We start from the raw sequence: 53,966 nt of genomic DNA on the forward strand, positions 1-53,966 counted from the left end.
AGTTCCCATCAGCCATCGCATCAAGAAATGCGCCTGGAACGACGACTATCTCATCAATGCCATCACTCATATGCGATAGCCCTGCCCCTCGAGGGGGGAGATCGCAGCTTCCGCGTTTTCCGTAACAACCGAGCGCAAATCGTGTTCCTTCCGCACGGTTGACATTCTTCCCTCAGCCGCCATGCTGCATTGCAACATGGCTATCGAGAAGTTCGGCATGACGGAAACATCGCGCATCGAGTGCCTGGACGGGCTTCGGGCGCTCGCCGCGATCTGGGTGCTTATCGGGCACTGCCTGCTGTTGACCGGCTGGCAGGTTCCTATCCTCGGCGAACCGGACCTCGGCGTCGATCTGTTCATCATGCTGTCCGGCTTCCTGATGGTGTTCCATTACCAGCTGCGCCAGGACAAGGAGCCCTGGCAAAGGCCGGAAACCTGGCTGAAATTCTGGACCCGCCGCTACTTCAGGATAGCGCCGCTGTTCTACATCATGCTGTTCGCTGCCCTGGCGCTTGGCCCCTATCTCTACCAGTCGAGGATGGTCATCGACGAGTTCCTGCTGAGGTCGCCGCAGGCGCCCGAGCGTTATCTCGACAGCGGCCTGAAGAATATTGGCGCCCATCTGCTGTTCCTGTTCGGCCTGGTGCCGAATTTCGCCTATCGCACGCCGCTGCCGGACTGGAGCCTCGGGCTGGAGATGCAGTTCTATGCGGTGTTTCCGGCGATCATGCTGCTGGTGCGCAGGCTTGACTGGGTATGGAGCGCCATTCTGGTCGCGGCCACCGGCAGCGCGATCGTGTTGTTGATGGGGCAATTGTCGGTGCATTTTCCGATGCCGTCGTTCCTGCCGCTGAAGATGCAGATTTTCCTGTGCGGGATGCTGCTGGCGGGCGTCGTCCATCAAAGGCAAAAGCGGCCCTTCGCATATCTGGCGTTGGCCATGGCTCTGGCCGCGCTGCCCTTCGGCGGCGGCTATGGGCTTGGCAAGCTTTTGATGCGGGAAGCGCTCGTATTGGGTTTCTTTGCCCTGGTTCTCTACCGGATGCTGCCGGGAATGATGGGCATCGTGGCCAGAAAGATCGCCATGACGCTCGCCAACAGGTTCTTTCATCTGATGGGTGAGCTTTCCTTCAGCATCTATTTGATCCATCTGCTGGTTCTCCAGCCGGTCGCGGCCCTGGTCATCACCCAGTTCGGCCACGAATTGTCGGCGCCGCTGCGCTTTGCGGTCGTCACTGTCGTCGTTCTGCCGGTGGTGTGCCTGCTGTCCTGGATCACCTACACGCTGATCGAAGTGCCCGGCCAGAAGATGGGACGTTTCGTGGTGCAGCGTTTTGGGCGGAGCCCGGCGCTCGAGGGCAGCGCATGATCAGCTGAAACTGCCGATCTCCCCCCTCGTGGGGGAGATGCCCGGCAGGGCAGAGGGGGGGCGCGAAGGATCGCCGCCCTTTGAGAATGCCTGGATGAGAATTACCTGCCGGCGGTAAGCCCGGACGCGCTGTTGCATTGAGAAGTCGGCGGGACAGCGCCCCCCTCTGTCCTGCCCTCTTTGCGACCACTTGGCATCTCCCCCACAAGGGGGGAGATCGGCAGCTTCGGCGTCCCGCCGCTTCTTTTCAATCAATTCCATCAAGCGAGGCTGACCATGAGCGATTCCCGTGCTCGCGATATTCTGTCGCGACAGGCAGAACTGGAGAGCGAACGCAGCCAGTACGAGCATGTCTGGGAGGCGGTGTCCGAATTCTGCGACCCCGATGCGCCCGATATGTGGAGCGGCCGCCGCCAGGCCGGCACGGATTCGCAGGCCGAACGGCAGGAGCGGCGCGGTGCGCGCGTCTACGCCAACACCATCAACTCGGCCGCCAACCGGCTGGCCGCCGGGCTGGAAAGCCTGATCATCCCGCAGTCAGAGAAATGGCATGGGCTGTCGACCGCGGCAATCAACGACGAGGAAACCGACGAGGAAAAGGAATGGGCGGAAGCGCTGCGCGATTTCCTGTTTTCGCTGCGCTACTCCGCCAATTCGAACTTCGTGCCGGCAACACAGGCATGCCTGCGCAATGTCGTGCGCTACGGCCCAGCCTATCTCTACGCCGAGGAGGGTTTTGGCGGCACGCTGATCCGCTATGCCTCGATCCCCGTGGTCGAGGGCTATCTCTCGCGCAACCGCTGGGGCCAGGTCGATATTTTCCACCGCCGCTACGAGCGCACGGCGCGGCAGGCGGCGCAACTGCTCGGCTATGAAAAGCTGCCGGTGCGGATCAAGGTTCTGGTCGACGACCCCTCGAAATGCGAGACGAAGATCTCGCTGATCCAGTGCATCCAGCCGCGCGACGAGCGCAAGATGTACAGTCTGAGCGGCACCTATCAGTATCTCGATACGGCGTTCGCTTCCTATCACGTCATCGAGGACGAGGAGGTGATCGTCAGGGAAAGCGGTTTTCGCTCGTTCCCGGTATCGTGCTGGCGCCGCTACGAGGGCGATCCCTACGGCATCTCGCCGACCATCGAGGCGCTGACGACGGTGCGCGAGGAGAACGCCGTGCGGCGCTCCGGCCTGCGCGCCCTGCAGCAGATCACCGATCCGGCGACCGCGTCCAAGGCGCGGCTCGACTATGTGCCGGTGCTCAATCCCGGCGAGAATTATCCGGGCCTGATCGACGATGCCGGCCGGCCGCTGATCGCGCCCATCGCCACCGGCCAGAACCCGACCTATGCGTTCAATTATGCCGACAGCCGGGCCGAGGAGATCCGCGACATGATGTTCGTCAACCTGTTCCAGACGCTGGTGCAGAACCCGCAGATGACGGCGACCGAGGCCTTGATCCGGCAGGAGGAGAAGGGCGCGCTGCTCGGGCCGAGCGGCTCGATCATCCAGGCCGGCTTTGCCAGCAATCTCGACCGCGAGCTGGGTATTCTGGAAGACAAGGGACTTTACGAGGAAGACAGCCGCTTCCTGCCGCCGGCGAGCCTCGCCGGCAAGGCGCTGCGGCCGACCTTCACCGGCCCGCTCGACGTGCTGCGCCGCTCGGCCGAAGCCCGCGACACCATCCAGGTGGTGACGACGGCCATGCAGATGGCGCAATTCGATCCCGGCATCATGGACAACATCGACGGCGATGAAGCACTGAAGATCGTGCAGGGCGCGGGCCGCAGCCCGCAGCGCATCTTTCGCCGCCAGGACGAGGTGGCCGGTATCCGCGATGCCAGAGCCAAAGCGCAGCAGGAACAGGCCGGCATGGCGGCGGTCGCCGCCGCCGGCAAGGTCGCCAGGGATGCGGTGCCGGCGGCCGTACAGGCGCGCGATAGCGGCCTGCTGGATGGACTCGGCGAGCTGATGCCGCAGGGTGTGCAAGATGCTTCGGGCGGGCAGGGCGTATGAGTGGCAAACGCTTCGCCCATTCCAGCCAGGCCGGCGGCCCGGCCAAGGCGCAAGATGCGCTGGCCAAGGCCTATCTCAGGGTGTTCTCAGGCCAGGACGGCGAGATGGTGCTGGCCGACCTCACGGCTGCGACCGGCTATTACCGCCGCCCGTCCTATGGCGAGTGGCTGGCCAAGACAAAAACGCCGAACGGCTTCGAGCTGCACAGTGCGCTGAGCAATGCGCGGGCCGAAGTGGTGCAGCACATTATGGGGTTTTTGACGCTGGACGAAGCGCAGCTGGCGGCGCTGGCAAAGGCGGCGAGGCTGGAGGGGAGGTAGGGTGGTGGAGGACCTGTGGCTAAGTCTTGCTCAAATCTACGGTGAGTCGCAACGGGCTGGTTTTGACGCCTGGCGGCCAACACCTCTGGACCGATTTCGAAAGTTGTCGGGCCGCTTCCGCCGCTGCTTCCGAATGAGGTTCGTAGGATACAACCGTAACCGACTTGATCTTGCCGGCCTTGTCCAGTGTCACCTCGAAAGTGGCTTTGACACGATTGTCGACAGCGGCCACCGGCAAGACCAGGCATTCGTCAATCCGCTCAACACTGACAGCCTGTCTGGCGTGTGCGGAAACCGAACAAACAGCCAGCAGTGAGGTCATCAAAATCGCATCGTCGCCCCCTTTGGATAGCAGACGATAGCGCCGACGTTTAATCAGCGGAAGGACCAAATCATCGGGGAAAAAGGATGCGCCGAGGCTGAAGCTGCGCCCATCTCCCCGTTCTACGGGGAGATGATGCCGGCAGGCAGGTGAGGGGCGGAGCCGGCATGTCAGAAGTTTGCGCTGCCCCTCATCCCCCTGCCGGGACCTTCTCCCCGCAGAACGGGGAGAAGGGGGCACGCTCAATAATCGCCGTTATAATAGCGGTCGTCACAGGGGGCGGTGTAGATGCGGCCGCTGTTGCGATCCTGATAACGGCAAAGCTGTTCGCCGCGCGGCTGCGGCGTGGTGGCGTTGCCGACGACGGCGCCCAGCAAGGCGCCGGCTCCGGCACCGATGACCGTGCTCTTGGTGTTGCCGCCGATCGCCTGGCCGGCAAGCGCACCGGCGCCGGCGCCGAGCAGCGCACCGGTGCTGGTTCTCTGCTGTGCTTCGGTCTGGGCGCAGCCTGCCAATGCGGCGGTTACGAGCATGGCGGCAATGGCTCTGGAAATGGTCATCGTCTGGTACTCCCTTGAAGTCTATGAACTAATACACGGGCCGATTTTGCCAAGTGCGGTGGCATTTGCGGCGGAACATAGGCACTGAGCCTCACGAAATAAGACATGGTTGTTTTAGTCTGACAGCTCGGTTTCGGAAAGAAATGTAACCGAACAAGACCACAGAGCTTCATCTCAAATCGACCTTCGAGGGGCTACGCTGCCTCGATCTGCATCACCTTTTTTGCCGCAGCGGTCAGAAATCCGGATCGGCTGTAGCCGTGGCGCTCTGCATATCGATCGATCTGATCGAGGATATCTTCCGGAATGGTGACATTGACGCGCACGACTTTCGCCGCTTCGGCTTTCAAGGGAACCAGGATGGCGACACCGCTCAGATTGTCCTTGTCCGACATCACTTCCTCCAGGGACGACGGCTCGGGAATTGCTTCGCCATCCTCGACCAGCCCCTCGACATGAAAGGCCAGTGCTTCCTCGGCCATGGCGCGGGCATCATCCAGATTGACGCCTGCTGTCACCAGGCCCGGAAAATCGGGGAAGGAGACGCCGAAGTCGCTGTCCGCTTGCTTGTGGATCAGTCCGATGTAGTTCCGCATTTCTCTACCTCAGCTTCAAGCCGGATTGTTTTTCAATGCTCTTCAGAGTGCCGATCGGGATGTCGCGCTTGGGATGCGGAACTGTCACGCGGCCCGGCTTGGCTTTGTGCTTGAACTGGGCGTGACTTCCTTTTCGAGCCACTTCGTACCAGCCATCCGCCAGCAGCCTATGAATGACATCGGCGCTCTTCATGTTGTGTATAGATACACACAGAAGGCCTAAATGTCCATGAGATTTGCGGCAGATTACGTGCCGCGGTCCAGTTGAACCTTCCTCAAATCCCCAAAAAATGGAGATACCAGATGACCCGAGGTCTTCCCCGGACGCTTTCGCGTGCCGCCGCCAGAGAAGCCGGCCTTGCCCCGCCCAAGGCGGGGCTTACCGCCAGGACGACCGGGCAGGGCGGCGCCTACCGCACCGTCTTCTCCTTCAATGCCATGCCGGTGCCGGTCACCGATGCACTGGCCTATGCCAGTCAGAAGCTGTTCGATTTCATCGATGGCAAGATCCGTATCAAGGGCGGCACGGCAAGATTGCAGTTCGCGGTGCTGACTACCCGCGCGTCGACCATCAACGACAATGCCGCGCTAACCTGGTCGCTCGGCTCGACGGCAGCATTGAGCGCTGTGCTTGCCGGCACCATGGTCAATGTGCTGGGCGCGACCGGCCGTACGCTGGATGGCGCGGGTGCCGCGCTGTCGAGCGCATCGATTGCCGATGTTGCCGCAGCCGCTACGCTCGACGGCACCGTGACGCCGGTCGACCTCTATCTCAACCTGGCGTTTGCCACCGGCACGGATATCGACGCTGACGGCACGGTTGCCGTCACCGGCACTATCACGCTGCTCTGGGAGAACTGGGGCGACAATATCTAGGTTCCCTCCAGATATGGGTGATTGGCGAAAGCGGAAGTGACGGCCAATCTCCCCCCGCGTGGGGGAGATGCCCGGCAGGGCAGAGGGGGGGCGCTGTCCCGCCGGCTTATCCAGCTGATTCGTGCTTGCAATCTTTCCCGGGGCGTTGGTGACGAAGTGCACCGGATCCTCGCGTTCCTTCGCGCCCCCCTCTGTCCTGCCGGACATCTCCCCCACGAGGGGGAGATTGGCAGCTTCGCCGCTGGCTCTCTCTAAACCTCAACATAAGGAATCTTTTCATGACAGATATGGCAGACGCCGGGTCCGTGGTGGCGGCGCCACCGGCGGGCAACCTTGCACGGCCACCGGCCAACGGGGACAACGGGTCCGCCCCGCCTGCGGCCAAAAGCTGGTTTGACGGTCTTTCCGAAGGCAACCGCAAGCTTGCTGAAACCAAGGGCTGGACCAAGCCTGAAAGCCTCGATCGGGTTTTCACCTCTTATGCGGAGCTGGAGCGGCAGCAGGGTGAGAGCCTGCGCGTTCCGGCAGCCGATGCAGCCGCGGAAGACTGGGACAGGTTCCATGCCCGACTGCCCGAGGCGATGCGTCCGCTGACCTCGCCGGACAAGGTCGAGTACAGGCGCCCCGACGGGCTCCCCGAAAACTTCGCCTATTCGGACGAGCTCGCCAATGCGTCCAAGGCCTGGGCAGTCGAGGCAGGTGCTACCCCGAAGGTCGCGCAGGCCTATCACGACCGCTTCGTCGGCTACATGGCCGAGCAGGCCAAGGCACAGCAAATGGCCGTTGCCCGCTCGGTCGAGACGACCCACGACGACCTTGTGCGGGATTGGGGACCGACCGGCAGCGATGGCTTTCGCCAGAAGCTCGAGGTCGCCAACAGGGCGATGAAGAAGCTCGGCCTGGTCAATGCCTATAAGGCGAAGGGCATCCTTCTGCCGGATGGCGCCTTGACCGACCCGCAGATCGCCAAGGCGTTCCACGCCATCGGCGAGGCGATGTTCCGCGAAGACACGATCGACGGCGGCGCGGCCTTGAGTGGAGGCAATCCCTTCAAGCGCAATGCTGCCGGCGAGCGCAACCTGACCGGCATCTCGGCGCTGGTCAAAAGCGACCCCGCCCGTGCCCGGCGGCTGGCACGCCAGGCCGGCGAAAACCCCGATCTATGGATGCCCAACAACCCTCTCTGAAATTGGACCATGATCTTTTCCGAAAACCGGTTTCCACTTTTCTGGATCATGGTCCGCCAATCCCCACAAACCTGAAGGAAGACAAAAATGGCAGACGCCTATACCCGCATCGCGGACGCGATCGTTCCGTCCGTCTATGCGCAATACTCGTTCGAGGAGCACGTCCAGTCGCTGGAGATCTACCAAGCCGGAATCCTGTTTTCCGACCCGGCCATCGCCTCGAAGCTCAGCCTGGGCGGGCGTTCCGTCGACATGCCCGGCTGGAAGGATCTCGGCAACGATCCCTCGGAGCCGGTCAATGACGACCCGGCCGACTCGATCGAGATGAAGAAGATCGGTGCGCGCCGCGAAGTCGCGGCCCGCAATGTGCGTGCGCAGGCCTGGGGCATCCCGGACCTGACTTCGATCCTTGCCGGCGACGATCCGCAGAAGCTCATCGTGCGTCGCCAGACCGACTACTGGCAGCGCGCCAACAAGCTGACGCTGCTCGGCATCCTGAAAGGCGTGCTGGCCGACAACATCGCCAATGACGGCAGCGATCTGGTGCGCGTTACCGGTGCTTCCATCGTCGACACCGACATCATCGAGGCAGCCTATCTGATGGGCGACCGCGCCGACAAGTTCAAGACGATCTGGATGCATTCGAAACAGATGAAGGCGCTGAAGCTCGCCGACCTCATCGACTATGTGCCGTCGTCCGAGCAGGGCGGGCCGCTGATCCCCTACTACATGGGGCTCAGGGCCGTCGTCGATGACGATATTCCGGTCGCCGGCGGCGTCTACACCGCCTTCATGTTCAAGGACAAGGCGATCCTGTGGAACGAGCTGCCGGTCAACACCGAAGGCGGCCCGCTCGAGTTCGACCGCAAGCCGCGGCAGGGCCATGGCGGCGGCGTCACCGAAATGGTCGGCCGCCGGCATTTCGTGCCGCATGTGCCGGGCACCCGCTTCCTCGACGCGTCCTCGGCCGGCGAATTCGCCACCGATGCCGAGCTGGCACTGGCGGCAAACTGGGACCGCACGGCGTCGAGCGTCAAGCACATGACGTTCATCGCGCTGAAGACGATGGAGGCCTGATCCGGCCGGAAGGGGCGGGCATCAGACGTCCCGCCCCTTCTGGACACCAGGTCGGCCGGTGTGGCGAATCCCAAGTTCACCCGCTGCGCCGCGCCGGAGTGATGCGAATTTTGCGGTTCGCCACAACGTTCATGTTGCTCGTTTGGCCAATCGACGGCACCAAACAGTTACAAGAAAGGGCGATGCTGCCTTGTCTGAGCAAGGGAGGTAACTATGAACGTGAAGTACAAAACAGTTCAGGAAGTGCTCCGAAAAGCGGGCATTGTCATGAGCAAGAAGGGGGAAGTTCATCGCATAAACTTCTTCAGCGGTCTGGAGGACACCGCCTACTACACACCAAGTCTTCAAGATGCCCTGGACAAGGGCTTGGCTATGGCGGGAGGTATCGGAAGGGTGAAAGCAAGCGTCTTTGCCAAGTCAGCCGAAACAGGGATCTCGACCAGCGCACGCATCGGCTGACTCAATCCAGGCAAGACATCGCCGCATTGTGCGGCGGTGTCGTGAAACCGCAATAACCGAAGCATTGCCGTCTTCCTTGCTCGAATGGAAAAAAGACGGATCACGCAGCACGTGCCACCCATTCCCTGACGGGCGGCTGGCATCGTGACGGCTCCCTGCACGAGACGTGCAACGTTCTGCCCAAGCCACAATCACAAGAAATCCCCAGCCGCCTTGAAGCGGCTTTTTGCCGTGGAGGCACCATGCCCCGTTTTCCCCGACCAACCACACAGACAGAGGCCTGAGCCATGGCCATCACCCCGCTCGACATCGCCAACATGGCGCTCGCCGTGCTCGACGAGGCGCCGATCGACAGCCTCGACCAGGACGCCAAGGCGGCGCGTCTGCTCAATCTGCACTTCGACCTGACCCGCGAGGCCGAATTGACCAAGCACGCCTATGTCTTCGCTATCCTGGCGGCCTCGGTCGCCGGCTTCGACACCGGCAGCGGCGCTGGCACGCTGAACTTTGCCTATGAACTTCCCGCCGACTGCCTGCGGCCCTTGCCGCTGACCCATAATGGCGAGCCGGACGGCGTGCCGCTCTCATGGCGGCAGGAGGCCGGGTTGGTCTATTCCGATCAGGCCGGGCCGCGCATCATCCGCTATATCGCCAACCTGACCGACCCCAACGACTGGGACGCGCTGTTCACCGAGGTGCTGATTGCGGCGCTCACCATCAAGATCGCGCATCCCTTGACCCACAAGTCCGGCATGATCGACGTCGCTCGCAGCGCCTATGACAGGGCGCTGGATGCCGCCTACTCGGCCAATGCCATCCAGCGCGGCGGCAGATTTTCCAATATGTCCTGGGCTTTCCAACGCGGCGACAACAGGTTCGCCGGCCGATGACCACGCTCTATCCGGTCCAGGACGCATTCATCCGCGGCGAGATTTCTCCCCGCTTGCACGCTCGCGCCTCGCTCGAGCTCTACCGGGCGGCGCTGTCCAAATGCACGAACTTCGTCACGCTGCCGCATGGCGGCATCAGAAAGCGCGGCGGCACGTATTTTTGCGGGGAGGTGAAGGACTCGTCAAAGGCGACACGGCTGATCCCGTTCATCTTCTCGGCCGATCAGGCCTATGCGCTCGAATTCGGCGATCTTTACATCCGCGTCTACGCCTATGGCGCCCGCGTCGGTACGGTCGAGGTGGCGGCCCCTTATCTCGAGGCCGATCTCTTCGACCTGCAATTCGTGCAGTCGGCAGACCAGATGTGGATCACCCACAAGGATTATCCGGTCAAGGTGCTGACGCGCACCGCGCACACGACTTGGACGCTCGCCGATTTCGTCTTCCTCGACGGCCCATACGACAAGATCAACACCACCGCCATGACGTTGACGCCGGCCGCAACCGGCAACGCCATGCCGGTCATGACCTCGAATACGCTGCCAAGCGGCACGGTCAGCAACAGCAACGGCTCATCCGACGTGTGGCAGGTGTTCGACGGCGACAAGCAGGAGGGGGTGGACATAGCGGGATTTCCGAGCGGGTATCTGCGCTACCAGTTCGGCGGCGGCGAGGCCAAGACAGTCGACGCCTACTGGATTACCGCGACGAATGATCACTCAGACACTGTCTCGCCGACCCAGTGGCAATTCCAGGCCTCGCACAACGGCACCGACTGGACGACGCTCGACAGCCGGGACGGAGAGACCGGCTGGTCCAAATCGGAAACCCGCTTCTTCGACGGCTTCAACAACACGGTTGCCTACGAATTTTATCAGCTGCTGTTTTCGGGCGGCGACAGCGACGGAACCGCTATCGCCGAACTGGCCCTGCACGAATACGCGCCGTCGCAAACGCCGTTTGATCTCTCGGCCTCCTCGGCCGTCGGTATCAATGACGGCACTGGTTTCCAGACGAGCGATGTCGGCCGCGCCATTCGTCTGCTTGGCGCGGATGGCTTCTGGCGCTGGGCCAAGGTCACTGCCCGCACCAGCATGACGGTGGTCACGGTCCAGTTGTATGGACATGCTCTGCCCGATCTCAGCCCGATCATCCGCTGGCGTCTCGGCACGTTCGTGCCCGGCAAGTACGTGCAGAGCGGTTCGCTTTACGAGGAGCGCCTGGCGTTCAGCCGAAAATTCTCGGTCTATGCCTCGCAAACCGGCGATTTCGACAACTTCGCCACCGGCGAGAAAGACACCGACGCGCTGGAATTCGTGCAGGCCGGCGGCGGTCAGGCCAATGACATCACGTGGGTGGCGGAATCGGACGGTGCGCTGATCATCGGAACGCTTGGCGGGGTGAGGGCGCTGTCCGGCTCTGGCATCGACGAGGCGCTGACACCGTCCTCGTTCAAGAACCGCCGGTCGCGGACCTTCGGCTGTGCCCCGATGCGTCCTGTCGATGCGGGGCAGTCGTTCCTCTATGTCACCCGCTCCCGCAAATCGATCGCCGAGCTGACACAAAACGCCACCGGCCGCTTCACCTCCGACGACGTCGGTCAAATATCGGAGCACATTCCGAAGAAAGGCGTCGTCGAACTCGCCTTTCAGACCGACCCCGACCCGCTGCTCTGGTTCCCGCTCGGGAATGGCGAACTCGGCGGCTACACGCACCAGCCGTCGCAAGACGTGCGCGGCATGCATATCCACCAGATCGCCGGAAGCTTCGCAGGATCCAACTGGGCCGTTGTCGAAAGCGCCGTGGTGACGCCCGGCCAGGACGGCAATGACGACCTGTGGCTGATCGTCAAGCGCACGATCGGCGGCGTGACCAGGCGCTATATCGAAATAAAGACCGTGCCGTTCGAATATGCGGCAATCGAGGACGCTTTCGAGGTCGACTGCGGGCTGACCTATTCGGGTGCTGCCGTCAATGTCGTCTCCGGCCTCGATCATCTCGAAGGCCAGGCGGTCGACGTGCTGGCCGGCGGCAAGGTCTACAAAGGGCTCACGGTCGCTTCCGGCCAGGTGATGCTGCCCGGCGGCGCCACCGCCGCCAAATGGCAGGTCGGGCTCGGCTACCAGTCCGAGGCCAACACGCTGGAGCTGGACGTCGGCGGCCGCGACGGCTCGATCGTCGGCCGGCGCAAGAAGGTCGCCAAGCTCATTCTTTCGCTGCTGGAAACCGACATCGCCGGGCTTCAGGTCCAGTCGTTTATCCGCGGCCGATGGGAGCAGGTTCGCATCCCGTCCGTGGTTGCTCCGGGTGCCATGGCGAAATTGTTCACCGGCAATGTCGAGGTGCCGATCGACGACAGCTGGGAAGGGCAGGGGCGGGTGAAGATCCGCCACGTCAATCCGACGCCCTGCACGATCAGGGCGATGACACCGGTGTTCGACGCCGAGCCTTAGACGCATTGCAGGTTGGCGAAACTCTTGACGACGGCCGATCTCCCCCCTCGTGGGGGAGATGTCCGGCAGGACAGAGAGGGGCGCTGTCCCGCCGACCAATCGTAATTACGTCCTTATCCATTCTGGCCTGACCGCAGTTAGCTAAAGCCGCCGCGATCCTTCGCGCCCCCCTCTGCCCTGCCGCGCATCTCCCCCACAAGGGGGGAGATTGGCAGCTGCGATGTCCTCCCTCAAGAAGGAACCACCCGTGACCCAACTCCCCCATGCCGAAGACCTCGGCAGGGCGCGGACGGCTGCCGATTTTGCCGCCGTCATCGCCTTGCTCGACACCGACCTCAACAATGCGATCGCCCGCAAGGGCGAGCTGGAAACGGAAAAGTTTCACGCGATCTTCGGCGCCGGCAATTTGACGGCGGCGCGTGCCGCATTGGACGACTGCACCGCTGAAATTGCGCTGATCGAGAAAACTATCGAGGACGCGGACGAGCGCCGCGTTGGCGCCCCCCTGGACGAACCCCCCGCCGAACCCTGCGCTGACACGCCGCCGCACGGCGACGAGGTCAGGACAAACGCCGAGGCGCTCGGCGAGCGCTGGCGCACGGTCCACTGGCTGATCGAGCAACTGCGCCAGGAGCTGTTCGCGGCCGATGCCTTGAGCCGCGCCGTCACCGCCGCCAACGGCGTGTCCGACGGCGCCGCCGGGGTCAAAGTCAACCTGACCACCATCCGGCGCACAGCCATGGCCGGCCCGCGGGCCACAGCACCCACGCGGCTCAGCCGCCCGGCGATCCAGGCCGACCGGCTGCTTTTGTCCTTCCTCAGTCCCGGCGGCGTGCTCGACCGGCGCCCTTCGATCGGCGCGCCCGTCGACGGCATCAAAAGCAAATTCATTCCCGCCGGCGAACGAGGCTGACCATGTGCACACTAGCTCTTATCGGCACGGCGCTTTCGGTCGGCGGCGCGCTGGCGGAAGGCCAGCAGTCCAGGCAGATGGCCGACTACCAGGCCAAAGCCTATGAACAGCAGGCGCGGGCCGACGCTCAAAGCTCGGCCTTCGAGCAGGGCCAGGAGCGCCATAAGCAGGACCTGCTGCAGGCGCAGGCGCGTGCCCAGGCCGGCGCTTCGGGCGTCGCCATGGCGGGATCGCCGACCGAGGTGCTGGCCGCCAATGCCAGGCAGGGCCAGCTCGACCTCAAGGCGATCCAGTACGGCTCGCAGCTGCGCCAGAACGGTCTCGGCACGCAGGCGGCGATCGCGCGCTTTTCCGGCAGGCAGGCGGTGGGCGCCTCGATCTTCAAGGCAGGCGGCAACCTCGTATCGGGCATTGCCGGCCTCTACGACCCGGCCAAGGCGGTGACGTTCGGCAGAAGCGCCTTCCCGCCGGCGCCGGGCGGAGGCCTCTACTGATGGCCACCATCCCGCTCCAGCTTGCCCAGCGCCGGCTCGATACTGACACTGTGGCCTCCTATCCCAACGGCTCGCCGGTGGGCGCCGCCATGCAAGGCTTTGGCGACGAGCTCTCGGCGGTGGCCGAACGCTTCCGGCAGCAGAAGCAGCAGCAGGATGCGTTCGACGCCGACATTATCGGCCGCGAGCTGAACGCACGCATCGCGCACGCCGAGGCCGTGGCGGTGCAGCCCGCGCCGGCCGACGGCGGCGGCCTGCACGACTTCATGTATGGCCAGCTCGATCCGCGCAGCGACGGCGTCGTCAAGCCCGGCCTGTTCGACCAGATCTTCGACGACACGGCGGCGAAAGTGCCGGAGGGCGAACGCGCCAATTTCCTCGCGCAAAAGCAGGCGTTGCGGCTGGCCGGCTCGGCGCGCATGGCCGCGCAGCAGCACGCGCGCCGCCAGAACTACGAGCAGGCCGAGTGGACCAAGGTCGAGCACGGCTACACAAGCGCCATCGCGCAGGGCGACCCGGACGACAGCGACACATTCGAGGCGATCAGGCGGAGCGGGCTCGAACTGATCGGCAAGATGGGCAGCCCGGTGGCCCGGCAAGCGGCCGAGGCCGCCTGGCGCAGCAACGCGGCAAAGGCGCTCGTCCAGGCGATGATCGCCCAGGATCCGAAGCGCGCTGCCGAGATGCTGGGGGCGGTGTTGGCCGCAACGGACGGCAAGACCAAGGACGATACCGTCGAGGCTGTGAGTGGGCCTCCGGCGGATGGAACTGCCGCACCGGCTTCGCTCCGTGACCGGGTAGGCAAGCTTACGCCGGACGAAAGGTCGGCGCAGGCCTTTGGGGACGACATTGCCCCCGAAGAGCGGCCAGGGTTGGTCCAGCAGGCCCGAGCCGCCGACGCGATGCGGCAAGTCGAAAAACGCACAAACATTATCCTGGCCGAGCAGAATGCGCCGGCCGACATCAGGGACAGTGGAACCTATTCCGGCCCGATCCCAACGCCGGAACAATTCGTCGCTCTCTATGGCGCTACCGAAGGCGCCGGGCGCTTCGAGGCGTTCAACAGGACCGTTGAGGTTAATCGCCAATTCCACGGCATGCGCGACCTGTCGAATAACGCCGTGCGGGCCATGGTCAAGGACGCCGACCCCACCGCAGATAGTTCAACGCCGGAAGTGGACAAGGCACGCCATGACGCTATCGCCGCCGCCGCGGACCTGACGTTCAAGGCCAGGCAGGCCGATCCGGGCGGCTATGTCCGCGAGGCATTCGCGAACCTTGATGCGGCCTGGAGCAACCTGTCGAAGCCGGGAGACTATCGGGCGGCGATCATTGGCTCCATCGCCGCCCAGCAACAGTTGGGTTTTGAGACCGCCCAGCCGCTACCCAACTCTGTCGCTGAGGACATTGTCGGCAGACTCAAGGCCCAGCCGCAACACCAGACCGCAGAGCTGCGCAATGTGTTCGCCGCGCTACCGAATCAAGCCGCGCGCGAAGCGGTGCTGAGCCACCTGTTTCAGACCAGCGCGTCCCAAACGGACAACAGCATCGCGGACAGGTCGGTCCGGGCAGCTGTAGTCGACCCGATGATGCTGCTCGATTTAGCCAACACTGTCGAGCCAGGACGATCGGTATCAAACGCGGAACTCACCAACTACTTACCGACGAATCAAGAGTGGCTCGGGAGATTGATAGCCGGCGACAGTGAGCGGGGGAGCCTATGGCGTCTTCTCGCGCAAAAACTCGTGGGCTCCGATGGGCTTGGCGAAGACAGCATCTCGGTGGCCGACTTCACGCCGTTGGGGACGTCATTTGCACTGGAGAAGGCTGGAAATGCAGCGCTGGAAGGCAACTACGACCAAACACTGCTCAATGCCGCGGGCGCAATTCCTGGCGATAGGTTGGCGGTGGTGGCCCTGGAACGCGCCGCGGCGAAGATTGCCAAGCCCTGGGTAGAGAAACTCTCAATATTTTCGAGGCGGCCGACTGACCTAGTCGAAGGCGGCGAGGCACTTGTTCGTGGGGTCGATGCCGAAACCCTTAGGCACCAGCAAGCGCTTGCGCGCTCGGTCTCGCCACCAATCCCACGCCGGAAGACGCGAGCCGGTGAAATGTCCGATAGTGCCTTTGATACCGCGTTACTAGGTGCGATGCTTGCTAGGGATACGTCCAAAGTTAAACATGCCGGGGCGAAGGTTGGGTGGGCTCCATCCAAGGACTATCGAAAAACCTTTTTCGACGCGAATCCTAGTCTCAACAAAAGCGACTATATAGGGCTTTTTGCAGAGCAAGAGCTGCATTCAATCGAGAATCTTCGTGGAATCCGGAACGAGTTCGACATAAATTTGCACCAGAAGGTCATTCGGAACGAGTGGGAATATTTCTATAAGAAAAACCCTCATGCTACTCGCCAGAAGGTCCTTGACTATGTTACTGAAATCGACAAGAAGTATGGACATTTGTTCTATCTACCAATAGGTGACTGATGAGATACTTTGACATTCTGCCCGATGTGGCCGGCGGATTGGGCGACGGCACTGTCATGGATACCAGTGTCCACCCTCCTATCGTGAGCAAGCTTGTGTACCAGATGGAGGGATGGATCGGTGATGTTCTTATAACAAGCTTTCCATGTTTCCTCGTGACGGAAGAGGCCGCGCACGCATTGTCAGAAATCGGCTTCACCGGAGCGGCATTCGCCCCTGTTGAAGTCATAACGTCCGAAGATTTTCGCGAACAGCAGCCCGAGGTAGAGCTTCCATCTTTCGTGTGGCTGAAGGTGAGCGGGAAGGCGGGTCACGATGACTTCGGCATCGCCAAGAACCTTGACCTCGTCTTATCAGAGCGAGTCTTCGATGTGTTTGATGAACGAGGTCTCCCTTCAGCTACCATCAAGCCGTTCGACATTTGGCATGAGCAGCGTTGAGCTTTGCGAGCCCATTCCGGTAGAGCCGTGCAGCGCACTCGCGACAAGCCTGTGCAGCGCTGAATATGGATGTGTCTCACGAGAAAGCGCTGGCCGACCGAGGGCACGCATCGTGCGAGAGCAGATCATATTAAACACCATAGCGATGCAGGAGACTATGCTCGCTGGGCAAGAAGAAGATGGCTCAAGCAAGAAATGAAAGGGAACACAAGTGGTCGAGCGAAATTATAGCGACGTCAAACCCGACTTGACTAGCGTCACCCGCTTGCCGTCGGCTGACAAAAGCACAGGCGATGAAGAGCTTGATGCTGCACGTCTGGAAGCCCGAAAATATCTTGAGTTTTATGACTGGTTTCAGACATCAAGGGAGAATATCTTGGGTATGGGCCGACGGCATAATATATATTTTCCTTTTCGAGATTGTACCTGGCAGGCCGGAAGTGGATCCGTGGGTATGGGTGATCGTAGGCGATGTGCCTCCGACATACCTGACTTGTGAGGACGCCAAGACTCCATACGAGGCGCTGGATGGATATATCGGCGCCATGGAAGAGTGGGTCGAAGCTGCGCGACGGGGGGACCCGGTGGCGGATCTAATCCCGGTCGATGTGCCGGCTAGCCCAGCCAACGCCGAAATGTGGGTAGCCGTCTCAAGTTCCTTGATGAGAATGTGCTTCCGTTACGACTCTTTTGCGACCATGGCAAGGATCGCTTTTCTGCTTACCTTGGCCGCTGTCCTCCTGCTCGCGCTTTCGCCGGTGCGGTTCCTGCAGGAGCTGGACATGGGCTTCACCTTCCACCATGACAAGCTCAACCACGCCGCGGCGTTCGCTGCGCTGGCGGCGCTCGGAAGCCTCGGCTAGCCGGAACACAAGACGAGGCTGGTCGTGCTCCTCGCCATTACCGGCGCGGCGATCGAGCTGCTTCAGGGCGCGCAGCTGATCGCGCGCGACATGGATATCCTCGACTGGGTCGCCGACTGCGCCGGCATGGCCTGCGGGCTGGCGGCGATCGGCGGCACAAGAAGGCTCATTGGCGGATCGCTATAGCCCTGGACCGCGTTGCTCGCTGTCCGCAAAATTGTCCGTGAATACACCGGCCGCGCCGGATAACGCGGTGTCCGGCCGCGCAGCTTAGATTTCCCACCGCCAGCACCGAACCCCCTTCCAGCCTCGCTCATGCGGGGCTTTTTTTATGGAGCAAGCCCTCATGTCCCGACCTGCAACTGCCGCCGTTCGTCTCCTGACCGGCGAACGCGAGCCCGTGCGCCTCGCAACCACGGCCGACATCCTCCTGCATGGCCTGCAGGCCATCGACGGCGTGCCGGCCGAAATCGGCGACCGCGTGCTGGTCAAGGACCAGGCCGACCCGACGCAGAACGGCATCTACACGGCGAGCGCAGGCGAATGGTTCCGTGCCGCCGACGCCCGCACGACGCGCACCCTGCAGAAGGGCACGACCGTTCACACCCAGATCGGGTCGGTCAATGCCGACCGCGTGTTCGAATTCACGGCCGACGAGCCGGCCGTCGGCGCCGATGCCATCACCATCGCCGCATCCGTTCCGCCCGACATCGCCGACGTGGTCGAAGAGGTCGAAGCGCTGCGCGATGAAACCCAGGCCCTGAAGGATGCTGCCGCAGCCAGCGCCGGCCAGGCATCCGCCAGTGCCGCCGCTTCCGCCGCGAATGCCGGCCAAACCACAGCCGACCGGGCTGCCACCAATTCCGATGCCGTCGCCGCCGCGGCGGCCGTCGTCAGCGCCCAGGCCGCACGCGACGCTTCGCTCTACGGCAAAGGCATTTTCCCGACGACTGCGGCGGCAATCGGCTTCGGCGTCGCCGGCAACGGTGCGATCACGGCAGGCTCGGGCGGCGCCAATGGCACGTTCGACCTGGCGTTTGCCGGCGGCACCGGTTCGGGCGCGGCCGGCCGCTTCGTGGTGGCGGGCGGGGCGCTGACGCAGATACTGATCACGGCGCCGGGCTCCTACACGGTGGCGCCGACGTTCAGCTTCGGGGCGTCGGCGGGGCTGGCCGGCGCCGCGGCGGTGGCGGTAATGGGCAGGAATGTCGATGTCGGCGAGTATTTCTGGACGGAGGTCAGCGCCGGCTTGCTTGGCCTATTCCGAGTCGACGCCGGGCCGGTTGCAACCGACATAGGAGTTCGTTCATCGACGGCCAGCATTGTGACGAACGTCGATGCGCTGTCGCGCATAGAAGGGCTTGCGGTCACTACGATCAAGCTGACCGAGGGCACTGGTTCCGTCGCGCCGACCTGTTTCCGAACCTATACATTCTCGACTGGCGTCGTAGTCGAGCATGTCGTGACCGCCAGGGCATCCGAGCGCCGGCTGCTGCAGCTGCTTTCCAACGGGCCAGCTGTCTATACCGCCAATTTCGATCTGTCGGACGGTACCTGCACCGGTACCGGCCCGGCACTCACCAGCTTCTCTATGATCGCGCTGGGCGGTGGCGAGTACGAATGCAGAGCGGTAGTCACGCCGACTGCGAACGGCGCTGCCAACGTCCAGACGCGGTTTTCGCCGGCCGGCGTGTTCCCCTTCACCGGCGATGGCGCCTCCGGCGTTTACGTGCGGAACATCGTCCTGCGGCTTCCGTCAACGACCACCAATCTGTTTCCGAGCAGCGACCCGACGAACGCCGTCTTCACCAAGACCAACTGCACAGCCGCAGCCGCGACCGTCCCGGAAGTCAGGGTGGTGCCGCAGTTGCAGGCGCTGGTCGACGTCATCGATGTGCTGGTCAATGGCCGGCTAACGGCCGACAAGATCATCGAGCAATCCGGTTCGGGCAGCCCGTCTGTATATCAGGCCATCGCATGGGTGATCGGTCAGACCTTCGTTTGGGATGTGTATGCCCAAAAGGCCGAGAGGACACGCCTTAACCTGTTTTCCAACGGGGCCTGCGCCTTCGACTGCACCTTCGATCTTGCAGGTGGCACCGCTTCCGGCAGCGGCGCGGCATTCGGCACCGTTTCGACGCAGGCGATCGGCGCCAACTGGTATCGTTGCCGGGTGACCGGCACTGCGAACGGCACCGGCATCGCCAATGTCCAGCATCGCGTGTTCCCGGCCGCCGGTGGCCATCCTTACGTCGGCGACGGCGTGTCGGGCCTCGGTCTCCAAAGCTCTAGCCTGAGCATCAACGGGGGCGCGAACATCCTCAATTCGCCGCGCGATTTTTCGTCCGCAGCCTGGATCAAGGCTGCTGGAATGCCGCCGGTTGCCGCCAACACCATCCGCTATGTCGGCGCGCTCGATCCGAGCGCGATTGACGCGGATGCCGACGACGGTCGGGCAGCGCTTGTCGGCAAGAAATGGACGCTGCTCGGTTCGAGCATCACAGCCCAGGCGTTCTATAGGGGACCGCTGGCCGTGAAGACCGGCATGGTTCCGACAAATCTTGCCTATAGCGGTGGGTCCCTGGGAATTGCCACCAATGGGCACTATGGGTCGCAAAAGATCTACGACCAGATTGCCCTTATTCCGGTAGATGCCGAGATCATCACTTTAGAGCCGGGTCCGAATAATTTCGGAGCGGCCGACGTAGTTCTAGGCGACCTGGGGGATCAAACCCTTGCTTCCGGCTTCACCGGGGCCATGGTTGATGCCTTCAAGGCCATGCGCCTCCGAGCCCCTATTGCCAAGATCATATGCCTCGGTACTTACAGCGGTGGTCCTGGCCACGCTACTCATAGGCTTTTCAGGACAAACAGTCAGGGGAACACTCTCGACCAGTTCATGCGGAGGGAACGCGAGGTCTGTGAAATGATGGGGATGGGCTTCATCGACGTCGGCGGCGGCAGTGGTATCGGGTACCTGACCTCGACACTCTACATGTCGGACGAATTGCACCTCAACAGCGTCGGCGGGGAGAGATACGCCAGCTTCGTTGCCGATAAGCTGCGCGCGCTATCGCGGGTTGGATTCTTTGGCACTTGATCTAGTTGGAAATTTCGCTCGCTTGTGGCAGATACCGGTGGATGCGTATCTTCTCGACCGTCCTCGCTTTTCGCCGTCTCTTCTGGTCATGGATCGCCACCGGCGCTGCCAGGGAGAATGCGATCCTCGGACCCCGGACGCGGTTCGGTGCAGGGGCGGAAATCTTCAACATCCACGGCGACCGAGCGAGGGTTTCGATCGGTGCCGACAGCCATTTGGATGGACATTTGCAAATCTTCGCCCATGCAGGCCGCATCGAGATCGGCGATTGGTTCTACCTTGGACCCGGCTCAACGGTTTGGTCGTCTGATCCGGTGGGGATCAAGATCGGCAAGCGGGTGCACGTTTCATGGGGGGTCGCGATCCACGATACCAACTCGCATCCCATGGACCCTCGGAAGCGGTTTGCGCAAATGCAGGCCATCTTCAAGGAAGGTCACCCGCGCGTCGACCCCGGCATCCGATCGTCGCCAATTGTGATTGGAGATGACGTCTGGATCGGCAATAGCGCCATGATCATGAAGGGTGTCACCATCGGCGATCGGGCTATTATCTCGGCCGGGTCAATTGTTCGATACGACGTTCCGGCCGATGCATTGGTGCGGCCAGCAGACCTAGTGAAGTGATGCCTGTCGCTGCCGCTCATCAACGAGGGTCGTGCCGTCGTATCGCACTGCATGTCGAGCCGGTCGTCCAGTCTACATTTCTCGTCTCGATCTCAGGGCGCTTCGATAAAAGGCATATGCTTGATGCGCTCCCATTGGTCTTTAGCCGTAGTTCTAGACCAGCGGTTACGCAGGACGTTCTCTCGATAGGCCTGGGCAGGCTCTAATTCCGGTATGTCCGAAGCGTCAGGTAAGAAGAACGCGTTCGCGCCGGCGGCCGAGACGGCAACGAGCTTGTAGTCGTGCGTCTTGCATAGCTTGGTCAGGGCGGTGATCGATGCACCGTGATACCAGCCGCTGTCATGCTTGGCCGTGCGGTCGAACGCGAGATCATAGGGCACGGTGATTGGGTTGAGACCGAAACTGGCATTGTACTCCGCGACAATGACAGCCGGACGCACTGGCAGCAGGGCTTGCAGAAACCAGTAGTCGTTGCCGTCGACGTCGACGGAAAGCACTCCAAGCTGTGGAAAATGCGTGGCGAGGTTTTTGATGTTGTCAAGATCGATGAAGCTCTGGCGCACTTCGATCCGCTTTGGAAGCAGCGAGCGGGCCAACCGCACGGTCGTTGCGTCGCCGTCGACGAGCAGACCCCTGAAGTCGCTAAGCCCAATGCAGTTGTATTCCGTGGGATGAAAACCAAACTCCAAGAATGTTTTCGGGCTTTGACCAACGATCCGCGACAGGATCACGCTCTCGTCGGATTGTGGAGACCCACCAAGGTGAGCTTTTGCGAGGTGAAAACAATAGCGGAGCGGGGTTGCGCGAAGAAAGGCATGCACGCGCGACTGGACATTCATCGCTAGATGACTCCTCGATCGCCCGCCCGCAGCAAATTATTTGCAACAAACAGCGACGGTTTGCAACCTTGCGCAACGACCGCGACCGCCTGCCAGACGCTTCGTTCGAACCGCCGAAAAGAAGAACTGCGCTCGAGAGCGGCGCGAGTCGCATCTGCAAAGGCATTTGACCGGAAAAGGCGCTCCGGCTGAGGTTGATGGCCGAGGCGCCGAGACTACCAGAGCGTTTCACTAACCTGCAAAGCTGTCGGCTCAGGAACGCCTTGCGATCGGAACATTGGCGCTAAATTGGGTGAGCTGCTGTCGTGCAATGCCTTGTCAGCAGTTGCGCTTGTTGAGGGTGGGATTCTGCGGTTTGTCGCTTCAAGCCGGTTCCACCTATAAAGCTTTCGCGACGCAACCATAGTCCTACGGCGACCCTTGCTCAGTTCCTCTGGCGAACCTGTTGGGATAAAGGTCGGTCCTTGGCCTTCTGATGGCAGCAAGGGCGCCTGTGGTTCCGCATCTGAGATGGGCGCTTTTACGATATCTGGCGCAGCGCGGCGCGCTTTGCTGCCATAGTCGATCTTCTTCGACTGCTTCTTGGCCCACTGTTCGACAAAATACCAGAGCAACAAAGCCGCGCCGAAACACGCGGCAAGCGCAATAGCCGATGCCAGCCATGGGGAGCCGGGGAACACCCGCTCGGATAGTTTTACGAACCTCATGCCGATAGGGACGTGCACGAGGTAAAGCGAATACGAGATCATCCCGACCCTGCTGAACAGGGACGACGCCGGCACCCAAGAGATTGCAATCGCAGTCGAGGCTAGAAGACAGGTGATTGCCCGCTCCGGTCCAAGCGTCCACCATACCACGGCGCAAAGGGCAGCGATCCCGACGCAGAACGTGTTGAGGTCAACCCGCTTCGTCTAGAACATGAAGGTCAGAATGCCGGTGCCGAACACGCTCAAATGGGGCGGCAGGAATTCGACATATCCGGTGCTCACGATAGAGAGCGCGGCAAACCCGCCAAGCATTGCCAAGCCTGCAGTCCTGCTGCTGACCAGGATCGGAAAGAGCAGTCCTATCACCACGTAATATTGAAACTCGATAGCCAGCGTCCAGAACGGTCCGCTAAGCCAAGGCTGACCCACGAAGGCGTTCACATAGCCGATATGCAAAAGCACGTTGGTGACGGTGTAGGGAGGATGCGAGGTGTTGAGTTGCGGGATGTGAGCCAGCGCCACGCCGCTGATCAGGATGAAGGCGATCGTCACGAAGTAGGGCGGTTCGAGGCGGACCACGCGCCGGGCAATGAAGCGGAAATAGCCGCTGATCTTGTGCCCAGCGAGGTCCATCGACAGCGGAACGATAAAGCCTGAAATCACGAAGGACAGCGGCACGCCCATGCGGCCATAGCTCCACACGTCATCGACGCCGTTTCCAATCCCGGCAGTACCGACGACATGGAAGACACACCATGAGAGCCGTGATGCCTCGAAGGGCATCTAGTGTCTGGTTGCGCATTCTTCCCCGCTGTGAGTTCGTCGCTAAGCCGCAAGGTGTGCCATCCGGCAACTGAATGCGCAACGTCAATTGCTATTCTGGCGCGGCTTCGCAGGGAGAAACGCCCTAATCTGTTCCGCCCATAAAGTATATGCGGCTCCCGTAATATGCGTGCCATCGACTGAATATTTCGGCAGCAAGACGCCATTCGGCGCAAGGGTCGCATTGAGGTCCAGATAGTCGCAGACCGAGCCGGAACATAGGGCTTGCAGCTTGCGGTTCAGCTCAGCGGTGGCTTCATTTATTTTGGGATATCGGTCGCTTCGGAACAGTGTAGATTGAACCACTACCGCTTTGGAGCCAGCGCTTTGATGATCCTGTTGTAGCGCCCGAAGGTCCCATTCGCGTCTAGCCTGATCGTGAAGTCATTCGTGCCGATCATCACGAAGGCAATATCGGCATCGACGCGGGAAAGTTCATCGGTTCGAGCCAGAAGGCCGGCCGTGTTGTCGCTGTAGACGCCGCGGTTGATGATCCGGTAATCAGGAAAGATCGCGTCCCAATCGCCCATTTCCGTGATCGAGTCGCCGATCATCACAGCGTCACCAGAACTCCGGCGGGCCGCAAAGATGCTGTTGCGGGCCGCCTGATACGTGGTTGCCGGAACGCTTACCGCTTCAGGCCAGATGGAAGCCTTTAGCGGCATGTAGCCCAATGACCGAACGCCGAGCCGGCGAGGAACCCGGCAACAAGGATGGAAGTCTTTCGCATCCTTAGCCCCTACGTGAAATCCCGAAACATCAGGGTGGCTCAAGCAGGCCCCCTACCGGCTAGAGCCCTAACTGCTCGGGCCGACCAGTCCTTGAGCCCTCTGGAACCTCTCATGATCGCCGAAAGCTTTAGATGCCCAAGGGCAGTAATTCAATATAGCCTTCCACAACATTGGAGGGTGACCACGGGCACTGCGTCCCAGGAGGACCTGCGAAGCGCGCATCACCGATCGCATATCCCGCGCGTCGGGGCATTGATCGGCATCGGCGACGACGAAATTCGTGCCGAATCAAAAGGCCATCCGAGTAGCCAATCCCTGTGAAAATAGGAACCTAACAACCTACCCGCGAGGGCGGAGCTGACTGGAGCGCTCTGCTCGTCGCAGTAGCATTTAATCTCGCGGGAGGATCGGGTCCCTCGCTAGCCAAACAATCTGCCTAGACATTTAGAGTCACGACAGCAGAAAAAAGCCGAGCAAAACCGCGAACACTGCGTCCGCCGCCGCCAGCGGCTACCGCCTGCTGTCCTGCGGCTTCTCGTGAGGCTCCTGGCCTTTCGACCACCAGACAAAATACAGCGAGCCCATCTTCATCACGGGAACGCGGCGGTCGCGTTCCCGGGCTCGCAACTCACGATAGGTCTTCATCTTCAGAGTGCCGCCCGGCAGCCTGATACGCACTGCCATCGGTCCAACTCCCGTTGTGCAACGCAGCAATTGTGTGCAATGCGGTAAGTAGAGACCTTCCGTTACGGAAGAGTCAACAGCAGCATCATCAACTTATTTTGCGAGCTGGCCGGCGCAGGCTTCGCGGTGCCGGGCGGGCAGGCGCATGCCCGGACGAAAGGAGCTTCATCCTGGCGACTGATCGTCAATCAGGCGCTGGCGGTTCGACCACCAGGTGAAATAGACCCGGCCGAGCCTGACGACGGGTACGCGGCGGGCGCGTTCGCGATCGCGCAATTCGCGATACACCTTCACCTTCAGCGTGCCGCCAGGCATCCTGATACGCACCGCCATCGATTCCGCCACCCCATTGTGCAACGCAGCACAAGAGACCTTCCGTCGCGGAAGAGTCAACGCCTGCCCGCTGACTATTTTTGGGATCTGGCGAGCGGTCTTCGGAGGTTTCGGCGCGCAGGGCGGTTCCTGATCCCGCACGGAGGCACCAGTGCCCGGTCGGGATCGTCGGGTGCGCGGGCTATTTCCTGGGCGGGGGTTTTTTGGGCGAGGATGGACGATCGGACATGCCGCTCGGCCACCAGATGACGAAGTAATTGCCGACCTGCCAAACCGGCACCTCGCGATTCTGCTCGCGGCGCCGCAGCTCGTCGCTTTTCTTGATCTTCAAAGTCCCGCCTGGGAGTCTGATTCTTATCGTCACGTGTCCTCCCGCACCCGCTACAGGTACGAACGATATACGCGAACAGTTTCATCCCGGCTAAGCAATTTCATCCAGGCCGAGCAATTTCGGGGCCGATACAGCGCGCCGGACCGGCGCGAGATCGCCGAAACCGGCTCTATTTGAAGAAATCCGCAATGCCGTTGATGGCCAGCACCGCATAGACGATCGGTCCGGCGATAAACGCACAATAAAGGCAGAGGATCGCTGCCAGCACCGCGAGCAGCGGCTTGTCGCGACCGACGGCGCGGAGCTCGGACCTCACCGACCAGCGCGCCGCAGCGGTTTGTTCATCATCAGGCATATGCACCATCCCGCGGCCATTTCACACGGCGGGTCGAAAACATCAACCTTCCTTGCCACATCGGCACGCGCTGCCGCCCAATTCTGCTTTGCCGCCACGCATCCGTTTTTCAACCTCAAAACCTGCCCACAAGGGCGGAAAGGACTGCCCATGGACCTTTCATTCAAAGGCGCCGCGAGGCGCCTCGATGATATAGACTTGCCGAAACTCGGCGCCCGGATCGGCGTCAGCGAGGACGAGATCCACGCGTTCCTCGATGTTGAAACCAGCGGGCACGGCTTCGACGCCGTTGGCCGGCCGGTCATCCTGTTCGAACCGCACGTCTTCTACCGCAACCTGTCGGGTGCCAAGCGGGCAAAAGCGGTAGCCGCCGGCCTCGCCTATCCGAAATGGGGCGAGAAGCCCTATCCAAGGGATAGCTACCCACGGCTCAGGGCAGCTTGTGCGATCGACGAAACCGCGGCGCTCAAATCCGCCTCATGGGGCTTGGGCCAGGTTCTCGGCGAGAATTTCAAAGCCGCCGGCTTTCCTACCGTGCAGGCGATGGTCGAGGCGATGATGGCGGACGAGGCGCTGCAGCTCGGCGCGGCGATCGATTTCATCGTCGAGAAGCGGCTCGACGACAATCTGCGCAATCACGACTGGGCGGGATTCGCCAAGGGCTACAACGGCGCCGGCTATCGCAAGAACGCTTACGACACGAGGCTTGCCGAGGCCTATCGCAAATGGTCGCGCATCAAGGATACGCCGTGGCCGTCTGCCGGTCTGGTGGTCCTTCGGCCTGCAGCTCCGCTAGAGCCCGCAAAATCGATTCCCGTTCCACCGCCGGCCGCCGCGCTCTCTGCGCCTCCTGTGCCTGTCGCCAAGCCCGGCTTCCGGGCAGCGCTGATCGCCGCCGTCCTGAAACTATCAGCCATCCTCAAACTGTTTGGAAGGAAATGACATGTGGACCCGGATCAAGAGCTTTTTCTGCGACAGCGAGACAATATTCTGGGCGCGGCTTCAGGCCGCCATCGGCGTCATCGCGAGCATCGTCACCTATGTCGACCCGCAGGTTCTTTCGCCGATCATTCCGGGCGAATGGTTCCCCTGGTTTCTTGTGGTCAACGGCGTTTTGACCGAGTTCCTGCGCCGCCGCCGCGCGGAGGATTTGTGATGGCCGCACTCCTCGCCATTCTCGGCGCCATCATCGGCAACAAGCTCGTCATGACGATATTCGCTGCTGTGGCCGGCGGCATCGGCCTTTATGTTGCGGGCGGCATCAACCGGGCGAAGAAGGAGGCGGCCAAACAGGCCGAGGCAAAAGTCGCGGCCGGAGAAGATCGCCTCGAAATGAACCGCGAGGCCGCCGCAGAAGAGCGCAAGGCGGCCGGCATGACCGATGCGGCAGCACGAGCGGAGGCTGGGAAATGGGCAAAGCGCTGATCCTCTGCCTGGTGCTCGCCGGCTGCACGACAACCGCGCCGGCCGGCAATCCGCGCCAGGTCTGGTGCGACCACAACCAGCCGCGCCGGCCATCGGCGGCCATCGTCGCCGCCGTGACCCGGCCCGAGCTCGACGAGATGAACGCCTTCAACGGGCAGGGTGCCAGATGGTGTGGGTGGACGCCATGATGCATGAGCTGCTCGACGTTCTGGGCATCAAGGCGCCGGTGCTGGTCGCCGGCCTTTCCGGCGGTATTTTGCGGGCTTTGTCGCGTCATCGCTACAAGGTCCGCGAAATGGTGGCCTCGCCGATCTGCGGCGCGCTGGCGGCGGCCTATCTGACGCTGCCGGTCGTGCATTATTTCCGCGCCGCCGGCCTGCCCATTCCTTCTCCGGACGACGACACCACGACGCTCGCCGCCGCGTTCCTCATCGGCGTCTCGGCGATGTGGATCTCGGATATCGTCTTCGAGGTGATCGTGCGCCGGTTCGGGCCGGTGAAGGAGGAGTAAGCCGCCCAAGCTGACAAAAGAGTGACGTTCAGTTGAAGCCCGCGGCGCCGAAAGGTGCGGCGGGCTTTTGCATTTTCCCTGGCAATCTGTACGATCTTTTCTCTGCGAGGGCGGCTCGATCCGGCGCTTGCGAAACCAAGATACGCTTTAGGCCTCACGGGAGATGGTGTCATGCTTGCCAGAGTCCTGACACAAGCGGCAGTCCTGACAGCCGGGGCGCTTCTGTTTGCCGCGACGGCCCATGCCCGGCCGGACAGCCGCGCGATGACGTGTGAACAGACACAGCTTCTGATCCAGAGGCACCGCTCGGTGGTGCTGACCACCGGACGGAACACCTACGACCGATACGTGCGCCAATTCGGCAATGAATGCGACTGGCCGCAGATGCCGCGCGTCGCTTATATCAAGACGCGTGACGGTCAATGTCTGGTCTATCGCTGCCAGGAGCCGGTCTTCGACCTCCCGAATTGAAAGCAGGGGCTTTTTCATCCGGCCGCCGACGCGGACAGCGAGGGCAGTGCGAAAGGCGGTGGCTCATTCTTCGTCGAAAGGACCACCTTCGCGTGCGAGATCGCGTGAAATAACGCGTTCATCGGTATCGTCCGGCAACGCCTCGTCGCTTTCCTGGTAAGCGTTATCGTCATCCTCCTCCGGCAGTTCGCCGTCTTTCTCGACGTCGTAACGGATGTCGCCGTTTTGCGGCACGCCGTCTGGGAGAATTCTCCCGCTCCGGATGGCGTCCCAGTCCTGCTGCTGGATGGTCGGGCTCTCCGTCTCGTCGTCGGTTCGTTCTTTCCTGCGCGGTTCCATCGCTGGTTCTCCATAATGTCGGCGGCCCTGAACTGGCTCAGTGGTTGAACTCATAAGTCTGGCGGCCGGTTCCCGGGCCACTGCGGTCCGGGCGCATTGCCGCACGACGGAACCAATCGCGCCTGCCTGCCTTCACAAGTCAGACGATGCTGGCGCGAAAGGAGCTCGACATGAGACCGCTCATTTTCTTGCCGTACATGCTAGGCGCGCTGGTGCCGGCGTCCGCGCAGCCGGGCGAACAGTCGCAATTCGACCGCTGCAAGGTCGAGCCGCCGGACAAGAACAGCCAGCAGCAGCAGCCGGCCGGCAACAATTTGTCCGATATGCTCGAGCCATGCGGTGGGGTGCTGAAGCCGCCGCCAACGGGCGATCAGGGCATGGCGGCACCACCGGCGGATGAGGGCAGGACCCCGGTGATCAAGCCTGGCGAGGTGCCGCCACAGCCGCCCAAGCAGTAGCCGCTTCAATTGCTGCGACAGAGGCTGCCCATGGGGCTGCGACGGGCGGTAACGCCGCGCCGCTCGAGCCGGCAGGTTAGTTGCAGTCGCCTAGGAACATTAGCTTGTCCTAAATGTTGTTTTAGACGCAGCCGATATCACCCCCTCCGGTATCGCTGCTGATCGGGAGACCGATCGGGGGGGGGGGGGGGGGGGGCGGGCGGCGCCCCGCCGCGCCGGCGCGGAAATACCCCCCCCCCGGTTGGGGGGGGTTTGGGTGCCCCCGCGGGCCCGGGGGCGGGCGCGGGGGGCCACCGCAGCTCATCCGCAGTCCATTCGCCGCACCGCACGGGCACTTCACCGCTATTCGATTAGCCGCCACTTACGGAACAACAAGGTGGCCTGGGCGTTTGCCTAGAGGGTTCGCCGCTTCGACCGGAATGCCGCGTCGCAACCGTAAAGGCGAGGCCCGTAACAACAGGAGTAGACGATGAAAATCCACCTTGTTCCTGCTGCGGCGGGATTGGTGTTGCTCGCCGGCGTCGGCGTGGCCACCGCAGACCAGGTGATTGTCACGCCCGAACAGCAGACGGTCATCCGCGAATACGTCCACAAGCACCCGTTGGCGTCGATCAATCTTCTGGGGGTGGAGCTCAATATCGGTTCCACGTTGCCCGATACGGTCGAGCTGCAACCGATCGATGTTCCCGACGTGCAGTACAGATACGTCGTCGTCGACGGTCGCACCGTGCTCGTCGACCCCGGCACGCGCAGGATCGTGCACGTCATCGAGTGACCGGCGTTCCCAAACCGCGAACCGGATTTGGAAAGGTCACGGTCTAAATTATCAAAAGAGCTCCATCCCGAAGGATCGGGATGGAGCCGCTGTCGTCTCGAAACAAGGAAAGGAGCCATTCCCATGCTGCCGCATGTCGAGCCGACCAACGTGGCCGCAGCCGTCGACAAATTGCTTGCTGAACGAGGCGATGGCCTGCTGTCGATGAAGGCAGCGATTGCGCTGTTGCGCGAACGCACCGGAACGGAGCGCTCGGACGCCGATCTTGAAGGGCTGATCATCAAGAAGGCGGCGCTCCTCGGCGTTGCTGTCCTGTGTGACAGAGAGGCTCAATAACGGTGCCTGCCGCTCAAGACGCGGGTCGAAATTTCAGCTAGAACAAAGTTGCTTACGCATGAACCGAGCCGACGGAGGCAACAGTGACGGACAGGCAGGAACGGATTCGCCAGCGGGCACACGCGATCTGGGAACAGGCAGGCAGGCCCGACGGGTCGCATCAGCAGCATTGGGATCAGGCTACCGCCGAGATCGACGCAGAAACCGCCGCGCAGGAGACCGCCAGCCGGCCGAAGCCGAAAGCACGCCAGCCTAAGCCGACGCCGGCCGCCAAAGAGGGAACCAAACCCAAGGCGCGACCGCGCAAAGCGTGAACTCGAGCGGATTTGATTGCATCGCTGGATCTCGTGGTTCGGTTGGCCCATCGTAAGGCGGGACCAGTCCTAACCAGTCCCGCTGCCGCCCACCCGCGATGGTAAGCCGGATTGTCGTGGCTTACTACTTACCGCAATTGTTGTCGTTGACAGTCGGGGAAACCGTCCCGGCAGGCTTGTTGGACGCATCGGGTTGGGCACCTTGCGGGGTTGCAGGGCAGTTTTGATCCGCATTGGAGTTCATGGCACCCGTCGTGCCCATCGTGCTGCTGGTCGTGCCAAGGTCGATGCCATTCGGCTTGGGCTGGACGACGATGCTCTTCTCACTGCCAGGCGCATTGTTGTCCGAGCCGGCATTCTGGGCCATCGCCGCGGTCGCCAGACCGGCTGCAAGTATGGAGGCTGTCAGGATTTTCGTAAGCATGTTGATCTCCATCATTCGGTTGTCGTCGCATGGCGACTACAGAGAAAACAATGCGGGCGACGGAAAGGTTCTGGCAAAAATGGCGCAGCACGGCGAAGCAAACACGCGCATGGCGGACCTTCTCGGCCCGTTTTCTATTGCCTCGTGTCGGATTGATGTAGTCGTTTTCAGATTTAAGAATTCGCCTTATTTCGATCGCCGACCGTTGGGGCGACGTTCGTCTATCGCGGCGCCCATCAGTTGACGCTCGCATTGCTTCACCCGGCAGAGGACCTTCCCGAAGTAAAACTTTCGGAAAATTTCACTACAAACTTCACTCGGCTGTTGTGTGAACAGATACCATGAGGCCAGTAAGTTGATCGGCAAAGAAACCGATAATCTTCTTGCAAATTAGTAGGTATGCAACCGGCGATGTCGCGGGCTGTTCAGCGCAATACAGCAAGGAGAGTGTTATGACCATCATAATCAAAACAATCACCGATGCGGTGGCGGGCAGCGCAGTTGTTTTCATGCTCTCGATGCCCGTGAATGCCGCGGACGGAATTGCCGTTGGTGTTGGCACTTCCATTGGCGGCAACGGCGGCATCAAAGCCGGCCTCGGCGCGACGGTTGGTGGCCGCCAAGGCATCAACGCTGGTGCCGGCGCAACGGTTGGGGGCAGCGGCGGCATCAAGGCCGGCCTCGGTGCGTCGCTGGGCGGCAGTCGCGGCATCAACGCCGGCGCCGGCGCAACGGTTGGCGGTTCCAGCGGCATTGCCGCGGGCGCCGGCGCGTCGGTCGCGGGCAGAAGCGGCATCAACGCCGGTGCCGGCGCCACGATCGGCGGTTCCGGTGGCATTGCCGCCGGCGCCGGGGTAGGTATCGGCAGCGGCGTCAGGGCCGGCGCGGGGGTCGGGATCGGCAGCGGCATCAATGTCGGCGCCGGTGTCGGGATCGGCGGTGGTACCAATTCGAGCAATCCGTCCAACCCGGGCAGCCCGTCCAATCCCAACAATCCCAACAATCCCAGCAATCCCAACTTACCCCAGGTCGTCGCCGACATGTCGAGCGACAAGTTGGCCAGGATGAAGAGGCGCTGCGTCGACGTGCTCAGCAGCGAAGGCACTTATGACAGCGATTTGCGCCAGTTGTGCCTGCTGATCGCGCGCCGCTAGGGCGAATACATCGGAATGAAATGTCCGACCGGCCGAGAGGCCTTCGTCCACCAAACCTCCATCAGTCCAAAGCCCGCCATTATGGCGGGCTTTTTGCCGAGCACGTGGCGGCAGCATGACGGGGGCTCACAAGAGCACGCGCCTCAATGCGTTTGACGGCCAAAATCCGGCGAAACGGTCACCCCGCCCTCCAAGGCGTCCCGACCCAGCGCGGGACTGCTTTGCATCGGTTCGGGGCACGCGAACTCCGCCAGATCGGTTTCCGCGAAGCCGTCGAACTCGATAGCTGCGCCTTGGAGCTGGGCTGCTTGCATGACGAGCCATTCGATGTCTTCGCGCGCAACATTCTCGGCAAGGTTCTGCAGTCGCGCGGCTTCGGCGACAGCAGTCAGATTGATGGCAATCCCGGACCGCAATGTAGCTCGGACTCGGGAACTGACGTCTTCGTGCAGGCGAACCGAAAATCCGTAGCGCATGGAAAACCTTCCTTTCGGGAGCGGTTTGTCCCTCGTGTTCTACCATGCGCCCAGGGTCCGCGATTGGCAAGCGAAAATCATCAAAAATCGTGTTGTGCCAAGTAGTTAGCGTATTTTGTTGATTGCCCATTTGATGCTTAATCCGCTTCATCGGACTTCTGCACGGATCATGCATCTGGAGGTCTTGACGTACTCTGCCAATATACCTAACTCTACAAAGAATTAGGAACATACTAACTCAGCTAATTTTAGCCTGGTATGGCTGGAGGCCGAGATGTCCGAACTGGAACGCCCGGAACGATTGCAGATCATGCTGACCGTCGATGAACTGGCGGCATTGGAGAACTGGCGCTTCGACAAGCGCATGCCGAGCCGGTCGGCTGCGGTACGCGAACTTTTGAGGCGAGGCCTCACAGCCGATGGCTTCCTGACGGCGGCGCATGGGACCAAGTCGCGCGACTTCGGCATTCTGCCGCATTCTGCCGATGGTGACGGGGCAGCCGAGGGGTCTTCCAGCAGCGAACAGTGAATCTCCAGCGACCCCGTTCGCCCGCCGCACCTCGCTGGCCTTCACGGCCGCTGGGTATCATCAAGCAGCTTGGTTTATCTGTGTGGCCCCTCCGCCGTCGGTTGACAGAGCTGGCGTTGCAGATACATTGCACAGGACTATACAGGTGCAATGAACAGGTATGCCTATGGTCCGCCGCGTGGTCCCATCGTCTCCCGGTACGGGCAAGCCCGAACAGATCGCCACGGTTCTCGAACATGAAATCCGCTCCGGTGTTCTGGGCTTCGGCGACCGGTTGCAAAGCGAGAACGAGCTCGTCCAGCGTTTCTCCGTCAGCCGCAACACCGTTCGCAAGGGCCTCGAGGAACTGTCCAGCCGCGGGCTGATCACCACCAAGGTGGGCATCGGCTCTTTCGTCACCTTCGATGGCAAGCCCGTCGATGACTCAATCGGTTGGTCGCGGGCGCTCGCCAACGCCGGCGCAAATGCCGAGACGCGGACGCTGCGGCTCGAGGTGATCGAGGACCCTGATCTTGCCGCACTGCTTGGTATAGAAAACCCGTTTTTCATCGCTGTCGATCGGGTGCGCACCAATGCCAGCGACGGCCACGCTATCTCCATTGAGCGCAGCCGCCTGCCATTGTCACCCGAACTGGAGGACGTGCCGTTACGCGGTCTGCGCGAAGGCTCGCTCCACCAGACGCTCCGCGGCGCCGGTCTCATTCCAGACCATGGCGAGGAATGGGTCGGCATCGAAATGCTCAACCCAGAGGACGCCGCAATCCTCGGCTGCCCGCAAGGCACGCCGTTCCTGCGCGGTTGCCGCTTGACCCGCGCCGCCGATGACCGGCCGATCGAATATGTGACCAGCCTGCTCAACCCGGCGCATTTTGCGCTGCATATGAGGTTCTGAGTGATGCCGGACGACACCGGGAACATAACCGATCGGGCCATGGGAGCGCTTGTGGGCGGGGCACTGGGAGATGCGCTGGGAATGCCGACGCAGCTTTTGTCGCCGGCGCGGATTGCCGAACTCTACGGTCATGTCGAGGACTTCATTGCTCCTTTCGCCGACCATCCGGTGTCGAAGGGACTCCCGGCCGGGACGATCACCGACGACACAGAACAGGCGCTTCTGCTTGGCCGTATCCTGGTCGAATCCGGTAACCGGTTCGACCATGCGCGGTGGGTCAACGCGCTGCTCGACTGGGAACGCGATGTCAAGGCGCGCGGCAGCTACGATCTGCTGGGACCATCAACCAAACGCGCCATCGACGCCATCAATAACGGTATGCCAGCCGAGGAAGCGGGACGCAGCGGCGACACAAATGGTGCAGCCATGCGCATCGCGCCAGTCGGCATCATGATGCCGCCAGAGCCGCTTGACGCACTGGTCGGCAAAGTGGCCGAAACTTGCAGGGCGACGCACAACACGTCAATCGCAATCGCTTCGGCCGCAGCGGTCGCTGCCGCCATCAGTCGCGGCATCGCTGGCGGTGACTGGCGCGCCGCTTCCGACAGAGCCATCGCCGGGGCGAGGCACGGGGCAACGCTCGGCTATTGGGTGACCGGCGGTGACATCGCCGCGCGCATTGGGTGGGCGCAGAAGCTCGTACGCGGCAAGGAGACGAGCGACGCGATCCGGCTGATCACCGATTTGGTCGGCACCGGCGTCGCCAGTCAGGAGTCCGTTCCGGCTGCATTCGCGGTGCTGGAAGTCGCCGGCGGCGATCCCTGGCAAGCGGCAGTCATCAGCGCCAATCTCGGTGGCGACACCGACACGATCGGCGCCATCGCGGCCGGCATGGCCGGTGCCTGCACCGGCTTTTCCCGATTGCCACAAAAACACATCGCCCGGATCAAAGGCCTAGACATTGGGCGGGTGCGCGCGCTCGCCGCCGACTTGGTCGCCCTGCGGACGGCGAAGAGCAGGTCCGGCAAGGATGCGGCAGCATGAGCGGGCGTCTCGTCCACATCGGCAGCGCGGTAGTCGACTATGTCTACCGCATCGATGCCTTGCCGGCACCGGGCACGGAGAAGACCGCATCGAGCTTTGCACAAGTCGCCGGCGGCGGCTTCAACATGATGGTCGCGGCCAGCCGCACCGGCATGAAGGTGGTGTTCGGCGGCCAGCTCGGCAGCGGACCCAATGGCGACTTCCTGCGCGCGGCCTTAGCCACGGAGGGGATCGAGACACTGACGCCGGCATCGCCGGTTCTGGACAGTGGCAATTGCGTCGCCATGATCTCGAGCGATGCCGAGCGCACCTTCGTCTCGTGGCCTGGTGCAGAGAGTTTGCTCAGCCTTGACATAATGGCGCTCATTTCGGTCGCACCGGGCGACTGGGTGTTCACCTCCGGCTATACGGTTAGCTATCCGGGAAGCCGAGAGGCGCTTGTCGACTGGATCGAGGTGCTGCCGGCGGAAATTCCTTTGGTCTTCGATCCGACGCCGATCATTTCAGACATTCCGCGCACCATTCTCGACCGGGTGCTGGCGCGCACGAGCTGGCTGAGCTGCAACGCCGCCGAAGCGGCTGAGATCGCCGGCACCGGCGATGTCGAGGCTATTGCTGCCCGGCTGCTGGCCAGCCACTGCCCCAACGCGGCAGGCGTGGTCGTCCGCGCTGGCGCAAAAGGCTGCTTCGTGCGGCTGGCCGACGGCACCGCCCAAGATGTGCCCGGGTTCAAGGTCGCGGCGGTAGACACCAACGGCGCCGGCGACACTCATATCGGCGCCTTCGTCAGCGCGCTCTCGCACGGCGTGTCGCCGTTCGAAGCGGCGCGTTACGCCAATGCGGCGGCGGCGCTCTCGGTCACCCGCCATGGCGGGTCGACGGCGCCGAACGACCAAGAGATCCAGCGATTCCTCAGCCATGACGATCGACCGACGACCGTGCATGGCCGGAAACAAGAGGCCCATTTCTGACAGCCTAATGGGATAACAAGCCCGCCAACCGGGCAACAATGAGAGGAACGAACATGCGCATGCCCAAACTGACTGCTTTTCTGACGGCAACCGCTGTCTTCGCTTCGGCGCTTACGCTGGCCGCCAGGGCCGACGAGGTGCACGTACTCAACTGGAAGGGCTATGGCGCCGACGAGCCCTGGGCCATAGCCGCCTTCGAAAAGGCAACCGGCAACAAGGTCGTCAACGACTTCTTCAATTCCGAACAGGAAATGCTGACCAAGCTCAGGACCAATCCCGGCCTTTACGATGTCGTCATGATCAATGCCGCCTTCAACGATCAGGCGATGGCGGAAAAGCTCATTCAGCCGATCGACACGTCCAAGCTGCCGAACTATGCCGACATCAGCAAGGACAAGGCCGGATCATCGATGCTTGTCCATGACGGCAAGGTCTATGGGGTGCCGTGGGTTTGGGGGCTGACGGCGCTCGCCATCAACGACAAGTCATTCGACAAGCCGCCGACCAGCATCGCCGAAATGTGGGATCCCGCCCACAAGGGCCGCGTTACCATCCGTGACGATGCCGTCGAGGCCGTGCAGTTCGGCGCCATCGCTACCGGCCAGAACATCAACGACGTCAAGGACATGGAGGCGGTCAAGGCGAAGCTGACCTCGCTGATGCCGCAGATCAAGACGTTCTGGAGCTCGGAGAACGACTGGAACCAGATGGTTGCCTCCAACCAGATCGACATCGGCACCTATTGGAGCGGCTCGGCCGACCGCGCCAAGACGCATTTCAAGCTGCCGGTCTCGCTGGTCATTCCCCAGGAGGGTGCTGTCGCCTGGCTCGACGCCTTCTCCATTCCGGTCGGTTCCAAGAATGTCGCCGGCGCCGAGGCCTTCATCAACTACATGATCGACCCAAAGTTCTATGTCGAATGGGTCACCAAGGTCGGCGCGCCGGTGTCGGCCAACACCAAGGCGGTCGAAGCGCTGCCAGAGAGTTCCTTCAACCGCAAGGTGATGGGCGACCCGGCTGTCGCCAAGCGCATCCAGTTCCAGGCGCCGATTACTGACGCGCAGCGCGAGACCTATCTGGCGCTCTGGCAGCAGCTCAAGGTCGACGTGAAGTAACAGCAGAAGCCGCGATCAGCCGACCATCAACGTCGGCTGATCCTTCCTATCCTGGGAGGAGATGTCATGGCAGTACAGATCGCAGCCGCGTCGCGCAGCGGGCTGAGATCGGCCTTGCCGCTACTGGCGCCTGCCTATCTCTGGCTGACGGTTGCAATTTTCCTGCCGCTCTCGGCCATGGTCTTCTTCTCCTTCATGACCGACCTGCCGCGATCGGGAAAGCCGTGGGCATTCACGCTCGAAAACTATGCCGCCTTCTTTTCACAAAGCCTTTACCTGACATTGCTGGTGGCCTCGCTGCGCCTCGGCCTCGAGGTGACGCTGTGGTGCATCGTCATCGGTTATCCCGCCGCTTACGTGCTGGCCAAGGTGCTGAAAGGCCGCAGCCGCGAGGCGATTTTCCTGCTCGTCATCCTGCCGTTCTGGTCGAACGGGCTGGTGCGCATCTTCTCGTGGGCGATGGTGCTGCGTGAAGGGGGCATTCTCGACACAGCGCTCAACGCCGTGCTGCCGTTCAAGATCAACATTGATCTCATGTATTCCTATCCGGCCGTCATCATCGGGCTGGTGCACTCCTACGTGCCTTACATGGTGCTGACCTGCTATCTGACCCTGCAGGCCATCGATGACTCGCTGATCGAGGCTGGGCGCTCGCTCGGCGCCTCGCGGCTGCAGGTGCTGAAGCGGGTCATCATTCCGCTGTCGATGCCGGGGCTAGTGGCGGGCGCAGTACTCATCTTCGTGCCGGTCGTTGGCTCGTTCATGGAACCGCGCATCCTCGGCGGCCGCACCGGCACCTTCTACGGCACTGTCATCGAGGACCAGTTCGTTGCCGTGTTCAACTGGCCGCTGGGTGCCGCACTGTCCTTCATCCTGCTGGCTGTGGTGCTGGTCATCCTGGCGGTTACTTCGCCGGTGCTGCGGAGGGCCGCTTAGTGGCGACGACCCGAATCCTGGAATGGCTCGGCCGGGTCTACATTCTGATGCTGCTCGCCTTCCTGTACCTGCCCATCATCATCATGGCGCTGATGTCATTCAACGTCTCGCCCTTTTACCAACTGCCGTTCGAGTGGACGACGGAATGGTATGCCTCGCTCTGGCAGAACAATCAGCTGATCGCGGCCACGCGAAACAGCGTCGAGATCGCCGTCATCACTACCATCATCTGCACCGCGCTCGGCACCGCGGCGTCGCTAGGGCTCTATCGCTACGACTTCCGCGGTAAGAAATTCCTGCAGGCGCTGCTGTTTCCGCCGATCGCCATACCGTGGCTGATCACTGGCACGGCGATGCTGATTTTCTTTTTCGGCGTTGGCATCGGCCGCGGGCTGCATGCCATCCTGCTCGGCCACGTGGCGTTGGCGCTGCCCTATGTCATCGTCGTCGTCTCGGCCCGGCTGCAGACATTTGCGCCAGAGCTCGAAGAGGCGGCGCGCTCGCTCGGCGCCAATCAATGGCAGGTGACGAACCGCGTCACGCTGCCCTGGATCATGCCGGGCGTCATTGCCGGCGGGCTGTTCGCCTTCGCCGTGTCCTTCGACCAGTTCGTCGTCTCCTACTTTCTGTCGACGCCCGGCCAAACGACGCTGCCGGTCGAAATCTACGCGGCGATCCGCAAGGGTTTCACGCCCGAGATCAATGCTGTCTCGACGATCATCATTGTTGTGTCGATGGCGCTGATGCTGCTGACGGCGCGCTTCTTCAAATTCGGCGGAGAGAAATAATGGCGGGCGTGCAGGTATCGAATGTGTCGCGCAGTTTTGGCGCGCACAAGGCGCTGGACGATGTCTCGATCGATTTCGCCGACGGCGGCTTCTACGCCCTGCTCGGTCCCTCCGGCAGCGGCAAGACCACGCTGCTGCGCCAGATCGCAGGCTTCGACTTTCCCGACTCTGGTCGCATCTCCATAGGCGGCGAAAGTGTTGAGCGGGTGCCGGTGGAGAAGCGGCGCATCGGCATGGTGTTCCAGAACTACGCGCTCTTTCCCAATATGAGCGTCTCCGACAATGTCGCCTTCGGACTGTCGGTGCGCGGCGAGCCCAAGGCGGTGATTGCCAGCGAGGTGCAGCGCGCACTCGACCTCGTGCAACTCGGCACGCTCGGTGGTCGCCGGCCGCACCAGCTCTCCGGCGGCCAGCGCCAACGGGTGGCGCTCGCTCGCGCGATCGTCACCACGCCGCGCGTGCTTCTCCTCGACGAGCCGCTCGGCGCGCTCGACAAGGCGCTGCGCGTGGACATGCAAATCGAATTGAAGCGTATTCAGCGCGAGATCGGCATCACCACGATCTTCGTCACCCACGACCAGGAAGAAGCGCTGACGATGAGCGACCGCATCGGCATTCTGCGCGATGGCAAGCTGGTGCAGGAAGGCCCGCCCGAGGAGATCTACGATCGGCCGAAGAGTGAGTTTGCCGCCACCTTCCTGGGCGACGCGAACATCCTTCGCGGCAACGCCACTGGTACGGGCATCCGGCTGCCTGACGGAACGGGGATTGCCGCAAGCGCGGGGGTTACGCTTGTCGCCGGCATGAAGGCGAGCTGCGCCGTGCGGCCCGAACGAATCCGCATCGCCACCAATGCCGGCGTTCCGGACCGAGCCCATGCCAACATACTCACGGGGCGGGTCTCCAAGCGTATCTTCGCCGGCAACAACAGCACATATTTTGTCGATCGCGATGGCCAGACAATCAAGGTCATCGTGCAGAACACCGGCATCGAAAAGCTGGCGGAAGGACAACAGGTGGTGCTGCGCTGGTCGTCCGAGAGTACGGTGCTGATCGACGCGAGCTAGCAGATCCAATCCTTCAGTCTTGCCAGGCGGTCGGCAATCGGGGAAAGCATGGTCGGGCAAACTCCGAAGCGGAATGCTCGATGCCCCTTGAATTGAATGCGGGCGACCAGTCGATGCTGCATGGCGAGCAAGGCTCGGCAGCGGCTGCCGCCATGAAGATCCTGGTCGCCTTCGCGAAGGCGGTCGACGCGCGCAAATTGCTGGACATTGCCGGTGCCCATATCGACGGCTGCCTCTATCACGGCCAGGCCAGCCTCGATTTCGTCGAAAGGCTGATCGAGGGCGGCGGCCGCGTTCGAGTGCCAACGACGCTGAATGTCGGCTCGTTCGATCTGATCCATCCCGGACTGGTGAAGATGACGGCCGCGGAAGAAGTGCCGGCGCGCCGTCTGATGAAGGCGCATCTGGAACTCGGCTGCCAGGCGACCTTCACCTGCGCGCCTTATCAGACGCGGTTTCGGCCAGGGTTTGGCGAGCAGATTGCCTGGGGTGAATCCAACGCCATCGTCTTCGCCAATTCGGTGATCGGGGCACGGACCAACCGCTATGGCGATTTTATCGATTTGTGCTGCGCAATCACCGGGCGCGCGCCAGCCTGGGGGGTGCATCTGATCGAAAACCGGCGTGGCCAGGTTCTGTTCGAGCTGACTGGCGGTCTCGAGCCTACCGACGCCCTGTTTGTCGGCGTCGGGCTGATCGTCGGGCAAAGGAGTGGCGACCGCATTCCGGTGATATCGGGCCTGCCGCCGCCGCGCGACGAGGACCAACTGAAGGCACTGGGGGCGGCGGCGGCAACGACGGGCGCGGTGGCGCTATTTCATGCCGTCGGCATCACACCGGAGGCGAAGACTCTCGATCAGGCGTTGCAAGGCCTGGTGCCGGAGGAGAAAATCCGCATCAGCCGCGCCGACATCGACCATGCTCTGGCCAGGCTGTCGAGCGTCCCCGACGGCGTGCTGCTTGCCGCCGTCTCGTTAGGCACGCCGCATTTCTCCTATGAGGAATGGATGCGCCTGTTGCCGTTGCTGCGCGAGGTCGCGCCGGGCAGAGGCGTTCCGATCTATGTCAACACAGGGCGTGCCACGCTGGCGCGGCTGCAGGACGAAGGCGCACTGGCCGACATGGAAGAGTTCGGCCTCGTTCCGGTCGCCGACACCTGCACTTACGTCACCACGATCATCGAGCGCCTCGACGGTGTGGTGATGACCAATTCGGGCAAATGGGCGCATTACGCACCGGGCAATATCGGTGTCTCGGTGGCCTTCGGTGACATGGAGGACTGCGTCCGCTCGGCTGCGGCGGGCCGCGTCGTGCGAGCCGCACCATGAGGGGGCCGGACAGAACAGGTACATTCCACCTTGCCGGCTCGGCACAAGGCCCGGCGCTGGTGCTTTCGCAGGCGCTCAGCTTCTGGGGCGGGATCGACGTCGAAACGGGCGACATCATCGACCATTCGCACCCGAACCTCGGCGGCAACATCGCCGGCAAGATCCTCGTGATGCCGAGCGGGCGGGGGTCGTCGTCCTCGTCTTCGGTTCTGGCCGAAGCGATCCGCAGGGGCACGGCGCCGGCCGGCATTATCCTGGAGCGGCCGGACCCGATCCTTGCCGTCGGCGCCATCGTTGCCGAATTCCTCTACGAAATCAGCATGCCGCTGGTCGTCTGCGAGATATCAGGCATTGTCTCCGGCGACCGGATCGCAATCGGTCTGGGCGAAGATGCCCAAGCGATGGTGAGCAAGATCTAGCCGGCCATCAGTCCCGCCGCGCCCCGCCGCCAGTAGGCTGCCGCCAATGTTTCGTTGCGGCCGAGCGTCAGCGTGCCACGCCAGTGTTCGCGCACGGTCCTGGCGGCGGCTGCTTCGGCCGCGAACCAGCCGAATGCCGAACCGGTCGGCCATGCGACCGACCGGATGGCGCGCGCCAGCCTGTCGTCGAGCCCGGCCGGCACGCTATTTCTCGGCAGCCAATGCAGCTCGATACCGGTCTCGTTGTCGATGGCCTGCCGTTCGCCGTCGTCGGCGATCTCTATGAAGGCCACGCCTTTGGTCTCGGCGGGCAGCGTCTCCAGCATGCGGGCCAGCGCCGGCAGGCCGGTTTCGTCGGCGCCCATGAGATACCATGATGCCGGTCGTACCGGACGGCCGACCGGCCCCATGATGCCGATCTTCATGCCAGGCGCCGCCTGCATGGCCCAGCAGGCGCCGACGCTGTCGCCGGGATGGATGAGGAAGTCGACGTCGATGATGCCGTTTTCGACGTCGAGGGCTCGAATGGTATAGACGCGCGCTACCGGGCGCCTGTCGTCCGAGGGCCAGGCCGGCAAGCCATTGCTGCCAAGCACGGGCCAGAGCGGATCGGGGACATCCCTGGTCGGGAACAGCATGCGGATATGCATGCCGCCGAATTTTGCGAAGCGCGTCAAATCCTCGCCGGCGAAGCGGATGCGGCGCATATGCGGGGTCAGGTCGCCGACCTGGGTGACGACCATCTCACGGAACTGCGCAAGGCGGGTTTCTTCGGCGAGATCGCCGGTCCAGACGATCTCGGGTTTTTCTTCCTTGGCATAGACTTCGACAGCGGTAGCCAGCAGGTCCTTGATGCGGGCCAGCCCATCGCGGTCGGCGGCGTTGGCCCGCATCACCAGCCGCTCCATGTCAAGGGACGCGTCGCCGAAGGCGAAGCGGAAGTCGAGCCGCTGCCCCTCGCGCGAGGCATCGGCATCGAAGCTTTGCAGCCTGTCGCTGATGCGGTCGATGTAATGCGGCAGGTTGCGCAGGTTCAAGCGCGCTTCGCAGGCCAGTCCGCTCGCTGATGCTTGCCTCATTCTCAACCTCCGATCCTGCCTGTGAGCGCCACCTTGAAGGTGCGGCCCTTGCCCTGTTCCGTTGCCGCCGTCGTCGACCAGGCGCTTTGCGGGTCGGTGTAGGCGGTGTTGAAGACGTTATCGACGCCGAAATCGAGCTTGGCATGGTCGTTGATGCGCCAGTTGGGAGTTCTTCAGGTTGAAGCCGGTCGTGGCGACGTCGTAGTAGCGGAAGTTGCCGATCGCCGTTGCCGGCCAGACCTGCGTCTGCTCGGCGCGCGTGCGGTTGTGGTAGGCGTTGACACTGAGGTCGATCAGCTCGTTGTCGTCCGGCCTCCACGTATAGCCAGCCGTATAGGTCTGGTTGGTCGTGTCGGTGTCGTAGCGGCTCAGCGTCGGCGAGGTCGAGCCGCTCGATCCGGTGATCTGGTCGCTGTAGCGCTGCAGGATCGCGCCGAGCTTGAGCTCGTGGCCGTCGGCGGGCCGCAGGGTCGCCTTCACATAGCCGCTGGTGATGCTCTCTCCGGTCCATGGCACGGTGTCGCCATTGCCATCGGTGTAGCTGTCGCGGTCGCGGTAAATGACGTTGCCGATGATGTCGGCGTCGTCGCTGAAACGGTAGGCACCGGTGGTGCTGGTGGTGAAGCCGTCGCCATTATCCTCATAGCCCAGCTTCTCGCTCAGCGCCCAGCGTTCCTCCTGCTTGAGGAAATCGCCGGCGTACCTGGTCTCGAAGGAGACGACGCCGCCGATGCCGCCCGAACCATAGGCGTTCGAGACCGGGCCGCGAATGACGGTCGCTTCCTTGATCAGTTCCGGCTCGACATAGAACGAGCCCGAGCCGTGGCCGACGCGCCAGTAATCCTGGCGGGCGCCGTCGAGCGTCACCACCACGCGCCCATATTGTTCGAGGCCGCGAATGTTAATGGCGGTCGCCGGATCGTCGCCGTTCATCGAGGTGGCAACGCCGGGCGTGGTGCGGAACATGTCGGCGGCGGTGTCAGGCTGGATGCGTTCGAGCTCTTCCTGATCGACGGCGCTGATGGCGGCCATCGATTCGATGATCGCCGTCTTGATCATCGTCGCCGAGATGGTGATCAGGTCGAGCACGGTCGGCTCGTTCTGCCCCGTTCTAGCCTGTTGGGGGACCTTGACCGGCCGGTCGGCCTTGGCGGCGGCGCCTTTCTTCTCCGGCTCCTGCGCGGCGGCCAGCGGCGGCGCGGCACACAGGCCGAGCGCGAAGGCGAGCGCGGTGCTCGCCATCAAGGTCTTGGCGCTTGTCAGTTTCATGCGTGCAGCCCCCGGAAAAGCAAAGATTGCTGGCGGCGGCCGTTGGCCCTGGCTGGCATGATGGAGAAGCCTCGACACGCGGGCCGGGCAGGGCTACTTATTAAAATATGATGATAATAGTCAACTTAATTTTACAGGCCGCGACCATGACCGAATTATCTCAACTGGAGCAGCGAAACGGCGGGGTCTGCAGCGGTAGACGGCGCAGGCAGACGCGCTGGTTTCAATCGGGCGGGATGGTGACGGTGCTGATGCTGGCGCTTTCTGCTTTTGCGCCGTCTTGCGGCTTCAAGGCGCTGGCCGCCGAGACGGTTGTCGATGCATCGGGGCGCACTGTCGCGACCGGTCCAGGGACCAGGATCCTGACACTCGGTTCCGATGTTACCGAGATCGTCGATGCGCTGGGTGCCGGCGAGCGGATCATCGCCGTCGATCGCGGCAGCAAATATCCCGCTTCCGTCGCGCAAAAGCCCAATGTCCGCTACCGGCGCCAGTTGTCCGCCGAAGGCTTGGTTGCGCTTCGCCCGGACCTGATCCTGGCGGCCGAAGACAGCGGGCCGCCGGAGGCGATCGAAGTGCTCAAATCGCTGGCGATCCCGATTGTTCTTGTCCCGGAAGACAACAGTCCTCAAGGCATCGACCACAAGATTACGTTGATTGCCGCCTCGCTCCACCTCGAGGACAAGGGCAGGAAGGTTTCAAGGCAAGTGCTCGACGCCTTCCAGGCCGCTACCGACCTCGCCGCGAAAATGCCGGCCGAGCGACGCAAGAAGGTGGTGTTCTTCCACGGCCTCGTGCGGCTGAGTGCTGCCGGTGCGGGCACTGCGGCCGACGCGATCATCCGCTATGCCGGCGGCATCAATCGATGGCCGTAATGCAGGGTTACAAGGCAGCGTCGGAGGAGAAGCTGATCGAAATGGCGCCCGACGTCATCCTGATGATGAGCGACGGCAAGGGCGGACCCACCGCCGAGCAGGTGTTCGCCACGCGCGCGCTGGGCGCCACGCCGGCGGCGAAGGCAAAGGCGCTGATCGTATTGGACGGCGCCTATATGGTCGGCTTTGGCCCGCGCACCGCCGATGCGGTCCGCGACCTGGCGCAGGCGCTGTATTCGGAGACAGCAGGCGCCGACTAAGTCATGAACTTTATGACGTCATGTTCAGTGGGTACTCGCGCCCCATCTGCCCCAAGCTTCCGTTCAGATCTCCGGGATGCTTTCCCTGAAGATCACCTGCAGCCTTGGCTGGTGCAGTTCGTAATGCAATCCCCTGACCGCATGGGTCAAGGTGTTGAGCGCTTCGCGGGCTTCGACGCGCGGGTTCTGGTCGATGACCGCGTCGAGCGTGCCGTCGAGCAAAAGCTCCTTGGTGCCTTCCGTTACCTCATGGCCGAGAAAGACCGTCGACAGTGCCCGCCCGCGTTCCCGTAGCGCGCGGGCGATGCCGGTGTTGCCGGCGCCGACATTGTAGATGGCGGCCAGGTCCGGGTGCCGATCCAGCAGGGCGGAAGCCTCCGAATAGGCCTTTTCCCGATCGTCGAGCATTTCGCGCATCTCGACGATCTGCAGATTGGGCGATTCTTCCGTCAGTATGTGGCGGAAGCCCATCTCGCGCTCTTCGTGGCCGCGGTAGGAGAGCGAACCGGCGAACAGCGCGACCTTGCCCGGACGCCCTGCGCCCATGAAGCGGTTGAGCAGGTAGCCGGCGAGCCGGCCGGCGGCGCGGTTGTCGATGCCGATATAGGCGACCCTCGGCACATGCAGGATGTCGGAAGCGATGGTGACGACCTTGACGCCGCTCGCCGAAAGCGAGCGGATCGCCTCGCGGACCGTCGGATGGTCGAGCGCGATCACACCGACGCCTTGCGTCTGCCCGTGCAGTTCCTGCAGCAGACGGGCAAGCCGGTCCGGATTGAAGCCTTCGATAGTGGCGACGCGGACGTCGAGGTCCGGCCGCGACTGCGCCTGCGCCTCGATCTGGCGGTGCAGCATCTTGATGAAGGAATTGGTGCCGGCGGGCAGGGCGAAATCGAGCCGTATAACCTCACTAGGTATCGCGTTGCGCGAGTTCGGATTATTCGAATTTTCAGCGATATAGCCAAGCCGTTGCGCCGTTTCGAGCACGACCTCGCGGGTGCGCGCCCTGACCCCGGCGCGGTTGTTGAGCACACGGTCGACCGTAGCGGCGGAAACGCCGGCTTCCCGGGCTATGTCTGTCAGGGTGGACCGCACTGTCGATCACCTCATTCCAAAATGCGCCAAGGGCGCATCGAGATTACGCATTTCATGGGTCCGCTGTCGAAGCGGCGGCTTCATCGCCAGCCGCGATTCTGATGGGAAATGATGTAACCAGCCTTGGCCGATGCGCAAGCTGCCGCACTACACCAAAATGCCGAAGCGGACCAAAGCGGGGAGGTGGGCAGCCTCGCTCCCTCAAATTCAAGCACTGGCTTCAGTGTGAGTGCCTTGATACACGCCATTCGTCCCCTCCCATGAGATGTTATGAGGTGTCTTGATTATTTATGATGTTGACAGGCTTCGTATAGTGCCGTCAATATCCATCATAAGGGCCGTGGAGGAACAAGGCCCTGAGGGAGGAGTTCCAATGTCGAATTTGATCCGCGTGTCGCGGCGCCGTTTGCTGGCGTCCGGTGGAAAGGCGGCAGTCCTTGTTGCTGCCGCAGGTATCGCACCGAAATTCATTCGCCCAAGCCGTGCCTATGCGGCCGATGCCCTGGCGCCCGGCATGATCGGTGGCCCGACGGGCTTCGACGGCTCGGAGCGCTATCAATATGGCGCTGACACGCCCGAGGGCCGCGCCATTGAGGCGGCCAAGGCGATGAAGGGCGCCGGCAAGGCGCCGGTCAAGATCGTGCTTGGCCTGTCCGATGGTTCGATCGGCCAATTGACGCAGCCGTTTCCGGCCGGTGCGCCGTCGATCAAGGATCTCTGGGAGAAGGAAACCGGTATTCCGCTCGAGATCGTCGGTGTGCCGAACGGCCAGGAATTCACCAAGACGATGCAGGACATCTCCACCAAGGGTGGAGCGTATGACATCTACGCGGTCGAATGGAACCGTCTTGGCGACCTCGCCGAGACCGGCGGCATCCTCAAGCTCGACGACTTCGTCGCGCAGTACAAGCCGGAATGGGACGATCCCGAGCGCGGCTACGTCAATGGCGCCAAGGGCGTCTCGCTGCTCAATCAGTATCGCGGCTCGACCTATGGCGTGTCACTGGATGGCGACTTCCAGACCTGGGTCTACCGCACCGACCTGTTCGGCGACGCAGCCGAGAAGAAAGCTTTCTCCGACAAATACAGCTATGAACTGGCGGCGCCGAAGACCTGGAAGCAGCATGACGAGATCGCGGCCTTCTTCCAGCGCCCGGACAAGGGCCTGTTCGGCTCGACCGATCTGCGCAACCAGGGCTGGGGCTACACCAACTGGTATCAGCGTTATGTCTCAATGGCTTCGCCCAATCAGTTCCTGTTCGACGATACCGGCAAGCCGCTGATCAATTCCGAGCAAGGTATTGCGGCGACCAGCGAGTACATCGCGTCGCTTGCGCACCATTCGCCGGATGCGATCTCCTGGGGCTGGCCGGAGCAGTACGGCAATTTCGCCAAGGGCGGCGCGGCCATGACCTGCGCCTTCTCCAATTTGCCGAAATTCCTCGACAATGCCGGCAACAAGGATTCAGCCGTCACCGGCAAGATCGGCTCGATGCTGCCGCCCGGCCGCGAGATCGACGGCAAGCTGGTCAGCCGTTCGGTGCTGTGGCTCAATCTGTCGGCGTCGGTGTCCTCGCAAGCCAAGAATCCGGAGGCCTGCTACCTGTTCCTGCAGTGGCTGGGTTCAAGCCGCATCTACGCCTGGATGACCGCCAATCCGGGCGGTTACTTCGATCCGTTCCGGCTGTCGGATTTCTCCGATCCGCTGGTCCGCCAGACCTATCATGCTTACCACATGGACGTGGTGCGCGAGACGGTCGCCCGCACCGTGCCCACCATCAACTATCCCGGCGCCACCGCCTTCCACAATGCGCTGGACGAGAACCTCGTCGCCGCGCTGACCAAGGCCAAGACAGCAGAGCAGGCGATGGCCGACACCGAAGCCGAGTGGAAGAAGATTGCCCGCCGCACCGGCGAGGAGAAGCTTCTCGAAGCCATCAAGACCAACAAGGAGGCCTGGCCCACCGTTCTCGATCCGATCGCCTGATCCTCCCGGATCTTACCAAAGAGGGGAGGAGTGATTGCTCTTCCCCTCGATAACGAAGGACCCAGCAAAGCCGCAAGATGAAGCGTTCAGTTCCTTTCGAGATATTCCGCTATGCCGCGATCTTTGCGGCAATGGCGGTGACGCTGGTGCCGATCCTGTGGATGATGTCGATGGCGTTCAAGCCGATCGCCGAATGGTCGGCGACCGGCGCCGACCTGACCTGGTGGCCGAAGAACCCGACACTCAGCAATTTCCGCTTCGTCTTCGGTGAATCGACCAACAATCTTATCGTCGCGCTCGACCGCACAGCTTTGAAGCCGATCCTGTCGTCGCTGCTGTCGGCCACGTTCGGCACGGCGATCGCCATGTCGGCGGGCACAGCGGCGGCCTACGGGCTGTCGCGCTTCAACTCGGGCCAGAACCTGCCGCTGGCGCTGATCCAGCTTCGCCTGTTTCCGCCGATGGCGGTCATGACCCCGGTGATGATCATGTGGGCCTTCCTCAACTTCACCGACAGCTGGTGGGGGCTGTCGCTGATCTACGGCATCGTCACGCTGCCTTTCGCCTTCTGGCTGATGAAGACCTTCTTCGACGACATGCCGCGCGAGATCGAGGAGGCGGCACTGGTCGAGGGCTGTTCGCGGTGGCGCGTCTTCACCCGCATCACGCTGCCGATGATGCGGGCGCCGCTGGCCAGTGCCGCGCTGTTCGTCTTCATCCTCAACTGGTCGGACTATCTGATTGCGCTGCTTCTGACGACGCGCGAATGGGTCACGGTCCCGGTCTACATGGCCTCGCTGTCCTCCTCGATGACCGGACAGCTCTACGGCGCCAAGGCAGCTCTCGGCCTGATCGCCGCGGTGCCGCCGGTGATCATGGGCATCGCCATCCAGCGTCATCTGGTGCGCGGGCTGACCTTCGGGGCGCTCAAGCAATGAGCTCGGTGACAGCCACGATTTCGGAGGGCGACATGCAAGCCTCCAAGGCGGCGTCGGTGTTGCCGGACGAGGGCGCGCGGCTCGGATTCCGGCTGACCCTGCCGGCGCAGATCCTGGTGCTGTTCATCGCCGTCTTCCCGCTGCTGATGCAGCTCTACATCAGCCTGACCGACTGGTCGCCGCTGTCGGGCACCGGCTGGTGGAATGCCTGGTCGATGTGGAACAGTTTCGCCAATTACACCGACCTTGCCGCGGACGCGCGCTTCTGGAGCGCGCTGAAGCGCACGGCCATCGTCATGATCGTCTGCGTGCCGGCGGAGTTCCTGCTCGGCCTCGCGCTGGCGACGCTGTTTGCCGACGAGTTTCCCGGCAAGCGGATCTTCTATTCGATCCTCTTGATGCCGATGATGGTGGTGCCGGCGGTGGCCGGCTACATGTTCTTCATGCTGTTTCAGTCGGGCGGCCCGGTCAACGACATCCTGTCGGCGATGTCAGGCTTTCCCGTCACCATCGCCTGGCTCTCGGATCCGACGCTGGCGCTGATCGCGGTGATGGTCGCCGACATCTGGCAGTGGACGCCGCTAATGTTCCTGATCCTGCTTGCCGGCCTGGTCGGCGTGCCGGAGGACCAGATCAAGGCGGCGACGCTGCTCGGCGCCAACCCCTGGCAGCGCTTCGTCACCATCGTGCTGCCGAAGATGAAGACGATCATCATCATTGCGCTGGCGATCCGGGTGATCGAGAACTTCAAAATATTCGACACCCTCTACATCATGACCGGCGGCGGTCCCGGGGTCGCTACCGAAACCATCTCCGTTTACATCTACAAGCTCACCACGCAGGACCTGATCTGGGGCTATGTGGCGGCAATCGCGCTGGCCATATTGATCGTGCTGTCCATCGCCGCTGTGTTTGCCATGAAACGCATGGCCCGGGTACGCGAGGTGGCGGCATGAGCACGATCCATCTGCAAAACCTTGTCAAGAAATTTGGCGACTTCACTGCGCTGCAGACGATGGATCTGGCCATTGCCGACGGCGAGTTCATGGCGCTGCTCGGGCCGTCCGGCTGCGGCAAGTCGACGACGATGAACATGATCGCCGGCATGGAAGAGCCGACCAGCGGCAAGATCCTGTTCGGCGAACGCGACATGGCCGGCGTGCCGATGGGGCGGCGCGGCGTCGGCTTCGTCTTCCAGAACTATGCGATCTTCACTCATATGAGCGTGCGGCAGAACCTCGCCTACGGCCCGAAAATGCGCGGCGCACCAAAGGCCGAGATCGACCGCCGCGTCGGTGCCATTGCCGAGATGCTGCAGCTGACGCCGCTGCTCGACCGCAAGGCCGACCGGCTTTCGGTCAACATATTGCAGCGGGTGGCGATTGGCCGTTCGGCGATCATGGAGCCGGCGATCTTCCTGCTCGACGAGCCACTGTCCAATGTCGACGCCGCCTTCCGGGCGGTGATGCGGACCGAATTGAAGCAACTGCAGCGGCAGTTCCGGCAGACCATGGTCTACGTCACCCACGATCAGCTCGAAGCGATGACCATGGCCGACCGCATCGCGGTGATGGACCACGGCGTGCTGCAGCAGGTCGGCACGCCACTGGAAGTCTACAACAACCCGGCCAACGTCTTCGTCGCCCGCTTCATCGGTGCGCCGGGCATGAACCTGCTCAAGGGCTGGTTGGCGGAAAGTGACCGTGGCCTGGTCGTCGATCTTGGCCCACTCGGGGCGACGCCGCCGCTGCCGGTCGAGATCGCCGATGCCGCCAGCCGGATGCGCGGCGAGGTGTTTTATGGCTTTCGACCGGAGCAGGTGACGCTGGCCGAAAGCGGCCGTGGCCTCTGCATGCCGGTGAGTTTCGTCGAGCGGATCGGCGCGCGCACCATCATCCATCTTGGCGAGGGAGAGACCGCGGTGAAGGCGGTGTTCGACAATGATGTCGGGCTGGCGATCGGGCAGACAGCCGTCGTCGCGCCTGCGGCGGAGGCGGTGCGCGTCTTCGACGCCGCTACCGGCCTTGCGTTGAGAGCAGGTTGAGATGGCCGATATCGTTTTCCGTAATGTGACAAAACGCTATGGCGGCACGCTGGCTGTCGACGATGCCTCGTTCGCGGTCAACGACAACGAGTTCTTCTGCTTCTTCGGGCCGCCGCTGTCGGGCAAGTCGACGATACTCCGTCTGGTGCTCGGGCTGGAAACCCCGGACACGGGCGAGATCCTGATTGGCGGCAAGCCGGTCAACACGGTGTCGCCGGCGGAGCGCAATGTCGCCATGGTGTTCCAGAATCTGGCGCTGTTCCCGCATATGAGCGCGCGCGACAACATCCGTTTTCCTTTGGTCGAGCGGAAGGTGGCAGAAGCCGAGATCGAAAAACGCGTCGCCGACATCGCGGCCAAGCTGCATATCGGACATATCCTGCACAAACCGCCGGCGCAGCTTTCCGGCGGTGAGCGGCAGCGGGTCGCGATCGCCCGCGCGCTGGTGCGTGATCCCGCCGCGTATCTGATGGACGATCCGATCTCGGCGCTCGACGCCCGGCTGCGCGAGGAGACGCGCGTCGAGCTCAAGCGCATCCAGCGCGAGCTCGGTAAGACGCTGATCTATGTCACGCACGACCAGGAAGAGGCGATGTCGGTCGCCGACCGCATGGCCATCCTGGAGAACGGCAAGATCAGGCAGATCGGCGCGCCTGCCGAGATCTATGACCGGCCGGCCAGCACCTATGTGGCGCGGCTGCTCGGGTCGCCGATGATGAACATATTGAAGTCGGTGCGCGGCGTGGAAGGCGTGGAGGCGGCGGAAGGCACGATCCGCATCGCGGACAAGGCTGCGCCGGCCGATGCCGTCGAGATCGGGCTCAGGCCGGAAGACATCAAGGTCAAGGCCTGGTCGGATGGAATGTCAGAGGGGGGCGCGGGCCGCCCGGCGCGAGTGTTCGAGGTCGAGCCGCTCGGCGGCTACACTGTGGTGACGCTCGCCGCCGGGCAGGCGCGTTTGCGGGCGCTGTTGCGCGGCCAGCCGGACATCAGGCCGGACGCGATGGTGGCGATATCCTGCGAGCCGGGCAGGGTGCACTATTTCGGACAGAGCGGGGGAGCGCTGGCAAGATGACGGCGGCTGCAAGGAACGAGCTTCGGGAGGAACATATGGCAAGCAGCGGCTTCGAGCCGGACGTTAAAGTCCGCACCAGGGAATACAAGATCGGCTGCGTCGGCGCCGGCATGATCATGGCCGAATGTCACCTTGCCGCTTACAAGGAAGCCGGTTTTCCGGTGGTGGCGATCGCCTCGCGGACCAAAGGCAGCGCCGAAAAGGTCGCCAAGCGCTGGGATATACCGACCGTCCACGACACGCCGGAACGGCTCATCGAGGACAAAAATGTCGAGATCATCGATCTTGCCTTTCCGCCGGACCAGCAACCGGCGCTGATCCGCCATGCGCTGAAGCAGGAGCACATCAAGGCGATTTTGGCGCAGAAGCCGCTGGCGCTGTCGGTCGAAGAAGCGGTCAAGCTGCGCGACGAGGCGGCCAAGGCCGGCAAGATCCTCTCGGTCAACCAGAACATGCGCTACGACCAGTCGATGCGCGTCTTGAAGCAGATCATCGACAGCGGCGCGCTCGGCGACATCGTCTTCGCGCAGATCGACATGCATGCCATCCCGCACTGGCAGAGCTTCCTCGAGGACTACGACCGGCTGACACTCGCCAATATGAGCGTCCACCATCTCGACGTACTGCGCTTCCTGTTCGGCGATCCGGACGAGATTACGACGCTGACCCGCAAGGACCCGCGCACCCGCTTCGATCATTCGGACGGCATCACCGTGTCGACGATCAAGTTCCCGTCCGGCGTGCTCGCGGTATCGCTGGAGGATGTCTGGTCGGGTCCGCGCCAGGAGGGCTACAAGGACGACCAGCATATCAACTGGCGCGTCGACGGCACCAAGGGCGTCGCCAAGGGCACGATCGGCTGGCCGACAGGCTCTGCCTCGACCCTGACCTATGCCTCGACCGAGACCACCGACGGCAAGTGGGTAACACCCAGTTGGGACACGATGTGGTTCCCGCATGCTTTCATCGGCGTCATGGAGCAGCTTCAGCACGCGGTTAAGACGGGCGAGCCGCCAGCGCTGTCCGTCGCGGACAATGTCAAGACCATGGCGCTGGTCGAAGCCGGCTACCGCTCGATCGACAAAGGCCGGACGGTCAAGCTTTCCGAAATATCAACTGACTGAATCACTTACAGGGAGGAATTCACACCATGATGCAGGCAGGTATTTTCACGGGTTATTTCCCGTATGGCCTCAAGGAAACCGCGCAGAAGATCCGTGCGCTCGATTTCAACACCGTGCAGCTCGACCTGCATTTCAGGGATATCGACCTGTCGTCCGGGCAGATCACCAAGGACAAGGCCAAGACCGTCCGCGACACGTTCCGCGACCACAATCTGCCGATCTGCTGCGTGTCGGGCTACACCAACATCATCCATCCGGATATGGGCGAGCGCGAGAGGCGCGTCGGCTATTTGAAGGAGATCATCCGCAACGCACGCCATTTCGGCACCCCTTACGTGATCTCGGAAACGGGTACCTACAACACCGAATCCGACTGGGTGCATCACCCGAAGAACAAGACCGAGGAAGGGTTCGAGGAATGCCGCAAGGTCATCGCCGACCTTGCCCAGACGGCCTATGACCACGGCGCGGTCTTCCTGCTCGAAACCTATGTCAACAATGTCGTCGGCTCGGTCGAGGAGACGGTGAGGATGTTCGCGCAGGTCGACCACCCAGGCCTCGGCCTGTTGATGGACCCGACCAACTATTTCGAAACCCACAAT

The 53,966-nt window shown here is 62.5% G+C and carries 65 protein-coding genes (1 of these 65 running past the window's edge); 47 read left to right on the plus strand and 18 right to left on the minus strand.

Going from position 1 to position 53,966, the window contains the following annotated elements; translation table 11 throughout:
- Positions 1–217: 217 nt before the first annotated feature.
- The 3 genes from NKI50_RS16505 to NKI50_RS16515 all read left to right on the plus strand — a co-directional run bounded on the left by NKI50_RS16505 (position 218) and on the right by NKI50_RS16515 (position 3,702).
- Positions 218–1,369 (plus strand): acyltransferase family protein, encoded by a 1,152-nt coding sequence (locus tag NKI50_RS16505; protein ID WP_352516075.1) that lies wholly within the window; start codon positions 218–220, stop codon positions 1,367–1,369.
- A 276-nt stretch (positions 1,370–1,645) separates the two neighbouring features.
- On the plus strand, positions 1,646–3,382 hold the full coding sequence (locus NKI50_RS16510) for a portal protein (RefSeq protein WP_352717126.1): 1,737 nt from the start codon (positions 1,646–1,648) through the stop codon (positions 3,380–3,382).
- Entirely contained in the window at positions 3,379–3,702 is a 324-nt protein-coding gene (locus NKI50_RS16515) for a Bbp19 family protein (protein WP_352589711.1), read from the plus strand. Before NKI50_RS16510 ends, NKI50_RS16515 begins: the two co-directional genes overlap by 4 nt.
- 19 nt (positions 3,703–3,721) lie before the next feature.
- On the opposite strand, the gene NKI50_RS16520 is transcribed toward NKI50_RS16515, so the two are convergent.
- From NKI50_RS16520 to NKI50_RS16535, 4 genes are all read right to left on the minus strand, one after another.
- Positions 3,722–4,024 carry a hypothetical protein gene (locus NKI50_RS16520; RefSeq protein WP_352589714.1) on the minus strand — a complete coding sequence of 101 codons (303 nt, stop codon included), beginning with the start codon at positions 4,022–4,024 and terminating at the stop codon, positions 3,722–3,724.
- A 242-nt stretch (positions 4,025–4,266) separates the two neighbouring features.
- Positions 4,267–4,584 (minus strand): YMGG-like glycine zipper-containing protein, encoded by a 318-nt coding sequence (locus NKI50_RS16525; protein WP_023718151.1) that lies wholly within the window; start codon positions 4,582–4,584, stop codon positions 4,267–4,269.
- A 194-nt stretch (positions 4,585–4,778) separates the two neighbouring features.
- Entirely contained in the window at positions 4,779–5,180 is a 402-nt protein-coding gene (locus NKI50_RS16530; RefSeq protein ID WP_023718152.1) for a type II toxin-antitoxin system HicB family antitoxin, read from the minus strand.
- 4 nt (positions 5,181–5,184) lie between these two features.
- Positions 5,185–5,373, minus strand: coding sequence for a type II toxin-antitoxin system HicA family toxin (locus tag NKI50_RS16535; protein ID WP_352496017.1), 189 nt, complete (start codon positions 5,371–5,373; stop codon positions 5,185–5,187).
- A 110-nt stretch (positions 5,374–5,483) separates the two neighbouring features.
- Here NKI50_RS16535 and NKI50_RS16540 point away from each other — a divergent pair, with 110 nt between their 5' ends.
- From NKI50_RS16540 to NKI50_RS16605, 14 genes are all read left to right on the plus strand, one after another.
- On the plus strand, positions 5,484–6,056 hold the full coding sequence (locus NKI50_RS16540; protein ID WP_352642938.1) for a hypothetical protein: 573 nt from the start codon (positions 5,484–5,486) through the stop codon (positions 6,054–6,056).
- A gap of 278 nt (positions 6,057–6,334) precedes the next feature.
- Positions 6,335–7,243, plus strand: a complete 909-nt coding sequence (locus tag NKI50_RS16545) for a hypothetical protein (RefSeq protein WP_352642940.1) — start codon at positions 6,335–6,337, stop codon at positions 7,241–7,243.
- Between the two features lie 87 nt (positions 7,244–7,330).
- Positions 7,331–8,320 (plus strand): Coat protein, encoded by a 990-nt coding sequence (locus NKI50_RS16550; protein ID WP_352496020.1) that lies wholly within the window; start codon positions 7,331–7,333, stop codon positions 8,318–8,320.
- 213 nt (positions 8,321–8,533) lie between these two features.
- Entirely contained in the window at positions 8,534–8,779 is a 246-nt protein-coding gene (locus NKI50_RS16555; RefSeq protein WP_023718157.1) for a hypothetical protein, read from the plus strand.
- 287 nt (positions 8,780–9,066) lie between these two features.
- Positions 9,067–9,669 (plus strand): phage connector family protein, encoded by a 603-nt coding sequence (locus NKI50_RS16560; RefSeq protein WP_352642942.1) that lies wholly within the window; start codon positions 9,067–9,069, stop codon positions 9,667–9,669.
- The gene (locus NKI50_RS16565) at positions 9,666–12,122 is read left to right on the plus strand and encodes a phage tail protein (RefSeq protein ID WP_352642944.1); all 2,457 of its coding nucleotides are present in this window, start codon (positions 9,666–9,668) and stop codon (positions 12,120–12,122) included. The genes NKI50_RS16560 and NKI50_RS16565 overlap by 4 nt, the downstream gene beginning before the upstream one ends.
- 247 nt (positions 12,123–12,369) lie before the next feature.
- Positions 12,370–13,035: a hypothetical protein gene (locus NKI50_RS16570; RefSeq protein WP_031195435.1), complete on the plus strand. Its 666-nt coding sequence runs from the start codon at positions 12,370–12,372 to the stop codon at positions 13,033–13,035.
- Positions 13,036–13,037: 2 nt separating this feature from the next.
- Positions 13,038–13,529 carry a hypothetical protein gene (locus NKI50_RS16575; protein WP_023723058.1) on the plus strand — a complete coding sequence of 164 codons (492 nt, stop codon included), beginning with the start codon at positions 13,038–13,040 and terminating at the stop codon, positions 13,527–13,529.
- Positions 13,529–16,015, plus strand: coding sequence for a hypothetical protein (locus NKI50_RS16580; protein WP_352717130.1), 2,487 nt, complete (start codon positions 13,529–13,531; stop codon positions 16,013–16,015). Before NKI50_RS16575 ends, NKI50_RS16580 begins: the two co-directional genes overlap by 1 nt.
- On the plus strand, positions 16,015–16,455 hold the full coding sequence (locus NKI50_RS16585; RefSeq protein WP_023723056.1) for a hypothetical protein: 441 nt from the start codon (positions 16,015–16,017) through the stop codon (positions 16,453–16,455). Before NKI50_RS16580 ends, NKI50_RS16585 begins: the two co-directional genes overlap by 1 nt.
- Before the next feature lie 302 nt (positions 16,456–16,757).
- On the plus strand, positions 16,758–17,318 hold the full coding sequence (locus NKI50_RS16590) for a hypothetical protein (protein ID WP_245278793.1): 561 nt from the start codon (positions 16,758–16,760) through the stop codon (positions 17,316–17,318).
- 24 nt (positions 17,319–17,342) lie between these two features.
- Positions 17,343–17,504, plus strand: a complete 162-nt coding sequence (locus NKI50_RS16595) for a hypothetical protein (RefSeq protein ID WP_023723054.1) — start codon at positions 17,343–17,345, stop codon at positions 17,502–17,504.
- Between the two features lie 160 nt (positions 17,505–17,664).
- Positions 17,665–20,418: a phage head spike fiber domain-containing protein gene (locus NKI50_RS16600; protein ID WP_352546978.1), complete on the plus strand. Its 2,754-nt coding sequence runs from the start codon at positions 17,665–17,667 to the stop codon at positions 20,416–20,418.
- A gap of 41 nt (positions 20,419–20,459) precedes the next feature.
- Positions 20,460–21,044, plus strand: a complete 585-nt coding sequence (locus tag NKI50_RS16605) for an acyltransferase (protein WP_023723049.1) — start codon at positions 20,460–20,462, stop codon at positions 21,042–21,044.
- A 92-nt stretch (positions 21,045–21,136) separates the two neighbouring features.
- Here the strand turns inward: NKI50_RS16605 and NKI50_RS16610 are convergent, their stop codons facing one another.
- The 8 genes from NKI50_RS16610 to NKI50_RS16645 all read right to left on the minus strand — a co-directional run bounded on the left by NKI50_RS16610 (position 21,137) and on the right by NKI50_RS16645 (position 25,846).
- Positions 21,137–21,883 carry a hypothetical protein gene (locus NKI50_RS16610; RefSeq protein ID WP_352496029.1) on the minus strand — a complete coding sequence of 249 codons (747 nt, stop codon included), beginning with the start codon at positions 21,881–21,883 and terminating at the stop codon, positions 21,137–21,139.
- A gap of 215 nt (positions 21,884–22,098) precedes the next feature.
- Complete coding sequence (locus NKI50_RS16615) at positions 22,099–22,632, minus strand: acyltransferase family protein (protein ID WP_352717134.1); 534 nt, start codon at positions 22,630–22,632, stop codon at positions 22,099–22,101.
- A 162-nt stretch (positions 22,633–22,794) separates the two neighbouring features.
- Positions 22,795–23,373 carry an acyltransferase family protein gene (locus NKI50_RS16620; RefSeq protein WP_023723045.1) on the minus strand — a complete coding sequence of 193 codons (579 nt, stop codon included), beginning with the start codon at positions 23,371–23,373 and terminating at the stop codon, positions 22,795–22,797.
- A 344-nt stretch (positions 23,374–23,717) separates the two neighbouring features.
- Positions 23,718–24,077: a GDSL-type esterase/lipase family protein gene (locus NKI50_RS16625; protein ID WP_348633270.1), complete on the minus strand. Its 360-nt coding sequence runs from the start codon at positions 24,075–24,077 to the stop codon at positions 23,718–23,720.
- Between the two features lie 576 nt (positions 24,078–24,653).
- Positions 24,654–24,827, minus strand: a complete 174-nt coding sequence (locus NKI50_RS16630; protein ID WP_023723043.1) for a hypothetical protein — start codon at positions 24,825–24,827, stop codon at positions 24,654–24,656.
- A gap of 165 nt (positions 24,828–24,992) precedes the next feature.
- Entirely contained in the window at positions 24,993–25,160 is a 168-nt protein-coding gene (locus NKI50_RS16635; RefSeq protein ID WP_023723042.1) for a hypothetical protein, read from the minus strand.
- A 181-nt stretch (positions 25,161–25,341) separates the two neighbouring features.
- Positions 25,342–25,491, minus strand: a complete 150-nt coding sequence (locus NKI50_RS16640; protein WP_352496033.1) for a hypothetical protein — start codon at positions 25,489–25,491, stop codon at positions 25,342–25,344.
- Between the two features lie 169 nt (positions 25,492–25,660).
- Positions 25,661–25,846: a hypothetical protein gene (locus tag NKI50_RS16645; RefSeq protein WP_023723040.1), complete on the minus strand. Its 186-nt coding sequence runs from the start codon at positions 25,844–25,846 to the stop codon at positions 25,661–25,663.
- Between the two features lie 150 nt (positions 25,847–25,996).
- On the opposite strand from NKI50_RS16645, the gene NKI50_RS16650 reads away from it, so the two are divergent.
- The 6 genes from NKI50_RS16650 (at position 25,997) to NKI50_RS16675 (ending at position 28,253) form a co-directional block, all read left to right on the plus strand.
- The gene (locus NKI50_RS16650) at positions 25,997–26,788 is read left to right on the plus strand and encodes an N-acetylmuramidase family protein (protein ID WP_031195425.1); all 792 of its coding nucleotides are present in this window, start codon (positions 25,997–25,999) and stop codon (positions 26,786–26,788) included.
- A gap of 1 nt (position 26,789) precedes the next feature.
- On the plus strand, positions 26,790–27,002 hold the full coding sequence (locus NKI50_RS16655) for a hypothetical protein (RefSeq protein WP_023723038.1): 213 nt from the start codon (positions 26,790–26,792) through the stop codon (positions 27,000–27,002).
- Positions 27,002–27,271 carry a hypothetical protein gene (locus NKI50_RS16660; protein WP_023723037.1) on the plus strand — a complete coding sequence of 90 codons (270 nt, stop codon included), beginning with the start codon at positions 27,002–27,004 and terminating at the stop codon, positions 27,269–27,271. Before NKI50_RS16655 ends, NKI50_RS16660 begins: the two co-directional genes overlap by 1 nt.
- The gene (locus tag NKI50_RS16665) at positions 27,256–27,459 is read left to right on the plus strand and encodes a hypothetical protein (RefSeq protein ID WP_023723036.1); all 204 of its coding nucleotides are present in this window, start codon (positions 27,256–27,258) and stop codon (positions 27,457–27,459) included. The genes NKI50_RS16660 and NKI50_RS16665 overlap by 16 nt, the downstream gene beginning before the upstream one ends.
- Positions 27,459–27,782 (plus strand): hypothetical protein, encoded by a 324-nt coding sequence (locus NKI50_RS16670; RefSeq protein WP_036245970.1) that lies wholly within the window; start codon positions 27,459–27,461, stop codon positions 27,780–27,782. The genes NKI50_RS16665 and NKI50_RS16670 overlap by 1 nt, the downstream gene beginning before the upstream one ends.
- A gap of 171 nt (positions 27,783–27,953) precedes the next feature.
- Positions 27,954–28,253, plus strand: a complete 300-nt coding sequence (locus tag NKI50_RS16675; protein WP_023723034.1) for a hypothetical protein — start codon at positions 27,954–27,956, stop codon at positions 28,251–28,253.
- 63 nt (positions 28,254–28,316) lie between these two features.
- Here the strand turns inward: NKI50_RS16675 and NKI50_RS16680 are convergent, their stop codons facing one another.
- Positions 28,317–28,592, minus strand: coding sequence for a hypothetical protein (locus NKI50_RS16680; protein WP_023723033.1), 276 nt, complete (start codon positions 28,590–28,592; stop codon positions 28,317–28,319).
- 170 nt (positions 28,593–28,762) lie between these two features.
- Between NKI50_RS16680 and NKI50_RS16685 the strand changes: the two genes are divergently transcribed.
- From NKI50_RS16685 to NKI50_RS16700, 4 genes are all read left to right on the plus strand, one after another.
- The gene (locus NKI50_RS16685) at positions 28,763–29,050 is read left to right on the plus strand and encodes a hypothetical protein (protein WP_352717138.1); all 288 of its coding nucleotides are present in this window, start codon (positions 28,763–28,765) and stop codon (positions 29,048–29,050) included.
- A gap of 469 nt (positions 29,051–29,519) precedes the next feature.
- On the plus strand, positions 29,520–29,825 hold the full coding sequence (locus NKI50_RS16690) for a DUF1236 domain-containing protein (RefSeq protein ID WP_031195423.1): 306 nt from the start codon (positions 29,520–29,522) through the stop codon (positions 29,823–29,825).
- A gap of 123 nt (positions 29,826–29,948) precedes the next feature.
- Entirely contained in the window at positions 29,949–30,161 is a 213-nt protein-coding gene (locus NKI50_RS16695) for a hypothetical protein (protein ID WP_352524156.1), read from the plus strand.
- Positions 30,162–30,244: 83 nt separating this feature from the next.
- Positions 30,245–30,475, plus strand: a complete 231-nt coding sequence (locus tag NKI50_RS16700) for a DUF2934 domain-containing protein (RefSeq protein WP_352546988.1) — start codon at positions 30,245–30,247, stop codon at positions 30,473–30,475.
- A 124-nt stretch (positions 30,476–30,599) separates the two neighbouring features.
- Here NKI50_RS16700 and NKI50_RS16705 read toward each other — a convergent pair whose 3' ends face one another.
- On the minus strand, positions 30,600–30,914 hold the full coding sequence (locus NKI50_RS16705) for a hypothetical protein (RefSeq protein ID WP_023723028.1): 315 nt from the start codon (positions 30,912–30,914) through the stop codon (positions 30,600–30,602).
- 437 nt (positions 30,915–31,351) lie between these two features.
- Between NKI50_RS16705 and NKI50_RS16710 the strand changes: the two genes are divergently transcribed.
- On the plus strand, positions 31,352–32,053 hold the full coding sequence (locus NKI50_RS16710) for a hypothetical protein (protein ID WP_352546993.1): 702 nt from the start codon (positions 31,352–31,354) through the stop codon (positions 32,051–32,053).
- A 143-nt stretch (positions 32,054–32,196) separates the two neighbouring features.
- On the opposite strand, the gene NKI50_RS16715 is transcribed toward NKI50_RS16710, so the two are convergent.
- Entirely contained in the window at positions 32,197–32,529 is a 333-nt protein-coding gene (locus NKI50_RS16715; RefSeq protein WP_023721299.1) for a hypothetical protein, read from the minus strand.
- Positions 32,530–32,803: 274 nt separating this feature from the next.
- On the opposite strand from NKI50_RS16715, the gene NKI50_RS16720 reads away from it, so the two are divergent.
- The 10 genes from NKI50_RS16720 to NKI50_RS16765 all read left to right on the plus strand — a co-directional run bounded on the left by NKI50_RS16720 (position 32,804) and on the right by NKI50_RS16765 (position 41,618).
- Positions 32,804–33,058: a hypothetical protein gene (locus tag NKI50_RS16720; protein ID WP_023721298.1), complete on the plus strand. Its 255-nt coding sequence runs from the start codon at positions 32,804–32,806 to the stop codon at positions 33,056–33,058.
- Positions 33,059–33,224: 166 nt separating this feature from the next.
- Positions 33,225–33,950, plus strand: a complete 726-nt coding sequence (locus NKI50_RS16725; RefSeq protein WP_023721297.1) for a GntR family transcriptional regulator — start codon at positions 33,225–33,227, stop codon at positions 33,948–33,950.
- A 3-nt stretch (positions 33,951–33,953) separates the two neighbouring features.
- A complete protein-coding gene (locus NKI50_RS16730) occupies positions 33,954–34,994 on the plus strand; it encodes an ADP-ribosylglycohydrolase family protein (protein ID WP_023721296.1) in 1,041 nt (346 codons plus the stop codon).
- Complete coding sequence (locus tag NKI50_RS16735) at positions 34,991–35,965, plus strand: PfkB family carbohydrate kinase (protein WP_023721295.1); 975 nt, start codon at positions 34,991–34,993, stop codon at positions 35,963–35,965. Before NKI50_RS16730 ends, NKI50_RS16735 begins: the two co-directional genes overlap by 4 nt.
- 53 nt (positions 35,966–36,018) lie before the next feature.
- A complete protein-coding gene (locus tag NKI50_RS16740; protein ID WP_023721294.1) occupies positions 36,019–37,080 on the plus strand; it encodes an ABC transporter substrate-binding protein in 1,062 nt (353 codons plus the stop codon).
- Positions 37,081–37,146: 66 nt separating this feature from the next.
- The gene (locus NKI50_RS16745) at positions 37,147–38,016 is read left to right on the plus strand and encodes an ABC transporter permease (protein ID WP_023721293.1); all 870 of its coding nucleotides are present in this window, start codon (positions 37,147–37,149) and stop codon (positions 38,014–38,016) included.
- The gene (locus tag NKI50_RS16750) at positions 38,016–38,804 is read left to right on the plus strand and encodes an ABC transporter permease (RefSeq protein WP_031194613.1); all 789 of its coding nucleotides are present in this window, start codon (positions 38,016–38,018) and stop codon (positions 38,802–38,804) included. Before NKI50_RS16745 ends, NKI50_RS16750 begins: the two co-directional genes overlap by 1 nt.
- Entirely contained in the window at positions 38,804–39,871 is a 1,068-nt protein-coding gene (locus NKI50_RS16755; protein WP_023721291.1) for an ABC transporter ATP-binding protein, read from the plus strand. The genes NKI50_RS16750 and NKI50_RS16755 overlap by 1 nt, the downstream gene beginning before the upstream one ends.
- A gap of 80 nt (positions 39,872–39,951) precedes the next feature.
- Complete coding sequence (locus NKI50_RS16760; protein WP_352641250.1) at positions 39,952–41,199, plus strand: aconitase X; 1,248 nt, start codon at positions 39,952–39,954, stop codon at positions 41,197–41,199.
- Positions 41,196–41,618: an aconitase X swivel domain-containing protein gene (locus NKI50_RS16765; RefSeq protein ID WP_352641248.1), complete on the plus strand. Its 423-nt coding sequence runs from the start codon at positions 41,196–41,198 to the stop codon at positions 41,616–41,618. Before NKI50_RS16760 ends, NKI50_RS16765 begins: the two co-directional genes overlap by 4 nt.
- Here the strand turns inward: NKI50_RS16765 and NKI50_RS16770 are convergent.
- Positions 41,615–42,697, minus strand: coding sequence for an SIP domain-containing protein (locus NKI50_RS16770; protein WP_352481607.1), 1,083 nt, complete (start codon positions 42,695–42,697; stop codon positions 41,615–41,617). The two genes, NKI50_RS16765 and NKI50_RS16770, sit on opposite strands and share 4 nt — an antisense overlap.
- Positions 42,698–42,814: 117 nt before the next feature.
- Entirely contained in the window at positions 42,815–43,966 is a 1,152-nt protein-coding gene (locus tag NKI50_RS16775) for a TonB-dependent receptor plug domain-containing protein (RefSeq protein WP_352717143.1), read from the minus strand.
- Positions 43,967–44,112: 146 nt separating this feature from the next.
- Between NKI50_RS16775 and NKI50_RS16780 the strand changes: the two genes are divergently transcribed.
- Entirely contained in the window at positions 44,113–44,841 is a 729-nt protein-coding gene (locus NKI50_RS16780; RefSeq protein ID WP_352641244.1) for a heme/hemin ABC transporter substrate-binding protein, read from the plus strand.
- Positions 44,832–45,101 carry a hypothetical protein gene (locus NKI50_RS16785; protein WP_352641242.1) on the plus strand — a complete coding sequence of 90 codons (270 nt, stop codon included), beginning with the start codon at positions 44,832–44,834 and terminating at the stop codon, positions 45,099–45,101. Before NKI50_RS16780 ends, NKI50_RS16785 begins: the two co-directional genes overlap by 10 nt.
- A gap of 63 nt (positions 45,102–45,164) precedes the next feature.
- Here the strand turns inward: NKI50_RS16785 and NKI50_RS16790 are convergent, their stop codons facing one another.
- Positions 45,165–46,196: a LacI family DNA-binding transcriptional regulator gene (locus NKI50_RS16790; RefSeq protein WP_352717146.1), complete on the minus strand. Its 1,032-nt coding sequence runs from the start codon at positions 46,194–46,196 to the stop codon at positions 45,165–45,167.
- Between the two features lie 373 nt (positions 46,197–46,569).
- Here NKI50_RS16790 and NKI50_RS16795 point away from each other — a divergent pair, with 373 nt between their 5' ends.
- The 7 genes from NKI50_RS16795 to NKI50_RS16825 form a co-directional block, all read left to right on the plus strand.
- On the plus strand, positions 46,570–48,183 hold the full coding sequence (locus NKI50_RS16795; RefSeq protein ID WP_352717148.1) for an extracellular solute-binding protein: 1,614 nt from the start codon (positions 46,570–46,572) through the stop codon (positions 48,181–48,183).
- A gap of 77 nt (positions 48,184–48,260) precedes the next feature.
- Complete coding sequence (locus tag NKI50_RS16800) at positions 48,261–49,121, plus strand: carbohydrate ABC transporter permease (protein ID WP_023721285.1); 861 nt, start codon at positions 48,261–48,263, stop codon at positions 49,119–49,121.
- Entirely contained in the window at positions 49,118–50,077 is a 960-nt protein-coding gene (locus tag NKI50_RS16805; protein ID WP_023721284.1) for a carbohydrate ABC transporter permease, read from the plus strand. The genes NKI50_RS16800 and NKI50_RS16805 overlap by 4 nt, the downstream gene beginning before the upstream one ends.
- Positions 50,074–51,165 (plus strand): ABC transporter ATP-binding protein, encoded by a 1,092-nt coding sequence (locus NKI50_RS16810; RefSeq protein WP_352481599.1) that lies wholly within the window; start codon positions 50,074–50,076, stop codon positions 51,163–51,165. Before NKI50_RS16805 ends, NKI50_RS16810 begins: the two co-directional genes overlap by 4 nt.
- A 1-nt stretch (position 51,166) precedes the next feature.
- On the plus strand, positions 51,167–52,240 hold the full coding sequence (locus tag NKI50_RS16815; protein ID WP_352641235.1) for an ABC transporter ATP-binding protein: 1,074 nt from the start codon (positions 51,167–51,169) through the stop codon (positions 52,238–52,240).
- Between the two features lie 35 nt (positions 52,241–52,275).
- A complete protein-coding gene (locus tag NKI50_RS16820; protein ID WP_352641233.1) occupies positions 52,276–53,364 on the plus strand; it encodes a Gfo/Idh/MocA family protein in 1,089 nt (362 codons plus the stop codon).
- Positions 53,365–53,390: 26 nt separating this feature from the next.
- Positions 53,391–53,966: the 5' portion of a sugar phosphate isomerase/epimerase family protein gene (locus NKI50_RS16825; protein ID WP_352641231.1), read on the plus strand. 339 nt of this gene lie beyond the right edge of the window; 576 of the gene's 915 nt are visible here — the first part of the coding sequence; the start codon lies at positions 53,391–53,393; its stop codon lies off the right edge, out of view.

Source organism: Mesorhizobium sp. M0563 (assembly GCF_040321065.1).
Taxonomy (GTDB): Bacteria; Pseudomonadota; Alphaproteobacteria; order Rhizobiales; family Rhizobiaceae; genus Mesorhizobium.

Bases quoted from the DNA above. Each gene is read 5' to 3' on its own strand.
- NKI50_RS16505 (WP_352516075.1), top strand. From the start codon at position 218: ATGACGGAAACATCGCGCATCGAGTGCCTGGACGGGCTTCGGGCGCTC.
- NKI50_RS16510 (WP_352717126.1), top strand. From the start codon at position 1,646: ATGAGCGATTCCCGTGCTCGCGATATTCTGTCGCGACAGGCAGAACTG.
- NKI50_RS16515 (WP_352589711.1), top strand. From the start codon at position 3,379: ATGAGTGGCAAACGCTTCGCCCATTCCAGCCAGGCCGGCGGCCCGGCC.
- NKI50_RS16520 (WP_352589714.1), bottom strand. From the start codon at position 4,024: ATGACCTCACTGCTGGCTGTTTGTTCGGTTTCCGCACACGCCAGACAG.
- NKI50_RS16525 (WP_023718151.1), bottom strand. From the start codon at position 4,584: ATGACCATTTCCAGAGCCATTGCCGCCATGCTCGTAACCGCCGCATTG.
- NKI50_RS16530 (WP_023718152.1), bottom strand. From the start codon at position 5,180: ATGCGGAACTACATCGGACTGATCCACAAGCAAGCGGACAGCGACTTC.
- NKI50_RS16535 (WP_352496017.1), bottom strand. From the start codon at position 5,373: ATGAAGAGCGCCGATGTCATTCATAGGCTGCTGGCGGATGGCTGGTAC.
- NKI50_RS16540 (WP_352642938.1), top strand. From the start codon at position 5,484: ATGACCCGAGGTCTTCCCCGGACGCTTTCGCGTGCCGCCGCCAGAGAA.
- NKI50_RS16545 (WP_352642940.1), top strand. From the start codon at position 6,335: ATGACAGATATGGCAGACGCCGGGTCCGTGGTGGCGGCGCCACCGGCG.
- NKI50_RS16550 (WP_352496020.1), top strand. From the start codon at position 7,331: ATGGCAGACGCCTATACCCGCATCGCGGACGCGATCGTTCCGTCCGTC.
- NKI50_RS16555 (WP_023718157.1), top strand. From the start codon at position 8,534: ATGAACGTGAAGTACAAAACAGTTCAGGAAGTGCTCCGAAAAGCGGGC.
- NKI50_RS16560 (WP_352642942.1), top strand. From the start codon at position 9,067: ATGGCCATCACCCCGCTCGACATCGCCAACATGGCGCTCGCCGTGCTC.
- NKI50_RS16565 (WP_352642944.1), top strand. From the start codon at position 9,666: ATGACCACGCTCTATCCGGTCCAGGACGCATTCATCCGCGGCGAGATT.
- NKI50_RS16575 (WP_023723058.1), top strand. From the start codon at position 13,038: ATGTGCACACTAGCTCTTATCGGCACGGCGCTTTCGGTCGGCGGCGCG.
- NKI50_RS16580 (WP_352717130.1), top strand. From the start codon at position 13,529: ATGGCCACCATCCCGCTCCAGCTTGCCCAGCGCCGGCTCGATACTGAC.
- NKI50_RS16585 (WP_023723056.1), top strand. From the start codon at position 16,015: ATGAGATACTTTGACATTCTGCCCGATGTGGCCGGCGGATTGGGCGAC.
- NKI50_RS16600 (WP_352546978.1), top strand. From the start codon at position 17,665: ATGTCCCGACCTGCAACTGCCGCCGTTCGTCTCCTGACCGGCGAACGC.
- NKI50_RS16605 (WP_023723049.1), top strand. From the start codon at position 20,460: ATGCGTATCTTCTCGACCGTCCTCGCTTTTCGCCGTCTCTTCTGGTCA.
- NKI50_RS16610 (WP_352496029.1), bottom strand. From the start codon at position 21,883: ATGAATGTCCAGTCGCGCGTGCATGCCTTTCTTCGCGCAACCCCGCTC.
- NKI50_RS16615 (WP_352717134.1), bottom strand. From the start codon at position 22,632: ATGATCTCGTATTCGCTTTACCTCGTGCACGTCCCTATCGGCATGAGG.
- NKI50_RS16620 (WP_023723045.1), bottom strand. From the start codon at position 23,373: ATGCCCTTCGAGGCATCACGGCTCTCATGGTGTGTCTTCCATGTCGTC.
- NKI50_RS16625 (WP_348633270.1), bottom strand. From the start codon at position 24,077: ATGCCGCTAAAGGCTTCCATCTGGCCTGAAGCGGTAAGCGTTCCGGCA.
- NKI50_RS16630 (WP_023723043.1), bottom strand. From the start codon at position 24,827: ATGGCAGTGCGTATCAGGCTGCCGGGCGGCACTCTGAAGATGAAGACC.
- NKI50_RS16635 (WP_023723042.1), bottom strand. From the start codon at position 25,160: ATGGCGGTGCGTATCAGGATGCCTGGCGGCACGCTGAAGGTGAAGGTG.
- NKI50_RS16645 (WP_023723040.1), bottom strand. From the start codon at position 25,846: ATGCCTGATGATGAACAAACCGCTGCGGCGCGCTGGTCGGTGAGGTCC.
- NKI50_RS16650 (WP_031195425.1), top strand. From the start codon at position 25,997: ATGGACCTTTCATTCAAAGGCGCCGCGAGGCGCCTCGATGATATAGAC.
- NKI50_RS16655 (WP_023723038.1), top strand. From the start codon at position 26,790: ATGTGGACCCGGATCAAGAGCTTTTTCTGCGACAGCGAGACAATATTC.
- NKI50_RS16660 (WP_023723037.1), top strand. From the start codon at position 27,002: ATGGCCGCACTCCTCGCCATTCTCGGCGCCATCATCGGCAACAAGCTC.
- NKI50_RS16665 (WP_023723036.1), top strand. From the start codon at position 27,256: ATGGGCAAAGCGCTGATCCTCTGCCTGGTGCTCGCCGGCTGCACGACA.
- NKI50_RS16670 (WP_036245970.1), top strand. From the start codon at position 27,459: ATGCATGAGCTGCTCGACGTTCTGGGCATCAAGGCGCCGGTGCTGGTC.
- NKI50_RS16675 (WP_023723034.1), top strand. From the start codon at position 27,954: ATGCTTGCCAGAGTCCTGACACAAGCGGCAGTCCTGACAGCCGGGGCG.
- NKI50_RS16680 (WP_023723033.1), bottom strand. From the start codon at position 28,592: ATGGAACCGCGCAGGAAAGAACGAACCGACGACGAGACGGAGAGCCCG.
- NKI50_RS16685 (WP_352717138.1), top strand. From the start codon at position 28,763: ATGAGACCGCTCATTTTCTTGCCGTACATGCTAGGCGCGCTGGTGCCG.
- NKI50_RS16690 (WP_031195423.1), top strand. From the start codon at position 29,520: ATGAAAATCCACCTTGTTCCTGCTGCGGCGGGATTGGTGTTGCTCGCC.
- NKI50_RS16695 (WP_352524156.1), top strand. From the start codon at position 29,949: ATGCTGCCGCATGTCGAGCCGACCAACGTGGCCGCAGCCGTCGACAAA.
- NKI50_RS16705 (WP_023723028.1), bottom strand. From the start codon at position 30,914: ATGATGGAGATCAACATGCTTACGAAAATCCTGACAGCCTCCATACTT.
- NKI50_RS16710 (WP_352546993.1), top strand. From the start codon at position 31,352: ATGACCATCATAATCAAAACAATCACCGATGCGGTGGCGGGCAGCGCA.
- NKI50_RS16715 (WP_023721299.1), bottom strand. From the start codon at position 32,529: ATGCGCTACGGATTTTCGGTTCGCCTGCACGAAGACGTCAGTTCCCGA.
- NKI50_RS16720 (WP_023721298.1), top strand. From the start codon at position 32,804: ATGTCCGAACTGGAACGCCCGGAACGATTGCAGATCATGCTGACCGTC.
- NKI50_RS16725 (WP_023721297.1), top strand. From the start codon at position 33,225: ATGGTCCGCCGCGTGGTCCCATCGTCTCCCGGTACGGGCAAGCCCGAA.
- NKI50_RS16730 (WP_023721296.1), top strand. From the start codon at position 33,954: ATGCCGGACGACACCGGGAACATAACCGATCGGGCCATGGGAGCGCTT.
- NKI50_RS16735 (WP_023721295.1), top strand. From the start codon at position 34,991: ATGAGCGGGCGTCTCGTCCACATCGGCAGCGCGGTAGTCGACTATGTC.
- NKI50_RS16740 (WP_023721294.1), top strand. From the start codon at position 36,019: ATGCGCATGCCCAAACTGACTGCTTTTCTGACGGCAACCGCTGTCTTC.
- NKI50_RS16745 (WP_023721293.1), top strand. From the start codon at position 37,147: ATGGCAGTACAGATCGCAGCCGCGTCGCGCAGCGGGCTGAGATCGGCC.
- NKI50_RS16755 (WP_023721291.1), top strand. From the start codon at position 38,804: ATGGCGGGCGTGCAGGTATCGAATGTGTCGCGCAGTTTTGGCGCGCAC.
- NKI50_RS16760 (WP_352641250.1), top strand. From the start codon at position 39,952: ATGCCCCTTGAATTGAATGCGGGCGACCAGTCGATGCTGCATGGCGAG.
- NKI50_RS16765 (WP_352641248.1), top strand. From the start codon at position 41,196: ATGAGGGGGCCGGACAGAACAGGTACATTCCACCTTGCCGGCTCGGCA.
- NKI50_RS16770 (WP_352481607.1), bottom strand. From the start codon at position 42,697: ATGAGGCAAGCATCAGCGAGCGGACTGGCCTGCGAAGCGCGCTTGAAC.
- NKI50_RS16775 (WP_352717143.1), bottom strand. From the start codon at position 43,966: ATGAAACTGACAAGCGCCAAGACCTTGATGGCGAGCACCGCGCTCGCC.
- NKI50_RS16780 (WP_352641244.1), top strand. From the start codon at position 44,113: ATGACCGAATTATCTCAACTGGAGCAGCGAAACGGCGGGGTCTGCAGC.
- NKI50_RS16785 (WP_352641242.1), top strand. From the start codon at position 44,832: ATGGCCGTAATGCAGGGTTACAAGGCAGCGTCGGAGGAGAAGCTGATC.
- NKI50_RS16795 (WP_352717148.1), top strand. From the start codon at position 46,570: ATGTCGAATTTGATCCGCGTGTCGCGGCGCCGTTTGCTGGCGTCCGGT.
- NKI50_RS16800 (WP_023721285.1), top strand. From the start codon at position 48,261: ATGAAGCGTTCAGTTCCTTTCGAGATATTCCGCTATGCCGCGATCTTT.
- NKI50_RS16805 (WP_023721284.1), top strand. From the start codon at position 49,118: ATGAGCTCGGTGACAGCCACGATTTCGGAGGGCGACATGCAAGCCTCC.
- NKI50_RS16810 (WP_352481599.1), top strand. From the start codon at position 50,074: ATGAGCACGATCCATCTGCAAAACCTTGTCAAGAAATTTGGCGACTTC.
- NKI50_RS16815 (WP_352641235.1), top strand. From the start codon at position 51,167: ATGGCCGATATCGTTTTCCGTAATGTGACAAAACGCTATGGCGGCACG.
- NKI50_RS16820 (WP_352641233.1), top strand. From the start codon at position 52,276: ATGGCAAGCAGCGGCTTCGAGCCGGACGTTAAAGTCCGCACCAGGGAA.